This is a genomic window from Nesterenkonia sp. E16_10, assembly GCF_017347085.1.
Lineage (GTDB): Bacteria > Actinomycetota > Actinomycetes > Actinomycetales > Micrococcaceae > Nesterenkonia.
Genome location: NZ_JADPSA010000014.1, coordinates 1 through 49,024, shown reverse-complemented (window position 1 = coordinate 49,024; position 49,024 = coordinate 1). Strand labels below are relative to the sequence as shown.

Sequence of the window (49,024 nt, the reverse complement as noted above, 5' to 3'; positions counted from 1 at the left end):
GTAGCCCAGGAACTCAATGATCGACCACGGAAAAGACTAGGTTTTCAGAAGCCGATCGAACTGATCGAAGACCTCCTGTTGCAATGACCGCCAGAATCCGCCGTCGGGCCTCAGGCCAGCTCGTCGCCGGATTCCCGGGGCTGATCGTCCTCTTCGGGAAGGTGCACATCGGCCACGCTGATGTTGACCTCCACGACCTCCAGCCCGGTGCCGTGCTCCACCGAACGGATGACGCTGCGGCGGATGTTCTCGGCGACCTCCACGATGGACGCGCCGTACTCCACGATGATGGTCAGGTCGATGGCGGTCTGACGCTCGCCCTTCTCCACCGAGACGCCGCCGGACACCTGGGTGCGCGAGCCGGGGATGCGCTCGGAGATCGCGTCGAAGGTGCGCCGGGCGATGTTGCCCATGCCGTAGACGCCGGGAACCTCACGGGCGGCGATGCCGGAGAGCTTCTGCACCACATTCTCCTCCACCGTGGTGGAGCCGAACTCGGTGACCAGCGGGCTGTTGGCTGCGGCCGCGGCCTGCTTGCGGGTCAGCTCGGAGCCCTGGGCGCTGCCGTTCTGGGCGGCAAGACCCTGGGCCGCCGGGCTCGGGCGACCGGCAGCGGCTGCGCCGTTGGCCTGAGCGGACTTCTGGGCGGCGGAGGTGTTCTCAGTCATTGGTCTCTCCTTGAGATCATGGCGCGCTCATCTGCGCTGCCTGGGTTCAGGAACTCTGACCTGCTCGGTCAGACATAAGCTAAGACGCAGCAGCTCGAAGATCCTCACGCAGATTCTCAAAGTTTTTTTCTGCGGCCTCACCGCTGCGCCGGAGAACGCTCACCGCAGCGCCGCCGCGGGGTCCCCCGGTGCCGCGCGAGCCGCCGCCAGCTCCCGCTCCATCCGGGTCGATTCACTCCGCTCCGCCCGGCTCGGGCGCATCGCCAGCAGCGCCCACAGGATGCAGGCGAGGTCGACGACCTCCTGCAGCCAGGCCCCGACGATGGCTGGGAGCAGGCCGGCCGCGGCGATGACCATCAGGACCACGGACATGCCCACACCGATCCAGATCGCCTGCCAGGCGATCCGCATGGTGCGCCGACCGATGTGCACCGCCCGCGCGCTGCGGCCGAGGTCATCGACCGTGATCACGACGTCGGCGGACTCACTCGCGGCGCTGGAGCCGCGCGCCCCCATCGCCACCCCGACATCGGCGACCGCCAGCACCGGCGCATCGTTGACCCCGTCGCCCACCATCATCACGGGCCGCGGCTGCGCGGCCTGCACCGCGGTGACCTTGTCCTGGGGCAGCAGATCGGCGCGCACATCGTCGATGCCGGCCTGCTGCGCGATATGGCGGGCCACGTGCTCGCCGTCGCCGGTGAGCATCATCGTGGTGTTCACCCCCGCTCGGTGCAGCGAGGACATCGTGGCCCGGGTCTCCAGGCGCAGCTCATCGGCCAGGGCGATATAGCCCGCGTAGCCGCCGTCCACGGCTACGTGGACCCCGCTGTGCCCCACCGGTGGGGTGTCCGGGGTCGCGCCGGTCTCCCGGGCGATGAACCGGACGCTTCCGACCAGCACGCTGCGCCCCTGGACCGTCCCGCGCACCCCGTTGGCCGGGACCTCGGTGACCTCCTCCGCGGGCGGCACGCCTGCTCCGCCGGCGCGGGCGGCGGCGACCACGGCGGCGGCGAGCGGATGCGAAGAGTACTGCTCGACCCCCGCGGCGAGCGCGAGCATCAGCTCTGGGGCGAGGCCGAGCGCGTGGACCTGGGTCACCTCCGGCCTGCCATGGGTCAGGGTGCCGGTCTTGTCGAAGGCGGCGGTCCTCACCCGCGCCAGCTGCTCCAGCGTGCCGCTGCTCTTGACGATGATCCCGTTGCTGGCCGCACGGGACATCCCCGCCATGAATGCCACCGGTGCCGCGATGATCAGCGGGCAGGGGGTTGCGACGACGAGCACCTCGGCGGCACGTGCGGGGTCCCCGGAGAGCGCCCAGGCCCCGGCGGCCAGTCCGAGCGCGCCGAGGGTGAAGGGCACCGCGACCCGGTCGGCGAGCCGGACGAAGGGGGCCTTGGACTCCTGGGCCTCACGGACCAGCGCGATGATCCGCTGGTACTGGGATTCCGAGGCGCCGGCGGTGGCGCGCACCTCGATGGCTTCACCGCCGTTGACGGCTCCGGAGAGCAGGTCCTCGCCGCGGAGGCGTTCCACCGGCAGCGATTCTCCGGTGAGGGAGGACTCGTCGAAGGTGGCGGCGGCAGAGGTGAGCACGCCGTCCACCGGCACCACCTCGAAGGGCCGGACCAGCAGCCGGTCACCGACGCGGACCGCTTCAACCGGGATGTCTGTGGGGCCGCTGGCAGGGCCGGTGTCGGTGGCGCTGTCGGTGCCGCTGCCAGAGCCGCTGTCGGTGTCGTTGCCAGGGCCGCTGGCAGTGCCGCTCTCCGGACCCAGCCGGTGCGCGGTGTGCGGGGCGTTCTCCAGCAGACCGGTCAGCTCCCGACGGGCACGGCCGGCGGCGTAGTCCTCGAGCGCTTCGCCGCCGGAGAGCATCAGGCAGACCACCAGGGCGGCCCAGTACTCCCCCACCGCCACGGTGGAGCCGATGGCGGTGACCGCGAGCAGGTCGATGCCGTAGGTTCCGGCGCGCAGGTCCTTGACCATGCGACGGACCTGCAGCAGCGCGATGACCAGGGCGAATCCGGAGATCAGCCAGCGAGCCGCAGGTCCCTGGGCGCTCAGCTCCAAGGCGCCGCCGAGCAGCCCGACGGCAAGGGTCGCCATGACCATCGGGTAGCGCCTGAGGCCCGCAAGGAGTGCCCTCATACCTCATTGATACGCCTGAATCTCGAAGACGTATAGAAAGGTGCCGCTGGCACAGTTAGGTCTGCGCGGTCGGTGCTAATCCATGGTGGCCGGGACCAGGGCAGCTGCGGCGCTGCGCGGGATGATGCTCACCGGCGCGGGCCGGGCCGCGCAGGCGCTGCAGTCGGTGAACGCCGGGTAGAAGACGCCCGACCCCTGCACGGCGAGGTGGACCTGGGTGCCGGCCGCCAGCGGCACCGCATTGAGCTGGCGCAGTCGCAGCGGCGCCTCCACGCCCTCGAGCTGGACCAGCGCGGTGGTGTCGTGGCCGAAGTACTGCGAGCTGAGCACGGTCCCGGCCACACCCTGGTCGCTGAGTGTGATCTGCTCAGGTCGCAACATCACCTGACCTGCGGCTCCGCCCACCGTGAGATGCGCGGTGGCCAGGTTCGGGCAGACCAGCTCCACCTGCACGCTGCCCAGCGGAGTGGCTGAGTCCCAGACCGCACCGGCCTTGGCGCTGAGCCGACCTGGGATCTCTGCGGTGAGCGCCCCGGGCAGCAGCACGGCGTCGCCGAGGAACTGCGCGGTCTCCACGTCACAGGGACGCCGGTAGACCTCTTCCGGCGCACCGATCTGACGCAGCCGCCCATCCTTGAGCACCGCGACCTGATCGGCGAAGGAGAGCGCCTCATCCTGGTCGTGGGTGACCAGGATCGCCGTCGTCCCGGTGACTCGCAGGATCTCACGGATCGCCTGGCGGGTGTTCTCGCGCAGCCCCGCGTCCAGGGCGGAGAACGGTTCATCGAGCAGGATCAGCTCCGGCGCACGCGCCAGTGCCCGGGCCAGCGCCACACGCTGGCGCTGTCCGCCGGAGAGCTGGTCCGGCCGGCGGGAGGCGTGCTCGCCGGTGAGGCTGACCAGTTCGAGCAGCTCCGCAACCCGACGTCGACGCTCCCGCCGGGGGGTGCCGCGGGGCAGCCCGAAGGCGATGTTGCCGGCGACGTCGAGGTGCGGGAACAGCGCACCGTCCTGGGCGACCAGGCCGATGCTGCGCCGGTGCGCGGCCATCGAGGTCACCTCCGCCCCGTGCAGCCGGACCGCGCCGCGCTCGGGCGCCAGGAAGCCTGCGATGACGCGCAGCAGCGAGGTCTTGCCCGAGCCCGAGGGCCCGACGATCGCCGTGGTCGTCCCGGCCTGCACACTCAGGTCGATGTCATGCAGGACCCGCTGGTCACCGAATCGCACCTCGACCCCTGAGACCTGAAGCATCGTGGTGTCATGATCCGTGGCGTTCATCGAACCTCCTTGAGCAGTCGTGAAATCATCATCCAGGCCGGGACCGCGGCGACGAGCACCAGCATGGCGGCGAAGGGCGCGGCGGCCGCATAGGACTCGCCGCCGGTGTAGGTCCACAGCCGGGTGGCCAGGGTGTCGAAGCCGGTGGGGCGCAGCATCAGCGTGGCCGGGAGCTCCTTGATCGTGGTCAGCAGCACCAGCAGCGCACCCGAGAGGATCCCGGGCAGCATCAGCGGCAGCGTCACGCGCAGGTAGCCCGCACCCGGGCTGCTGCCCAGTGACTGCGCAGCCTCCTCGAGCTCTGGGGGCGCCGAGAGTGCGGAGGCGAGCACCGGGCCCAGGGCGAGCGGCAGCATCAGCGCGCAGTAGGCCAGGGTCAGCATCCACATGGTCTGATACAGCGCCGGCAGCACCGCGATCCCGAGCATCACCACCGAGAGCCCGATCACCACGCCGGGCAGCGAGTGCGCCAGGTAGGCGGTACGTTCCAGCAGCCGGGCGAGCCGCGAGGGACGGCGCGCGAGCCACAGCGCGAGCGGGATCGCGATCGCCGTGGTGGCCAGCGCCGCGAGTCCGGCGGCCCAGAGCGAGTTCAGCAGTGCCGAGCCGATCTCGCCCAGGGAGCCGGGCCGGGAGACGCCGCGCAGGCTCCAGACCAGCAGGGCCGAGAGCGGGACCGCCAGGGCGATGAGCACCGGGGCCCAGGCCAGGGCCAGGATCGGCAGCGTGAAGCGCCCCATCGAGAAACGGGCCGGGCGGGCGCGCCCTTCACCGGACATGGTGGAGTAGCGGGTGCCGGTGCGCCGGACCCGTCCTTCCAGGATCAGCAGGCACAGGGTGAAGACCAGCAGCACCGAGGACAGCGCCACCCCGCCGAGCCGGTCGAAGCCCATCGAGAAGCTGGTGAACACGGCGCGGGTGAAGGTGTCCACGCGCAGGATCGAGACCGCCCCGAAGTCGGCGATGACGTAGATGGCGCACAGCAGGGTGCCCGCGGTGATCGCGGGGGCGGTCTGGCGGACGGTGACGCTGAAGAAGGTGTCCACCGGTCCGCGGCCCAGCGCTCGGGCGGCCTCCTCCTGGGCGGGGTCCACCGAGACCAGCGCGGCGACCACCGGCAGGTAGATGTAGGGGTAGGTCACCGAGGTGATCACGATCGCCGCGGCGAAGAACCCTTCGAAGCTGGTGCCCGGGTTGATCAGGGCGTTCATCGACTGCCAGCCGAAGGCCGCGACGTAGCTTGGGATCGCCAGGGGCAGCGCGGCGGCGACGCCGAGGATCAGCCGTCCCGGGAGCTGGGTGCGGGTGACCAAAAAGGCGAGTCCCACGCCGAGGATCAGGCACAGCGCGGTGACCGTGCCGGTCAGGGTCAGTGAGGTCAGGGCCAGCCGGGCGCTGCGCGCACTGAACACCGTGTCCAGGAAGTCTGGGAGCGGGAACTGGGCCAGCCGGATGATCAGGTAGAACAGCGGCAGCATCGCGACCAGCGTGGCGATGACCGCGGCGGCACGCAGCCACAGCGGCACCGCCACACGCCCGTTCCCGGCGGAGCGGGAACGGGCGGCGGTGCGCGTTGGGGCGTGAGCCGGGGCGGTGATGGGTCAGCCCACCAGACCCGATTCGACGATCATCTCCACGGAGGTCTCCAGGTCATCGAGCTGGTTGAGGTCGATATCGGGGGCGTCGAGCTCCTCGAGGCTCGGCATGCCCTCGGGTCCCTCCACGCCTTCGATCATCGGGTATTCCGCGGTCTCTTCGGCGAAGTAGGTCTGGCCCTCGTTGCTGAGCATGAACTCGGTCAGCGAGGCTGCGGCCGGGTTCTCGGAGTTCAGCACGCCGACTCCAGCCACGTTGACCAGCGATCCGACGTCGCCGTCGCTGAAGAGGTGGTTCGCGACGTTGAGCTCGGCGGGATCCTCGCCGAGCTCCTTGGCGCGGCCGTAGAGGTAGTAGTGGTTCACCAGGCCCATGTCGATGACCCCGTCGGCGACATCGGTGACGATCTCGCCGTTGCCCTCGCGGATCTGCGGATCATTCGCGGCGAGGTCATCGAGGAAGGTCTGGGTCGCCTCCTCGCCCTCGATCTCGCGGTGGGCGGTCACGAAGGACTGGAAGGACGCGTTGGTGGGGGCCACGCCGACGCGACCGGTGTACTCCGACCCGGTCAGCTCATCCACGCTCGCGGGCAGGTCGGCCTCATCGACGGTGTCGGTGTTGTAGATCAGGGTGCGGACCCGTCCGGAGAGGCCCACCCACTGATCCTCGGCATCACGGTAGGCCTCGGGGACCTGGTCGAGCAGCTCGGCGTCGAGCTCATCGAACAGACCCTCCTCCGCCACGGCGCCGAGGGCGCCCGCGTCCTGAGCCAAGAAGACATCAGCCGGGGACCCGTCACCCTCTTCCAGCAGCTGCGCGGCCAGCTCGGCGGTGTCGCCGTAGCGGACCTCGACCTCGATGCCGGTCTCCTCGGAGAAGGTATCGATCAGCGGCTGGATCAGCTCCTCGTTGCGCCCCGAGTAGAGCACCAGGCTCTCCTGCTCGGCGGAGGTCTCGTCACCCTCGGAGGCCGGCTCGGTGGTGTCGCCACAGGAGGTCGCGGTCAGCGCGACGATCGCGCCCAGAGTGACCGCAAGGGAGGTTCTGCGCATGGGTGTGTTCCTTCTTTCCGCTCGGAGGCTCACCGAGGCGAGCCTGACTGATCTGATCCAAGGCTACCCTAAGTTACGCAAGGCTGGTGTGTCTTAATTGTATAAGGCTCTATGTTGCGCCGAGAGACTCAGCCGCACCCGGCACAATGGTGCAGGTGATCCCCCTCTTTCTGGACTGTGACCCCGGCATCGACGATGCGCTCGCGCTGGGCTGGCTGTTCTGCCAGGACGACGTCGAGATCACCGGCCTCGCCGCCAGCGGGGGCAACGTCTCCACCGCCCAGGTGCTGGAGAACACGCTGGGCTGGCTGCAGCTGGCCGGTCGCACCGAGCTCAGCGTCCATGCAGGAGCCGAGCACCCGCTGGCCGGGGTGAGCGAGTACGCCGAGGAGACCCACGGTGACACCGGCGCCGGGTACGCGCGCCTGCCCGCCGGCAGGGTCACGGACGGGGGCACCGGCGCCTTCACCGCCGACGAGCTTCCCGCCGCGCAGGCCTGGGTTCGAGCCGCCCGGGCGCACCCCGGTGAGCTGATCGGGGTGCTCACAGGACCCGCCACCAACCTGGCCCTGGCGCTTCGGCTCGAGCCCCGGCTCCCGCAGCTGCTGAAGCGGCTCTTCATCATGGGCGGAGCCTTCAACTACCGGGGCAACACCCGGCCCACCACGGAGTGGAACGTCAGCTATGACCCCGAGGCCACGAAGGCCGTGATCGACGCGTTCGGGGCCTCCCGCCACCTGCCGGTGATCGGCCCGATCGAGGCCACCGAGGCGGTGGCGCTGACACCTGCGCGGCTGCAGCAGATGCTTGATCGGCCCCGGTCGGAGCCGTGGTCAGCCTTTCTGGATCAGCTGGCCGAGGCGCTGCGGTTCTACTTCGAGTTCCATGATGCCGACGGCCACGGCTATCTGGCCCATGTCCACGATCCCTATGTCACCGCCACCGCCGTGGCCTGGGCCCGGAACCAGACCCAGGCCCCGGCCCCGGCCCCGGATCACGGAGAGCGCCGCTCTCCGGCGGCAGAGCGTGAGCGGGATTCGTCCCCACGCGGCGCAGCCAGGATAATTCCCTGGGCGCGCAAGACCGAGCAGGCAGCGGTCGACGTCGAGCTCCTGGGCACGCTCACCCGCGGCGAGACCGTGGCCGACTGGCTCGGACGCTGGGGCCGCAAGCCCAATGCCGAGATCATCCGCAGCCTGGACGCCGAGGCGTTCCTGGATCACCTGACCATCACTTTGAGAGAAGGACCACAACATCATGACTCACACTGACCCGCACTCTGGGCAGGGGTCCGTCACCGCGGCGGATCCCGGAGAAACCCCGAAGACTCGCACGAAGAACACCGGCACTCCCAAGACCCGTCACACCGACCGCGCTGGGAACCACCTCCGACCTGCTCCCCCGCTGTGGTCGGTCCTGGCGCTCACCGCCGGCGCCGCCGTCATCGTCGGCACCTATCTCTGGGTGCTCACCAGCCAGCCCGCCACGCTCGGCGCGGACCTGGGACACACCACCCTCGGGGTGATGGTCGGCTACCTCCTCGGTGCGGCGCTCATCGCCGCCGGCACGCTCCCGCGGATCCCGCGCAGCGTGCTCGCCCTGATGCCGGTGATGATCGCTCTGAACATCGCCACCGGCCAGATCGTGGGCATGTCTCCTATCCCGCTCTACCTGGACTCCCTGGGCACCGTGATCATCGGCGTCATCGCCGGCCCCGCCGCCGGCGCCCTGACCGGGATCCTCACCAACGTCATCTGGGGCGTGACGATCAACCCGACCGTCATCGCCTTCACCGCAGGCTCCGCCTTCATCGGCGCCGCGGCCGGCTGGGCCGCCCGGCTGGGCGGCTTCCGCCGCATCTGGTGGGCCGTCCTCGCCGGCGCCCTGGCCGGCATCCCCACCGGCCTGATCGCCACCCCGGTGGCCGCGTTCATCTACGGCGGCGGACTCGGCGTCGGCACCGGCAGCATCGTCGCCGCCCTGCAGGGGGCCGGCGCCTCCATGCTCGGTGCCGCCACCATCCAGGGACTGGGCAGCGACATCGCCGATAAGGCGATCATCTTCGCGCTGGCCTTCCTGGTCATCGCCGCACTGCCGAACCGGCTGCGCAGCCGCTTCCCCTTCACCGAACACTCTTCCGTGAAGCGGGCAGGGATGAAGCGCACCGGGGCGGAGCGTGCGACGCCGCACACCGCAGGATCCTCCCATGCGGCTGCACCCAGCCACTGAGCTGGTCCTGCTCGGCTGCGCGCTGCTGCTCGTCTACGGAGTGCCCTCCCCGGTGATCCCGGCCGCCGTGCTCATCGCCGCGGCGGCCGGGGCGGCGGCCTCTCCCCGAGTCCGATTCCGCAGCTGGGCGCTGACCCTGGTGGTGCTGGCCGGGCCCATGCTGGTCATGGTCGGCATCATCCAGGGACTCTTCTACCCCGGCGAGCAGGCCGAGGTGCTCGCCGAGTTCGGCCCCGCCGCGGTCACCGTGGAGGGCCTCGCCCTGGCGATCCAACTCTGGCTGCGGGTGGCCGCGATGGTCGCGGTCTGTGCGCTGTTCGCGTTCGGCTCGGATCCCTCGCGCGCCTTCGACGGCCTATTGACGCTGCGGCTGCCGCTGTCCCTGGCCTACGTATGCGCCGCCGCGATGAGCCTGATCCCGCTGGCTCAGCACCGGGTCCGCGCCGCGCTGGCCGCCCGCTCCGCCCGCGGCTGGGACACCGACCGGCTCTCGGTGCGCCTGCGCCTGCTCACCGGGGTGCTCACCGGCCTGCTGGTCACCGCGATCACCCAGCTGGATCAGCGCCATGACGCCCTGACCCAGCGCGGATTCGGTGAGTCCGCGCATCCCACCCCGGCCCGGTTCTATCCCGCAGGCGCGGGCCAGCGCAGCCTGCGCTGGGGTGCCGTCATCGGCTCCGGCCTGCTGGTGGGTGCCTCGCTGGCCGGAGTGCTGCCGCTGCCCTCGGCCACCGACCTCCTGGGAGCCCTCGATGCCTGACCCCACTTCCTCGCGGCTGCCGCTGCTGCGTCTGTCCGAGTTCGGCTTCCACTACCGCGGCGCCGGGACCCCCGCCCTGGAAGCTGTGGACCTCACCCTTCACCCCGGGCAGGCCATCGCGGTGCTCGGGCCTCAGGGCGCGGGCACCTCCACCCTGGCCCGCGCCGCCGCCGGGCTGCTCGGGGAACACGGGCACAGCACCGGGGTGCGCGAGCTGCGCGGGGATCACCGCGCGGGCATGCTCGGCGATGACCCGGAGGCCCAGCTCACCGGGTTGACCCACACGGTCCAAGACGAGGCCGCGCTGCCCGGGCGGCTGCTGGGGCTGCCGCTGCCCAAGTGCCTGGAGCGCGCCGAGGCCGGCCTGCAGGCGCTGGGCATCGCGGGCCTGGCTGAGCGGGCACTGGACACGCTCTCCGGCGGGGAACGTCAGCTCACCGCGCTGGCCGGGCTGCTGACCCTGCGCCCGAGCGTGCTGGTGCTGGATCAGCCCTCCCAGGCGCTGGATGACAGCGCGCGACGACGCCTGGCCCGGTCCCTGCGCGCGTTCCGTGACGCCGGGGGCGCGGTGCTGCTCACCGGACACCAGCACGATGACCTCACCGCCGCCTGTGACCAGGTGCTCTTCCTGGCCCAGGGCCGCCCCGCGGCGATCACGCCAGAAGGGACGCCGCCGGACGCGGGGTCCGCCCCGGCTCGGCTGGGCCAGCCGCCTCTTGACCAGCGGCTATTGGGCCAGCCGTCGTTGAATCAACCGCCGCTGGACCAGCCGCCGTTGGACCAGCACGGGATCTGGGATGCGCGGCGCGCACCGGTGGGCCAGGACCCGAACCGAGCGGACCCGATGCCACAACGAGAGGTGCTGCTCCAGGTGCGGGACCTCTCGGTGCGGCGCGCGTCCACGCCGGTGCTCGACGGCGTGGCGCTGGAGCTGCACGCGGGGGAGGTCACCGCGCTGCTGGGGCCCAACGGTTCCGGGAAGTCCACGCTGCTCGGCGCCCTGACGGGGCTGCTTGCCGCCGAGCCGGGGACCAGAATCACCGGGCCTGGCGGCGTCGAGCTCGCCGCGGCACCGGCACACCACCGGGCCCGTCATCTGGGATGGGTGGGTCAGGACCCAGGGGATCAGCTGTCGGCTTCCACGGTGCATGCGGAGCTGATGCGCGCGGTCCCGCTGGGCCCGGGAGGACGTCGGCTGCGGCGCGCCGATCGGGTGCGTGCATCGGCGCAGCGTGAGCACCAGGTGGAGCAGGTGATGCAGACCGCCGGGCTCAGCGGGCTCGGGCAGGAGCACCCGTATGACCTGGTGCCGGCCCAGCGCAAGGACTGCGTGATCGCCTCGGCGCTGCTGCTGGACCCCGCGGTGCTGCTGCTCGACGAGCCCACGCTGGGCCGTGATGCGGCGGGGATGCGCCGATTGAGCGCTCTGGTGCGCAGCTTCACCGCCGCCGGAGGCGCGGTGCTGGTGGCCACCCATGATCGGCGCTGGGCGGCGGAGATCAGCGATCAGCAGCTGCGCCTGGGCGAGCATCGGCCCTCGTCGGGGCAGGAGTAGAGCGGGCCGATCACAGCGGCCCGCGTCTGGGCCCGACTAGAGCGACACGACTAGAGCGGCAGCGACTCCCAGGTGTCGGCCATGGCGGGCACCACCGAGGCGACCAGCAGCCCAGCCATGACCAGGTTGAAGATCAGCATGTGCTTCGGCTGCGAGATGATCCGACCGGCGCCCACGCCGAGCAGCGTCCAGGCCACGGTGAAGGGTGCCCCGAAGCTGCAGGCCACGAGCGCGATCACCGCGACCTCGAGCATGAAGGAATCCCAGAATCCGGTGAAGGTGCTCAGCGCCGCCACCGAGAGGGTCCAGGCCTTGGGGTTCACGAACTGGAACAGCGCCATCTGCACGAAGCCCGGCGGCTTCGCCCCGGGCTTCGGGGTGAGCGTGGTGGGGCCGGTGGCGATCTTGTAGGCGAGCCAGAGCAGGTAGAGGATCCCGATCGGGCGCAGGATGTCGAGGATCACCGGCCACTGTTCCAGCACCTGACCCAGCCCGATCCCCACGATCAGCACCATCGAGGGGAAGCCGACGTTCACGCCCAGGACCGCGGGCAGCGTCCGCCTGAACCCGTAGGCGGCTCCGGAGGCCATCACGATGGTGTTGTTCGGCCCCGGGGTGCCGGCGCCGGCCACCACGAAGAGGATCAGAGAGAGAATCGCCACCGGATGAGACTACTCTGCCGGCACCTGCGCGCTCTGCGCCAGCGCGATGATCTCCTCGGTGACCCGTTCACGCAGCCGCGGGTCCAGCCGCTCGGTGGAGAGCGCCTCGTAGAACCACAGTCCGTCGGCGGCGAGCCGCGCGATGAAGCGCTGGACCGCGGCGGACTCCGCGGCGTCGTCGTCGGCCTTCTCGGAGTCTCCGGTGGCGGCGCGATCGGGGACCTCAGGGGGCTGCGGCGCCCACCGGGCGAAGACCTCGTCCCAGGCGGCGTTGGCCACCGGGTCCTCGGAGGCCTCGAGCATCAGCAGCAGCTCCGCGCGCTCCGGGTTCTGCGAGAGCCGCACGAAGGCTCGGAAACGCTCGTCGTGACTGAGCTCCTGCGCTGTGCCCCCGGCCTGGGCCTCCAGCGCGAGCTCCCAGTTCTGCGCCACATGCCGGTGCAGCCCGAGCAGCAGCTCCTCCCGGGACGGGAAGTGGTAGAGCAGCCCGCCCTTGGTCATCCCGGCCTCGGCGGCTACGGATTCGTAGGTCAGCATGGTCACGCCCTCGCGCTGGACCACCCGGGTGGCGGCGTCGAGGATCTCGTGACGTTTGGAGGGTCGCACAGGGTTGGATCTCCGCTCAGAGGTTGTCGGTGATGCTCAGTGGTTCTCGGGGTAGGCCTGGGATTCGGTGCCCGGGGTGTAGCGGCGCAGCATCCAGGAGGAGGCGACAGCGGCGAGCACCATCACCACGGCCACCCCGATCAGCACGCCCAGGTAGGCGACGTCGAAGGCCTCCGCGGCGGCGGCCATCGCAGGGGCGTCCCCGGATTCCAGCACCGCGGCCGGGGCCTGGCCGGCGTATTCCTCGGAGCCGGCGGGCAGCACCAGCACGCGGGTGTAGACGAAGGTCAGCAGGCTGCCCAGGGTGGCCACGCCGACGAGGCCGCCGAACTCGTAGGAGACCTCCTCGATGGAGGCCGCCATGCCGGCCCGGCGCGGCGGGACGTTGCCCATGATCGCGGTGGAGGCCACCGACATCGAGGCGCCCAGACCGGCGCCGAGCACAGCGAAGCTGATCACCAGCAGCACCAGCGAATCATCCAGCACGGCGTAGATCGAGACCAGCGCGCCCACCGCGGCCAGGACCATGCCGCCGCCGATCAGCGTGAGCAGTCCGGCGCGGTGCAGGATCGCGCCGCCGAACAGCGCGAAGGGCAGCGAGCCCAGCGCCAGCGCGGACACGATCAGTCCGGCCTCCAGCGGGGAGAAGCCCTCGACCAGCTGGAAGCGCTGGGTGGTGCCCAGCTGGACCCCGACGATGGCGAAGATGCTGGCACCTGCGGCGATCACGCCGCCGCTGAATCCGCGGTTGCGGAAGATCGTGAAGTCCACCAGCGGCTCGGAGGTGCGGTTGAGCCGCATCTGACGGCGGGCAAAGACGGTGAGCATGACGACGGCGACCACGGTGGAGGCCCCGAAGCGCAGCCAGTCCACCGGGGTCTCGGCGATGGTCTTGATGGCCAGCACCGCGGCGGTGAGGCCGAGCATCACCTGGGCCGAGGAGAGCCAGTCCCAGTGCCGTCCGGGGTTGGCGATGTTGGCGGGGCCGACCACGAGCATCAGCACCAGGGCCGCGGCGACGATGGGCACATTGACCAGGAATACCGAGCCCCACCAGAAGAACTCCAGCAGCACCCCGGAGACGATCGGGCCCAGCGCCATGCCCACGGTGGCCACCGCGGCCCAGATGGCGATGGCCATATTGCGCTCGCGCTCCACCGAGAAGGTCAGTCGGATCAGCGCGAGCGTGGCGGGCATCATGGCGGCGGCGCCGACGGCGAGCAGCGCGCGCGAGGCGATGAGCATCTCCGAGCTCCCGGAGAACGCAGCCAGGATCGAGGCCACCCCGAAGATGCCCAGGCCGATCTGGAAGATCCGCTTATGCCCGAACCGGTCCCCCAGTGCCCCGGAGCCGGGCAGAAGTCCCGCGATCACCAGCGGGTAGGCATTGATGATCCAGAGCTGCTGCGAGGAGGAGGCGCCGAGCTCCGCGGTCAGCGTGGGCAGGGCGGTGTAGAGGATCGTGTTGTCCAGCGCGATCAGGAACAGCGCCGAGGACACGATGGCGAGCATCGTCCAGCGCTGCCACGCGCTCAGTGCAGGGCGGGCATCAGCATGCACAGAGGGAAGGGTCATCACCGGAGTAACTATACTATACATCCGGTATAGTTACTGGTGAGCTTACTCACCCAGCAGAGCGTCGAGGGCCTGCAGCGCCGGGGAGATCCGCGTTCGCCAGCGCCAGTCCGCCTTGGCATCCGCGCGGGAGGGCCCGCCGTTGATCACACCGATCGGCCGGCCCGACTGGTGCATGGTCAGCGCGATCTTGAATCCGCTCATCACCGCCATCGAGCTGCCCACCACCAGCAGCGCCGAGGAGGCCGCGACGAGGTCCTGGACCGCGGACTTGCGTTCAGCGGGCACCGATTCGCCGAAGTAGACGACGTCGGGCTTGAGCTTCTCGGAGCCGCAGACCAGGCAGGTGACCATGTGGAACTTCTCCACCCAGGACTGGTCCAGGGTGACGTCGCCGTCGGGGTTCACATTCTCGGCGGCGGCGAAGGCGGCCTCGGCGTATCCGGGGTTCGCCTCCTGCAGCCGGGCGTCCAGGGAGGAGCGGGCCTCGCGGTTGTCACACCTCAGGCAGATCACGGAGTCCATGTCGCCATGCAGGTGGATCACCGGGTCGGCGCCGGCGGCGCGGTGCAGCCCGTCCACGTTCTGCGTGATCAGTCCGCTGAGCAGCCCTTCGGACTGCCAGTCGGTGAGCAGCCGGTGGGCCTGGTTGGGCTCGGCCTGGTGCATCTGGCGCCATCCGACGAAGCCACGGGCCCAGTAGCGACGGCGCGAGGCGGCGTCGTGCTGGAACTCCTGGTAGGTCATCGGCCGGTGCCGATGCAGCGAGCCCTGGGGTCCGCGATAGTCGGGGATCCCGGAGTCGGTGGAGACGCCGGCCCCGGTCACGCACAGCACGTCTCCGCTCTCGAGCATCCGCCGGATGCCCTCGCGGGCGATCTCCTCGGACTGCGGCTCGGCGGTGTCCTGCACGACCCGGGCTATCGAGCGCAGCGCGGCCTTGTGCGCGTTCTCGACGGGCTTGGTGAAGGCCGTGGGAGTGAACTCTTCCACGGGTCAGCGCCCGTACTTGTCCTCGTACGGGTCAAAGCCGCTGCTGCGCTCTTCGGGGTCCGGCCGAGCTGGACGGCTGGACGACTCTCTGTCACCACGGGTTTTGGCGAGCTCTCTCTCGAGCGCAGTCAGGTCGGTGTCCGGAGTGTAGTACTTGATCTCCCGAGCCTGCTTCGTAGCTTTCGCCTTCTGACGGCCACGCCCCATAAGCGAGACCCCCTCTGTCTTCTCGTGTCCCAATGACGATGCCGGGCAGAGGCTATCGCGGGATTAGCTGTCCATGAAGTAGTTCGTGATCCCTAGGTTAACATGACTGGCGCTGCACCGTCGTCCGATGTCTCCTCTGAGCGAGCACGATCACACCGTTCAACGCCAAGATGACGTACTCTGTTCCGCACGGTCCAAAGAAAGTACCGACCGCTGCGACAACGCCGTCCGACGATCTCGGTGGCGCGGCAGAAGATGCACCTCAGCGCAGCCCCTGGCCCCCGCCGTGAACCGCGGATGTGGCCGCTGCGGGCTGGCCCTGCACGTGCAGCCCCCTCACACTTCTTCCAGGAGATACCTCCATGTCCATCACCGACCGCAGGGCAACGGCGCCCACGGCCCCCACCACCGACGAGATCTTCGCTGCCCACGAGGGCGGCAAGCTCAGCGTCGAGACCACCATGCCGCTGGATTCCACGCGCGCACTCTCCATCGCATACACCCCTGGCGTGGCACAGGTCTCCCGCGCCATCCACGAGTCGCCTCGAATGCGGGCCACCCACACCTGGGCGGACCGCCTGGTCGTGGTGCTCTCCGACGGCACCGCCGTCCTCGGGCTGGGCGATATCGGCCCGGCCGCGGCGCTGCCGGTGATGGAGGGCAAGTCTGCGCTGTTCAAGACCTTCGGGGGCCTCAACTCGATCCCGCTGGTGATCAACACCCAGGATGTGGACGAGATCGTGGCGACCATGGTGGCGCTGCGCCCCAGCTTCGGGGCGGTGAACCTCGAGGATGTGGCGGCTCCGCGCTGCTTCGAGCTCGAAGCACGCCTGATCGAGGCCCTGGACTGTCCGGTGATGCATGATGACCAGCACGGCACCGCCGTCGTGGTCCTGGCCGCCCTGACCAACGCCGCCCGCGTCACGCAGCGTGAGTTCGCCTCGATGCGGGTGGTGATCGCCGGGGCGGGGGCCGCGGGGATCGCGGTGACCGAGATCCTGCTCGGCGCCGGAGTGGGCGAGGTGATTCTGACCGATTCTCGCGGGGTGATCCATGAAGGCCGCGAGGGACTCAGCGAGATCAAGGCGCACTATGCCCAGCGCACCAACCGGAGCCAGGTCAGCGGCGGGCTCGCCGAGGCGCTGTCGGGGGCCGATGCGTTCATCGGCGTCTCCTCCTCCAAGGTCGCCGAGGAGGACTTGGCGCGGATGAATGATCGTACGATCGTCTTCGCGCTCTCCAACCCGGATCCCGAAGTGCTGCCCGAGGTCGCTGCGCGCCACGCGGCCGTGGTGGCCACCGGCCGCTCGGACTTCCCCAACCAGATCAACAATGTGCTGGCCTTCCCGGGAATCTTCCGCGGTGCGCTGGATGCCGGTGCGCGCAGGATCACGCAGCAGATGAAGATCGCGGCGGCCGCGGCGCTGGCGGACATCGTGGGCGATGAGCTCAGCCCGGAGTACATCGTGCCTTCTCCGCTGGATGACCGCGTGGCACCGGCCGTGGCCCGAGCGGTGATGGACGCCGCGGCGGCCGAGGCGCCAGAGGTGGCGGCGGCGGCGCCGGCTTAGCGGCGCGGTGCCGGTTTGATGGTGGCGGCGGCTTAGCGGCGCGGTGCCGGTTCCGCGGCAGCCCAGGACGCGGCCAGGTGGACCTCAGTCGGCGGGCGGTGGAGAATTCGATCTATGACTGATGCAGCGCCTATGCCGGAGTCCCACCTGCCTGAGCTGCGCTGGTGCTCCGCCGCTCTCGACGGGCTCGGCGCCTTCGTGGTGATCTACTCGCCCGAGGATGACACCGTCCGGGCTGCGTCCTTGGCCCAGGCCGTCGGCGATGAGCCGGAGGTCGCCGCGATCGGGCGGGTCCTGGAGCAGCTGATGGATCAGCTCGAGGCGCTGGCCCCCGCCACCGCGGCGCGGGAGATGAAGCCGCTTCCCGCGGGCCGCGGCAGGGTGCCGGACGCCGTGGCGGCCTATGCCGCCGGTGACCATACCGCGCTGGACGAGCTGCCCGTGGTGCAGCCCGGTTCGGCCTATCGCCAGGAGGTCTGGGCGGCGATGCGTGAGGTCCCCGCCGGGGAGACGGTCTCCTACGCGGAGCTCGCCCAGATGGCCGGCCGGCCACTGGCGCACCGCGCCGCGGCCAGCGCGTGCGCGAACAACCTCATCGCCTTCGCGGTGCCCTGTCACCGCGTGATACGCGCCGACGGCGGGCTCGGCGGCTACGGCTTCGGCGGCGTCGAGACCAAGCGGGCCCTGCTGGCCCGCGAAGGCCTCCACCTCAACCGCTAGCCTTCCTGGCTGGTTGAGTTCTCCGGCAGCTACGTACCGACCGGAGAACTCAATTGACCAGGAAGATCGGCGCGGGGCCGTGGTCCTCGAGCCGTGACAGCCCGAGGATCGCTGGTGCAGACTCGGCCTTTTCGGCAGAGGAGGACGCATGGCCAGGGAATTGGTGTGGACCGGGTTCATGACGCTCGACGGGGTCGTAGACTCCCCCGGCGGCAGCAGCGAGGGGCACCGCAGCGGCGGCTGGGTGCTCGGCACCGAGTTCCTCCCGGAGGCGTTCGCACTCAAGGGCGAGGAACTCCAGGAGACGACGGCGCTGATGTTCGGCCGACGCAGCTACGAGGCCTTCGCCCCGATCTGGGCCGAGTCCGAGGACCACGCGGACTACAAGGAGCTGCCGAAGTATGTGGTCTCCACGAGCCTGCACGAAGACGCCCTGGTCGAGAATTGGGGACCGATCACCCTGTTGCGCTCGACCGAGGACATCGCGGCGCTGAAGCAGGACGACGGCGGCGCGATCTTCATCCACGGCAGCGCCGAGCTGGCCCGGAGCCTGATGGACGCCGGCCTCATCGACAGGTACAACCTGTTGATCTTCCCGGTGCTGCTCGGCACCGGGAAGCGGCTCTTCTCGGCGGAGGACCACGACGCGACGAAGCTGGTCCTGCGCGAATCAGCCCACTACGCCAACGGAGTCATCAAGGCCCTCTACGACGTCCGGCACTGACGTCCCTCCCGGCTGGTTGAGTTCTCCGGCGGGTACGTCCCGACCGGAGAACTCATTCGGCCAGGAGGAGTGGGGACTTCGGCTTCTTGGTCACGGTCAGCCCATGCGCGGACTCACCCTCCAGCGTCAGCTCCTCACGGTCCACCAGGACCGTGTCGCCGTCCTCGACCTCGCCGGAGAGCAGCGCGCGGGCCAGCTGATCGCCGATCTCGCGCTGCACCAGGCGGCGCAGCGGCCGGGCGCCGTAGGCGGGGTCGTAGCCGGTGAACGCCAGCCAGTCCCGCGCCGCCTCGGTAACCTCCAGGGTCAGCCGGCGCGCGGTCATCCGCTCCTGGAGCAGCCCGATCTGCAGCTCCACGATTCCGGCGAGCTGGTCCATGCTCAGCGGATCGAACATCACGATGTCGTCGAGCCGGTTGAGGAACTCCGGCTTGAACGAGGCATGGACGATGTCCATCACACGCTGCTGCTTGACCGTGGTCTCCAGGGTCTGGTCCACCAGGAACTGGGAGCCCATGTTGGAGGTCAGGATCAGCACCGTGTTGCGGAAATCCACGGTGCGGCCCTGGCCGTCGGTGAGTCGCCCGTCGTCGAGGACCTGGAGCAGGATGTCGAAGACCTCCGGGTGGGCCTTCTCCACCTCGTCGAGCAGCACCACCGAATAGGGACGACGCCGGACCGCTTCGGTGAGCTGACCGCCCTGGTCGTAGCCCACGTAGCCCGGGGGCGCGCCGACCAGGCGAGCCACCGAGTGCTTCTCGGAGTACTCCGACATGTCGATCCGGATCATGGAGCGCTCGTCGTCGAAGAGGAACTCCGCGAGCGCCTTGGCCAGCTCGGTCTTGCCCACGCCGGTGGGGCCCAGGAAGAGGAAGGATCCGGTGGGCCGGTCCGGGTCCGAGACGCCGGTACGGGCGCGGCGGACCGCATCGGAGACTGCGCCGACCGCTCTGGTCTGCCCGATCAGCCGGGAACCGATGAGCTCCTCCATCTGGAGCAGCTTCGCGGTCTCGCCCTGGAGCAGCCGCCCGGCGGGGATCCCGGTCCAGGCCGAGATCACCCCGGCGATTCCGTCGGCGTCGACCTCGTCGGCCACCATCTTCTTCTCCGGGGATGGGGTGGAGGCGTCCTCCTCCTCGGCGGCGGCCAGGTCCTTCTCCACCTGCGGGATCTCGCCGTAGAGCAGCCGGGAGGCCTCGGCCAGGTCGCCATCGCGCTGGGAGCGCTCGGCGGCCGACTTCAGCTCATCGAGCTTCACGCGCAGTTCACCGGCACGGTTGAGCTCACCCTTCTCGGCCTCCCAACGGGCGGTGAGCTCGGCAAGCTCCTCCTTGCGGTCCGCCAGGTCCTCGCGCAGCGTGATCAGGCGCTCGGCGGAGCCGGCGTCGGTCTCATTCTGCAGCGCGAGCTCCTCCATGGTCAGCCGGTCCACCACACGGCGCAGCTCGTCGATCTCCACCGGGGCAGAGTCGATCTCCATGCGCAGCCGCGAGGCGGCCTCGTCGATGAGGTCGATGGCCTTGTCCGGGAGCTGGCGGCCGCTGATGTAGCGGTCGGAGAGCGTGACGGCGGCGACCAGGGCGTTGTCGGCGATGCCCACCTTGTGATGGGCCTCGTAGCGCTCCTTGATCCCGCGCAGGATCGCGATCGCATCGGGCACCGAGGGTTCGCCGACGTAGACCTGCTGGAAGCGGCGCTCCAGGGCGGCGTCGGCCTCGATGTTCTCGCGGTACTCGTCCAGCGTGGTGGCCCCGATCAGGCGCAGCTCCCCGCGGGCAAGCATCGGCTTGAGCATGTTGGAGGCGTCCATGGAGCCCTGTGAGGCGCCGGCGCCGACCACGGTGTGGATCTCGTCGATGAAGGTGACGATCCGACCCTCGGCCGCCTTGATCTCTTCGAGCACGGCCTTCAGCCGCTCCTCGAACTCGCCGCGGTACTTCGCGCCGGCGATCATCGCGCCGAGGTCCAGCGAGATCAGCGTCTTCTCCCGCAATGACTCGGGCACGTCCCCTGCGACCATGCGCTGAGCCAGGCCCTCGACGACGGCGGTCTTGCCGACCCCGGGCTCACCGATCAGGACCGGGTTGTTCTTGGTCCGGCGGGAGAGCACCTGGACCACGCGGCGGATCTCGGAATCGCGCCCGATGACCGGGTCCAGCTTGCCCGAACGGGCGATCTCGGTCATGTCGGTGCCATACTTCTCCAGCGCCTGGAAGGTGTTCTCCGGATCCGGGGTGGTGACCTTGCGATCGCCGCGCAGGCCAGGCAGCTCGGCCTTGAGCGCCTGCAGCGTGGCACCGGCATCGGCGAGTGCCTTGCCCACGGGGCCGCCGTCGGTGGCGGTGCCGATCAGCAGGTGCTCGGTGGAGACGAAATCGTCGCCGAAGTCCTCGGCCTGAGCCTGGGCCGCCTTGATGACGTTGAGCCCGGCGGGCGAGAACTGCGGGGCCGCCACGGAGTCACCGCTGGTGGCGGGCAGAGACTTGATGATGGCGGAGGCGCGGGTGCTCACGGCGTCGGGGTCTGCCCCGGCGGCCTTGAGCAGCGCGACGGCCATGGATTCGCGCTGATCCATCAGCGCCTTGAGGATGTGCGCCGGTTCCACCTGCGGGTTGCTCGCGGTGTTCGCGTTCATTGCGGCCGCAGAGACGACCTCCTGCGATTTGGTCGTGAGTTTGACGTCCACGTCTGCCCCTCCCAGTGCGTAGTGGCGCCGGTTGTGCGACAGCGCCGAATAAACTTGAGTCCATCTTACTCAACTTTGACGTGTGGGGAAGTATTCCTGGCGATGTCACCTCTTCGCGAAGCAGACAACAGCCTGCATTGAGATGATTCCGGACGCCGAAACGTGCAGCAGACCCGTTCGATGATCAGCGAATCGCGCTGGGGAGGCTTTATGCGAGCCAGGTTCCTCGTCGAAGGACCTCTGCAACGTGAAGGTCTTTGTCGAGAACCACGGCATCTGCGTTCAGTCCTACTGCCAGGCTGCCAACTTGATCGCTCAGCCCGTGTGTGCGGGCAGGTACGACTGTTGCGGAGCGGATCGCTTGATCGAAAGGAACTCCCGCTTGGACGGTGTTCCGGAAAATGTCTCGCATGAAAGCAGTCCCACCGGCGATTGCACTAGATGAGCCGAGTGTGGCGGCTGCATCGTTGACATGCACGGTCGCAGGCCCTAATTGGTAGGTCCCGTCGTCGAGGCCCGCAGCCGCCATGGAATCCGTGACCAGCATGATGTTGTTCGCGCCTACTAGCTCGAAGATTGATCCCACCGTGTACGGGTCCAGGTGCAAAGTGTCTGCGATCAGTTCAATGACCGCCTCGCCCTTTGCCGCCGCGCGGAGACAGGCCATTGCAGGGCCAGGTGAACGGTGGTGGATGGTAGGCATGCCGTTGAACAGGTGCGTGACAGTGGGTACCGCTGCGCCGTCGCTGACGGCGGACATTCTTCGCAGTGCGTAGGCCAGAGAGGCCTGTGTGGTGAACGCGTCGGCGTCTGTGTGACCGATGGAGGGCACCACACCGTGGCTTGTCAGGTAGTCAACCAGTGTCGTTGCCCCTTCGAGCTCAGGGGCGTAGGTCATGGTGCGAATTGTTCTCCCGGAAGCTTGTATCAGCCGCCCCGTGAGATCGAGGTCGGGAAGCACCAGCCAACGCGGATCTTGAGCGCCGCAGCGTGCGTGAGAGAGGAATGGGCCTTCAAGATGGATGCCAGCCACGGAGCCATCAGTCGTAAGCCCACCAAAGAGTGCAACAGCGCGCAGCATGTCGTCGCTTGAGGCCGTAACGAGGCTGGCCATCACGGTGGTCGTTCCGATTTCATGGAGTTCTGCCAGTGCCTGCCGCACCGGTTCTTCAGCAGAAGTGGAAAAGTCCGCGCCGAAGGCACCGTGACAATGGGTGTCAATGAACCCCGGAACTAAAATCTCTCCTGAATCCAACACCTTCGGTGTGGGCCATCCCTGCGGATTGAAATAGTCTCGTGCCCCCGCGTAGGTGATCCGTTCATCCTCGATGGCTACCGCGCCCTCCGCATATTCGGTGAGTCCGGTATGGATTCGTCCATGGATTACCTGGCGGTGTGTGATGGTAGTGACCTTCCTGGCTGGAGCTGGATCAAGGGGTGTTGCCGAGTAGTGCGGCGCCGAGGAGTCCTGCTCGAGGGCCGGCACGGGATGCACTGATTGCAGGAGCATCGCGCCAACCCAATAAACCTCTTACTTCGTCGCGCAATGGGTTCAAGAGGACGGGGCCCGCGGCGCTCAGGCCTCCTCCTATCACGATCTCTGCTGGATCAAATATTGCGGTCAGTGTGGTGATCCCGGTGGCGAGGGCATTGACGGCGGTGGACCAAGCCTGGTCGGCGAGTGGATCTTTGCCCACTAGTCTTGCGACGTCCGCAGCGCTATTGGCAGTGCCGCCAGCTTCGACGTATCCCGACAGAACGGCTCTGGCTGAGGCGTAGGTTTCCAGGCACCCGAGTCGTCCGCATGAGCACGCTCGACCATCGGGGATGGTAGTAACATGGCCCAGTTCACCTGCCTGTCCGCGTGCCCCAGTCACCGTCCTACCTGCGGTGACGATGGCGGCGGAGATGCCGGTACCAATCGGGATAAATACAAAGTCCCGTAAGGCTGGGCGTAGAGCCATCTCTGCCCGAGCGGCAGTTCGGGCGTCATGATCGATTGTGGTCGGGAGACTGAAATGTTCTTCTAGCCGACTTGCCAAAGGAAAATCAGTCCACTTAAGGTTTGCGGCGTAGCGCACCAGACCGAAAGGCGCATCTACCAGTCCCGGAGTGCCTACCCCGATGGCGGTGGGCTCATAGCCATGCGCATGTGCGGTCCTCGCGAGGTCAGAGACCACCGCGAGGACCGCGTCGAAAGCGCCCAAAGACCCTTCGAAGGTTGGGGCAGCGAGTTCGGGGGATAGTTCTGACCCGTCGGCGAAGACGGAGCCCTTGACCGTGGTGCCACCGATATCGATCGCAAGCACGATATTCGACTCCATGCGCTGCCTTGCTTCCATATCTGCCTGCGCTACTTCACTTTGCCGTTGGGGCTCTTCGTGATGGAGAGCTCTGCGACGATAGGCAGATGATCCGAAGCTGTGGTGTGGATGACGTTCGCCGAGGTTGCGGTCGCGCCCCGCGCGGTGAGGATGTAGTCGATACGCAGACTGGGATTCTCCACAGAGCCGCTCCCGGGAAGACCCTCGAGGTCGGGACCGAAGGTGTAGTCCTCGTTCTGTCCCAGAGCTGCGAAGGTATCTGTGAATGCTGAGAAGAGCGGCTGCAGTTCCTCAGCGTCTGGGGTCGCATTGAGGTCACCAACAATAACCGCCGGCCGCTTGCTAGCACCGGTGATGTCTACGATCTCTTGGACCTGCAATGCGCGCTGTTCTTCGCGCTGGAAGTCCAGGTGGGTGCTGTAGAAAGCCACGTGGTTGCCACGAACATTCACTATGGCTTCAAGCAGGCCCCGCTGCTCGGTGGGTCGCTCCTCGTACTCGATGTTCGTCAGCAGATGGTTCTCTGAAGAGATGATCGGATATTCACTCAGGATGGCGTTGCCGTACTGGCGGTTGTCCACGCCCCCGGGCAACGGTGGCTCATCCAGGTTAGCTCCGTACACCACGTGCATGTCGAGCCGGTCCGCGAGCCATTCCGCTTCGTCGAGGAAGTCGCTCCGCGCACCCCAGTGGTTGTCCACCTCCTGCAGGCCGATGATCTCGGCACCCGAGTCCTCGATCACGGACGCTGTGCGTTCGATGTCGAAAACGTTGGCGCCGTCCGCGCCGTAGTGGATGTTGAAGGACATTGCTGTCACCTCTGTGGTCTTTCCTGGCCCCGCGAAGGCCGGGCCGGCACCGAGCACAGCACCGCCGACAACAAGCGCGGCAACCGAAGCGGCTGCTATCTGTCGTTGAAACATGTTGGGTTCTCCTTTATTGAGGGGTGGTGAAACGTCACGCAGTTATGGTCGATATTGGGAAGAGCGTCGCTCCCTCCAGAACGTCCTTCAATGCGACGGGGCTGGCGATCTCTCCTACGAAGCGTCCATCCACGCTGTTTTGGAAGCCGAAGACGACCCATTCGCCGTCTCGCTTCCTGAACAGTTGCGCGGCATAGACACCGGGGACGAAGAAGCTCCTGCTGCTACGAAGGTCCCAGGACCCCAGGAGGCTCTCCCCGCGGGCAATCCAAGTGCCGGTGCTGTTGCTGTCGAACCTGATCCCTGGTGCCTTCTCCGGCAGACACGAGAAGAGCAGTACTGCCTCTCCATGGACCTCACGGGATTGGATCACTTCCATCTCACCGAAACCGGCCGGGGCGGACAGCGGTGGGCGCGTTTCCCAACGCGTGAGGTCGGGACTTACCGCATGCCCGACGACGGCACGCTGGTCGGGGTCACCGGTTCGACCGCGTGCGGTGATCAACATCTGCCACAGATTTGTCGCCTCGTCGAAGAAGACGAAGGGGTCCCGCCATGCCTCGTCGGGCCAAGTTCCCTCGTTCAGCTTCTCGTACCACTGTTCGTCCGCCTCGAGTGCAGGCATCTCTGAGCGCGTCCAGGTCAGAAGGTCATCCGAGACCGCGGAGCCGATCCGCTGTCGTAGCCCTTCCTCTTCACGGCTGACCCCGGTGTAAAAGAGGTGCCAAGTGCCGTCCGGGCCACGCACTGTGCAGCCTGTCCAGGTCGCGAGGTCATCCCATGTGGGCCCGTCGGAGGCGGTGAGGGCATCAGGTAAGGGAGTCCAGTCCTGGAGGTCCACCGACGTCGCATGACCGATCGAGGCTCGGTGGTGGCGGGCATCCGGATTCTGCAGCGCCCTGCTCGCGCGCAGGAAGAACAGGTGATAGTTCTCTCCGTCATCGGCGAGCCAGCTATCCCACACCCATGCATCTGGAAGTCGGAACGTCATAGGGCCCCACCAGCGAAATGGTGCTTGGCTTCGGCGACGAACCGGTGATAGTCAATCAGCGTCAGCTGGGCGGCGGCGGCCTCATCCAGCACGATCCGCGCCCGGGGGTGAAACTGCAGTAGCGATGCCGGGCACATACTGCTCACTGGCCCCTCGATCGCGGCGGCAACAGCTGCAGCCTTCGCCTGCCCCTGGGCCACGAGCACGACCTCTCGGGCCTCCATGATGGTGCCCAGTCCTTGAGTGATGCAGTGCGTAGGCACGTCATCATCCTTCGCGAAGAATCTGGCGTTATCCATGCGTGTCTGATGGGAGAGCGCTTTGACTCGGGTGCGCGAAGCCAGCGAGGAAGTCGGTTCATTGAATCCGATGTGCCCGTTGGTTCCGATACCGAGAATCTGCAGGTCCACGCCCCCTGATTCGGTCAGGGCGTGCTCGTAGTCGAGGCAGGCTTGTTGGATGTCGACAGCGCCTCCATCGGGAGTGTGCACATTCGCCGGGTCTAACCCCAGCGGAGTCGTCAGTTCACGTTCGATGACGAGCGCGTAGCTCGCCGGATGTCGTTCATGCAGGCCGACGTATTCGTCGAGCGCGAAAATCCGCACGCCGGCGAGCGTGACGTCTCCCTGAGCACGCAGCCGGGCCAGCTCGCGGTAGGTACCCAGCGGCGATGAACCGGTGGCGACTCCGAGGACCATATCTGGTGTCTCGGAGGCATGGTGGGCGATGAGTTCTGCGGTGTGGGATCCGACCGCAGCCGGATCGGCCAGGATGACAACTTCCACAGTCTGTCCCTTCTAATGGTGAGCGGTGCGTAGTGGGAGGTGAGCTTCAGCCCTTGACGGCTGAGCTCGCTACACCCTCGATGAACCACCGCTGAAAGACCAGGAACACCACGATGACCGGGAGCACGAGCAGGACCCCGAAGGCCATAACCTGCCCCCAGGCGGGTGGAAGCTGTCCGGCGAAGACGCTGATCTGCAACGGAAGGGGCCTCAGGTTCGGATCCGAGATCATCAGCACGGGCCAGAGGAAGGAGCCCCACTGGGTGAGAAAGGTGAGGATCGCGACGGAGGCGTACGCCGGCTTGCTCATCGGGGCGATAATCTGCCAGAAGATGCGCCAGGGTCCGGCGCCATCAACCCGAGCGGCTTCGTCGATGCTGCGCGGGATTCCGGTGAAGAATGAATAGAAGAGGAAGATGGACAGTGCGTTTCCGATGAACGGCAGGATCTGGATCCACAGCGTGTTTCGTGCGTCGTTGTAGAGGTAGAACATCGGCACGGCGACCGCCTCAAATGGCACAATTAGGATCAGCAAAATCGCCAGGAGGGCGACGGCGCGGCCACGCCATGACAGCCGGGCCAGCGCATAGGCCGCCATAGAGTTCACGATGAGGCCAAGTCCAACGACGGCGACGGTCACGGTAAACGAGACGGCGAAGAAGCGCCAGAGGTGCCCAGTGCTGTCCGAGGACAGGCTGGAGGCCACCCCCGAGTAGTTGTGCAGTCCCCATTGGGTCACGTCGAAGACGGTGAACCCCGCCAGCGTGTCACTCGCCGGCGCAAGAGAGGCCGCGACCATGTAGGCGACCGGGGCGAGGAAGAGCACCCCGGTAACAAGCAGCACCGCGTAATGCGGTATGCGGGATTTGAGCTCCCGCCGACTGATCTTGGGGTTGGACGCGGTCATCTGAGCCATCTCAGCCCTCTTTCTCGGTCGTGACGCGGCGCTGGATCAGGGACAGGACGACGACTATGAGGAAGAAGACCACCGATATGGCGCTGGCCCGCCCAATGTTGTTCTCGTCGAACGCCGCGGTGACGGCTTCGTACATGACTGTTCGTGTCGCGTCCTCGTTGAGGCCTCCGCCGGACTTGGCCAGGACGTAAATCTGGTCGAATACCCGGAGCGACAGAATCGTCGTGTAGAGCGCCACGAACACCAGGGTCGTCCTGACCCCAGGCAGGGTGACGTGGACGAATCGTTGCCAGCCGTTGGCCCGGTCGAGTTCAGCTGCTTCGTATAGCTCGGGCGGAACCTGCTGCAGCGCTGCCAACAGGATGACCATCTGGAACCCGCAGCCCTGCCAGATTGAGAGGACGATGACGGACGCAAGTGCCGTGAGTTCCGATCCCAGCCAGTCCTGCGACCCGAAGGCTCCTCCTGAGAAGAAGGCCAAGGCTGAGTTGAGCAGTCCTTGGTCACCTCGGGCCAGGATGAGACGCCAGATGATCGCGACCAGAGCGATGGGAAAGACGACGGGCAGGAAATACAGCGAACGGAAGACTCCCATTCCGGGCAAGTTCTTCTTGACCAGCAGAGCCAGAGCCAGAGCTAGGGCCGTCTGCACCGGTACGACGACCGCGGCGAAGATTAAGTTGTGCAGCAGTGCGTCCAGGAATTGTCCGGAGACATCGGGATCTGTCAGGATCCGGACGTATTGCGTGAGTCCCATGAAGGAGGGGTCTCGGGGGTCCCCCAACCGGACGTTGTACAGCGAGAAGCCGATCGAAGCCAGGAACGGCACGGCCACGAATAGCAGTAGGAGCGAGATGGCTGGAGCCGCCATGAGCGGACCCGCGAACTGGGCCCTTCTGATCTTTCGCGGCCTGACAGTCGGGGCCTGCGGGGGGTTGAGCCCTGTTGTAGTGGCGATGTCGCCCTCCTTGAACTGAGGAAGCGGGGCCCGTGAGCCCCGCTTCCTGAGTCGATCAGTCGTTCTGATAGCCGTCGTTGTCGGCGAAGTCGGAATCAATCGCGCGCGCGGCCGAGTCGAGCTCGTCCTGCACGTCCGCACCTCCCCAGATCGCAAGGAGAGCGCTTCCGAAGGCGCTAGTCACAGTTGGGTACCCCGGGGTCACCGGACGCGCGACTGCGATGCACTCTTCGGTGACGTCCTCTGAGCCACAAGCCGAGGCGAGATTGTCAGCGAACAGCTCCAACGGCTTGTCTGGGCCGTAGAGCTCGCTCTGCTCCAGAGCCGAGGTACTACCTGGGACCGCAGCATTGGCCTCAACCATTGCGTTGATGCTGTCGTCAGAGAGCAGAAAATCAAGGAATGCTCCCGCCGCCTCAGTGTTTCCCTCGGCAGTGGGCGTGGCCCCCCACTGCCAGGACCCGTGCCCAGCTTTGGTGCCCTGACCGAAGTCCGGCAGCGGCATGAGCACAAGATCTTCCCCGAGCGCCTCGCTGAAGGTGGGATACATCCAGTTGCCGGTCCAGGTCAGGGCGGTCTCTCCGTCTGGGAAGGCTGTTCCGCTGGTGTTGGGATCGGCAAACTCCTTCCAGGAGGCCCAGCGTTCGAGTGCATCGACGTTCTCCTGGCTGTTGAGCACCCCGTCAGCCTCCCCGTCCAGCATGAGCGTGCCTCCAGCTGACCAGATGTCCGGAGTTGTGGTGAATGTTCCCCACTCCGCCGCGAAGCCATTGGCCTCTCCGAGATCGATGGCCTTGCCGGAGGGCGCGACCTCCGCCAGTTCCGCGACGTAAGTGTCGAACTCGTCGACCGTCCACGCCTCGTCTGCGGTCGTTGGCGCCTCGATACCCGCCTCATCCAGCAACGTCTTGTTACCCCATAGACCCAGCCCGACGTCGAACATCCCCACGGCGTAGGTAGCGTCGTTGTATGTGCCGCTCTCCTCGACGCCTCCGATCCGGTTGTCGAGCGCGTCGGCAGAGACAACGTCCTCGAGCGGAATGAGCTTGCGGTCATAGACGAACGACGCCATGGTCGGGGCATCCATTTCCATGACCTCGGGCAGGTCCTCCGCCGAGGTCGACTGAATGGTGCTGGTGTAGTCAGCTTCAGGGATGAGCGTCAGCTCCGCCGTCACGTCTTCCTGGGACGAGTTGAACTCATCCACCAGTGACTGCAATGCCTCGCTCTCTGCCGCCTGGCCTGCGTGAGCCCACACCTCAATGGCTCCATCGGACTCTTCGCCACCGGAACTCTCGGAGTCCCCGGAGCATGCGGACAGGAGGAGGGCCAGTGAGAGGCCCGTGCCGATCGTCATGGCAGGGGGCCTTGACCTCTTAGGTGCAAGCATCGTCAAATTCCTTTCGGTTCCCTCGTGAACGGGGTCGTTCAATTTGACAAGTTTGGCCTAGACCAATTTTGAAGTCAATAGATTGGACTACTCCAATTTTCTCTGTAAGCGGTAGCATGGTGTCATGGCCGATCGGGAGTTCATCGCACCCAAGTACTACAAGGTGAAGGAAGAACTTCGCCATCTCGCGAGGGAAGCCGGGCCGGAGGCTTCTCTTCCCACTGAGCGCACTCTCGCCACTCGGTACCAGACGTCCCGCACCACCGTGCGGCAAGCCATTTCCGAGCTCGTTGCTGAGGGGCTGCTAAACCGCACCCAAGGGAAGGGAACGTTCGTGGCACCGCCGCGTCCGACCTATGTCCGCCAGCTCACGTCTTTTACTGAAGACGCCGAAGCGCAGCACCTGAAGAGCGCATCGGACATTCTGGGGATTGACGCAGTGCCATCGGATGGGTACCTCGCGGAGCAGTTGGGCGTTCCCGTGGGAACAGAGCTCACGCGGTTGGAGCGAGTACGTGTTATCGATGGGGAGCCGCTGGCTCACGAGACGGCCTACCTACCGGGGGACTTGCCCGACCTGGAGCAGAACCTCGCACGTGATGGTTCGCTGTACGCCGTCCTCAGAAACCACTACGGCATCTCAATTGCTGAAGCCGAAGATACTGTGATGACTGTGGTGGCAGGTCCTCTCGAGGCACATCTCCTCGCTATCGAAACAGGTGCCCCTCTGCTATTGACACAAAGGCGTGGCCTCGACTCGGACGGCATTCCAGTGGAGTGGACTCGTTCGGTATTCCGGGGAGACCGTTTCCAGTTCTTCGCGCGCACCTCTAACGTGCACCCGGGAACCCCGAGACGACAGGGATGACGCTTTGAAGCCAGGCGAAGGGCCATCATCAACCGGTACAAAGAAGTCCCGTGTAGGTCTTGAGGAGTTTCGCTTCTACCGAGCCGTCCGGCTGTCCCTCTGAGTCTGAACTTCGATGATTTCGACAAGTTAGTGAGACGGACTGCGTCTCACGAGATGTCATTCCCCACGTCAACAGCGGGCCCGTACGGCAAGTCCAGCGAGATCCTCCAGGTGGCAGCAGCCGGTGCAGGACGCGGCGCAACGTCTCGGGGTTCCACGAATTTGAACCACCCAGGAGGTGATGGAGAGCGGGACAGACCAGAGCGAACCACCTTGAGCCTCTGGGAGACTTCGTTGATTGGGCGGTTCCCGAGCACCGCTTGAGGACCTAGAACCGAGCAGGAGCCCCGGTGTCGATTCGGGCGTCACCGAAACGGCCGCCCGGGCCTACCGACACATAGAAGAGGAGTACGCCTCCTGCATCGCGCAAACGCAGAACGCTGCGAGAGCAATGCAACTGTCGACGCATCGAGCTCGCCACATACTCCGTCGCGAATACGCGTGGCATGGAGGTCCTTGGCAATGCTGAGGTCATCCAGACCGTGCTGCAGGGCATCGGCGAACCACAATCGCGTCGCTGAGCTGATGTTCCCATGAGCTCATCGCCTATCGCAGGAAAACCTTCACCACCCGGTGAAGGACCTTCTGTCTGTCCGCGCTGGCCTGTTGAAGCAGTGCTGTGTCACGAAGCTGAGAGGTGTGGCGCCAAACCTGCTGACCGGTGTCGGTCGATCACCTGCCGGGGAGCCAGTCCAAGATCGAGGAGACGACATGGTCGAGATGGGATTCAAGCAGGAAGTGTCCGCCATCTACGAGCTGAATGCGGGCGTCGGGGGCATCGCGCTGGAAGGCGCGCGCGCCGGCCGCGTCGAAAATCTCGTCATTGCGCCCCCAGATCGCGAGGACGGGCACTCGGTAGGTGCGGAGCCACGTGTGTACAGCGGGGTAGATAGCCCTGTTGCTGGTGTAGTCGCGGAATAGGGTCAGCTGAATCTCGTCCTGTCCCGGTCGACTGAGGAGCGCGAGGTCGTGTTCCCAGGCATCGGGGTCGATGAGCGTCGGATCGGGTACGCCGTGGGTGTATTGCCATTCGACCGCCGACCGGCCCAGTGCCGGGCGGAGGGCATCACGTGTCTCACTCGTCTGTTCGGCGGCATCGGCCCATATCGCGTCCCAGAAGCCGGGCACGAAGCCTTCCTCGTAGGCGTTTCCGTTCTGCGAAATGACACCGACGACAGCGGTGGGATCGGCGAGAGCCAGGCGCCAGCCGATGGGGGCGCCGTAGTCCTGAACGTAGATCGTGTATTGGTCGACTCCCAACGTCGCGAGGAACCGGCCCGTCACTTCCGTGAGGGCCGCGAAGCTGTAATTGAACTCCTCGACCGACGGCGCGGAGGAGCGTCCGAATCCGATATGGTCCGGGGCGATGACGCGGTACCGGTCGGCCAGCTCCGGGATGAGGTGCCGAAACATATGCGAGCTGGATGGGTACCCGTGCAGGAGCAGGAGTACGGGAGCTTCGGCTGGTCCGGCCTCACGGTAGAACACGTCGAGCCCGTCGACAGAGACGGTGCGGTGGTGGACGGCAACCATGACTAACCCCTTTGAATTGATTTACTGGTTAGCGAACCGTAGCATGAACCCGGAGTACCAGACGGCGCGGAGGGCGGGCAGTGGTGGGTAGGAACGAAGAGATTCTGTTGGCCGTATTGAACAGCGCGCCCGTGATCGACGGCGGCTTGATCGACCACCTCGATGGCCCCTCGGGGCGAGAGTTCGCGCGGAGCTGGGGCGGGACGAGCACTGGAGAAGAGTTGGTGCAGCTCCGCAGTGCTCGCAACGCGCTACAGTCCGTCATCCGCGGGGATCAGCCATCGGGCATCGAGGAGCTCGCGGGCATCGTCGAGGCCGCTGTGCGCACGCCTCGCGTGACTCGGGATGGCGTGGTCTGGGAGCTTGAGGCTCCGGATGACGACCGCCTCGCGGTGGGTGTCGTGCTGGCTTGGTCGAGTGTGGTGGAAGAGTTCCCCGGGCGGCTCCGCGCGTGCGCGAACAGCGAATGCAATCTGTTTCTCGTCGACCACAGTCGACCTGGCACTGCGAGGTGGTGTTCGATGGCGAGGTGCGGCAACAGGATGAAGGCGCGGACGCACGCGAGGCGGCCCAAAGTTTGATCGGAAGTGCCAGATAAAGCATCGACTAGCGGGCAGGGTGACTTGACCCTCTGGCCACCAAGTGGATGATGACTTTGGCGTTCATCGAGCCCGACCTCGCGTGACTATTGAACGCGGGAGAGGTCTGATTCCATGTCATCGTCATCGTCATCGAAGCAGCGACGGGCCTCTTCGATCTCCAGCATGTGCCGCGCCGCCCACTCCAGAAGCACGTCCACCGGTGGCCTCAACGTCTTCCCCAGCGGGGTGATGCGGTATTCCACCGCGACTGGACGAGTACTGAGGATCACCCTGGTGATGATGCCGTTTCGCTCCAATCGACGCAACGTCGAGGTCAGTGACTTCTGCGTCACCGCCGGGATCGCGCGCCGAAGCTGGCTGAACCGAGCCGGCCGCTCACAGAGCTCGTTCAAGATCTCCAGGGACCACTTATCAAGCACCTGATCAAGCAGTGCCCGATGCGGCGCGCTGATCTCAAAGGGGTCAACAGGGTCCGTTTCGGTATCGTCCATGACACCAAGTCTCGTTGAAGTTACCTCTGAAGACCAAGTATCAAAGGTATACCAGCTACTTCGACGAACAGGAACAACACCATGACCGTGCAACTTTCATCACCAGACTCACTCATGCCGGCTCCCTATCAGCATGTCGCCGTAGCTACCGGAACGCGGCACGTGCACGTGGCTGGCCAGATCGCGCGAGACTCTGACGGTGCACCTATGGCCCCAGGGGACCTCGCAGGACAGGTTGTCCACGCGCTGCGCAATACCTACTTGGGGCTGCAGAGTGTCGGGGCAGGCTTCGAGGACGTGGTTCGTCTGACCTTCTATGTCACGGCGTGGTCGCCGGAGAAGATTGAGGCGTTCATGTCTGGTGTTCATTCCGTATCTGCCGAAGTTGGGCTGCCCACGCCGATGCCGCCTGCGTCCCTCATCGGGGTGGACTACCTCTTCGAACCAGACGTTCTGGTAGAAGTGGAAGCGACAGCCGTGCTCGACTGACCCCCCCCTATAGCAGGCGCCTCCCTGGGTCCCGCTCCGGGCTTGGGGAGGCCTACGGGAGTGTTCCTCTGCGTCTGTGATCGAGAGCAGCTGTCCCGACCGAATCCGGAGAGCGTCGCGGATCGGGCGCAGTGTCCTCCGCGGGGTTTAGGGCATCCACGCTGCGAAGCCATCGGCCGTGCCCTGGACGTTCAACACGTCGCACTCCCATCCCGATGTGCCTGCCTCGGGCAACCATTCCACATGGAGACGGGGAGGGGTTGTTGCCTCTACCGGGATGCATCCGGAGGGTTGCCCAGCATCCGACGCGAAGCGCAGGGCCCACCCCTGTGCGTCGTGAGCCACCCGCAGAGTGATGTCGGCAGCGCCCTCGGGCAACCAGGTGTCCGTCTCCTTCTTGAAAGCGAAGTCCTCCTCAGCCTCCCAGTCGGCCACGTCAGTGTAGAGGCGCTCTTCGTGCTCGGCGAAAAATCCGCTCCAGGAGCCTCCCAACGTGCGCACCGGCTCGCCAAGAGGTGACAGGACAACGGCGAAGAGGCCGACAAGAACAAGCGCAATGGTGATGACTGCTGGAACTCTCGAGCGGCTTCTCGCAGCGTGTGAGGGGGGCTCGACAGCCACGGTTTGGTTGGGCGCGGTCATGACTCTCCTTCGTGAGCGTGGGTGATCGGCAGGGTGGCAGCTACTCCTGGGGGGACTCGCGTGTCGATGTCGACCCACCACCCGACCTTGTGGTCCATGCACCTTGGACGGTGCATGACGCGAAGCTCAAGGAAGACTCTCGGGTCGACGAGAAGGCGAGTCTTGCTGCTCCAGCTCGAGGCATCTCGACTAGACGTCGCGCTTCTTGGTGACGACCAGGGCTCCGATCAGCAGAACCAGCGCCCAGGCGGTCATTGTCAGGCCGCCCTCGAGCGGGGTCAGTGCGCCGTCGCTGGTGGTGATGGCCACCATCTCCATGCCGGCCTGCCCTGGCAGGTAACGAGCGGCTTCGGTGACCCAATCCGCCAGTCCGGAGATGAGCTCGAAGACGAGAGGCAGGACGAAGAAGACGCCGACTGCGGTGACTATGCCGCCGGCCGTGTTGCGCAGCAGGATGCCGATGGCCACAGAGATCAACGCGATGAGCGCGAGATACGTGCCGCTGTTGACGATGCTCCGGAGTACCCCGTCTTCGGTGAGTGAGAAGCTCATGTTCTCCATGCCCAGAATCGGCTGGGAGACAAGGTAGGACAGCAAGGCGCTGACGAAGCCGACGAGGAAGGCAACGACCGACACGACGAGGGCCTTCGCCAGGAGGGCCGTGCTGCGCCGGGGAACCGCGACCAGCGTGGATCGGATCATGCCCGTCGCCCACTCGGACGCGATCAACACGACTGCGAGTGAGGCGATGAGCAGCTGGCCGAAGACCAAGCCGGAGGAAGAGACGGTCAGTGCCATGGCAGCCGCACTTCCTGGTCCTTCCAACGGCACCTGCACATCTGGGGGCAGCTGCGCATCAGACTGGGCCAGGACAGTGAAGGACCACGCAGACAGAGCCGCGAGTCCGACCATCACGACGACCGTGGTCGCTATCAGGATGACACTCGAGGGGACCGTGGTGAACTTGATCCACTCCGATCTCAACGCTCGAGCGAAGGTGATTCCTGAGCCGTTCTGGTGCCCTGCCGTCTGCGGGGTCTGTGTGGGTGGGGTGATTGTCTGGGTGCTCATGATCATCGTCCTTCCGATGAAGCTGAGATCGAATTCATGTCCGACATGTTCTGGGACTGATACTCGACCTCGTCCTGGGTGAGTTGCATGTACGCGTCCTCGAGGGAGACCTGCAGAGGAAACAGTTCGTAGATGAGCACGTCTTCGCGGCGGGCCACTTCGGCGATGCGACGTGGCTCGACACCGGTGATCTCCACAAGCTCCGGCTCGAAGAGCTGTGAGGTAACTCCTTCGGCGGCGAGGCCATTGAGGAGGTCGTGCAGTCGATCGGCCCGGACGCGGACACGTGATGTGCTCTGAGCATCAAGGATCGTCTGGATGGGAGCATCAGCGATGATGCGGCCGCGCCCGATCACGATGAGGTGATCGGCGGTCAGTGCCATCTCTGACATGAGGTGGGAAGACAGGAACACCGTGCGACCCTGCGCCGCGAGGTCTTTCGCCAGGTGCCTCACCCATTGGACACCCTCGGGATCGAGCCCGTTGATCGGCTCGTCGAGGATCACCGTGTGCGGATTCCCAAGGAGGGCCGCGGCGATACCGAGACGCTGGCCCATACCGAGGGAGAACCCGCCGACGCGCTTCTTAGCCACTGGTCCGAGGCCTGTGAGTTCGATGACTTCCTCCACACGGCGGTTCGGGATGCCGTGTGTGGCTGCCATGGCCCTGAGGTGGTTGTAGGCAGAGCGCTTGGTGTGGACTGCCTTTGCGTCGAGAAGTGCGCCCACCTCACGCAGCGGAGCCCGGTGTTGCGTGTAATGGCGCCCGTTGACGGTCACGTGACCTGCGCTGGGGTTGTCCAGGCCCATCACCATGCGCATGGTCGTGGATTTGCCTGCACCGTTGGGGCCGAGGAAACCTGTCACCTTGCCGGGTTGGACGGTGAACGAAATATCATCTACCGCCGTCTTGGTGCCGTACTTTTTGGAGAGTGATTGAACTTCAATCATGGTATTTTCCTTCGTTGACGATCAACAGTCTTGGATTGGTTTGGGGGGCGTTCTTCACCTGTCTTCGATCACGTCTATCGCCACAGCACGATCTGGTCCGGGTCATAGAACATCTGCTGCGAACCGGTGAACCGCACGAGGTACTTGTGCTCTGTTTCATCGTGAAAGACGACAGTTCCGTAGAGTCCTTTCATCGGTCCCTGGATCACGCTGACCGCGGCTCCGTTGGCAAACTCGCTCATGGTGCTCCTGTGTGGTCGTTGTCCTTCGAAGGGCTCTGCGGTGATGGAGCTTGAGAAAGCGGGGGCGGAGAGCGCCTCTGCGACTTGCTAGCCCGCGGGTCGGAGCGAGTCCTAGTGCCGTGGTTCCCAGCGGAAGAACCGCTTGGCCAACAGCACTCCGATGACGACCCAGCCCAGGGTCGGGGGCAACAGCAGCAGGTTGTCCACCAGATCGGTGCCGCCGTTCCAGGCGTTGATGGTCAGCTCGGTCGCGGCACCCCCGGGCAGTGCTCGCTTGAGCATGCCCAGCTCTTCGGTCCCGGTGAACCCGATCCAGAACGCCACCGCTGAGGTGCCCATGGTGACTGGCAGCGTTGTGACCTGCGCGTGCTCCGGCGAGGTGGTGACCCCAGCGGTGGCCAGCGCCAGGCCGAGCATCATCAGCACCAGAGAGAGCCCAGAGACGATCAGCAGCGGGATCTCCGCGGGGGCCTCGGTGAGCGCCGCAAGCACGCTGAGCACCGCGGTGACCTGGATGATCCCAATCAGCGCCGGAGGCCCGAGGATCCCGGCGAGGGCGACCGGGTCGCTGACCGCGGTGGAGCGCAGCCGCTTGAGGAACAGCGTCTGCCGGCGGGCAGCCAAGGTGGTCACCGCCGTGGAGTACAGACCCATGCTGATCAGGATCATCATGAACGCCCCGGCGAGGAATCCCATGCCGGTGGGAACCTGACTGAAGGCGTCACGCTGGGCGATGAAGAGCAGGCTCAGGCCCACTGGAATGACGGTGGCGCTGAAGAAGACCATCCGGTTGCGAAGGATCTGCCGCAGTTCGCTGCGAGCAATGGTGAGCATGTGAGTGTCCTTGAAAGAATGTGGGAGGAATGGTCAGTGGCGGGCGATCGAGCGGAAGACGTCATCGAGCCGTGTGGGCCCTGCGTCGAGGTCGCGCAGCTCGGTGCCGGTCTCCTGGGCCCAGGACAACAGGGTGTGCAGGTCCTGCTGCAGGCCGTGGGTCTCGATGAGCAGGCTGCCGTTGCCGGCGAGCGAGCTCTCCAGCGGGAGCTGCGGGGCGTTCTCGGGAAGGTGGAAGGTGATCGTGCCGGGCAGGGTCTGAGTCAGCTCAGAGACCGTGCCCTGCATCCGGAAGGTCCCTTCGTGCATGAGTCCGATCCGGTCAGCGCGCTGCTGGGCCTCTTCCAAGTAATGCGTGGTCAGCACGATGGTGGCTCCGTCTTCCCGGAGCCGGTCCACCGCGTCCCAGAGGTCATCGCGAGAGGCCACGTCGAGTCCCGTGGTGGGCTCATCGAGGAAGATCAGCTCCGGTGACCCGTAGATGGCGGTCGCGAAGTCGAGTCGGCGCTTCTCGCCTCCGGAGAGCGCCGAGACCCGGGTGTCAGCCTTGGTCGTGAGCCCTACGACGTCGAGCACCCGGTCGGGGTGATCCTGCCTTCCGGTCAGCCCCCCGATGAGAGTCAGGGTCTCCATCGCGCTCAGATCGGCGGCGAATCCGCTGTCCTGGAGCATGATGCCCATGCGTGGACGCACGGCCTTGCGATTGCGCGGATCCTCGCCGAGGATCGTGACCTTCCCGGAGGAGGAGGCCCGGTGGCCTTCGATGACCTCCAGGGTGGAGGTCTTGCCGGCACCGTTGGTGCCGAGCAGTGCGTAGAGCTCTCCTCGCCGGACGGTGAAGCTGAGATCTTTGACTGCGTGGAAGTCGTCGTAGCTGACATTGAGGCGTTCGACATCGATCACGGTTTCTGTGTTCATGCCTCTATTCCACGCCTATGCGGGCTTGCGCGGCAGTCATAGATTGTCAGCAGCGGGCATGACATTTTGTCACTTACAACCGGCAGTCGAATCCGGGAGGATGGAGGGACATGAAAACACGTGAGACCCTCCGAGGCGGCAAGAGCTGATGTCCTCGACCTCGGTGGCGGCGCAGCGACGGATGCATCGAGCCACGGTGCTCACCACGGTGGTGGCCATCGCCCCGGTGGCGCTGGCGATCGTCGCGATGACCTCAGAGACCTGGCGGGAGGGGTTCAGCTTCAGTCTCGGAATCTTGGGCACCTTCCTGGTGCTGCTGGAATGGGACCCGAAGCGCCACCCTGTCTCCACCGGCCTGGCCCTTGTCTCTTCTTTCGTGGTCTGGGTTGTCTGCGCCGTGCTGGCGTTGAACCCAGTGGCGTTCTTCGGTGCCGCGATGCTCAGCGGCGTGCTGATCCCCCGGCTGCGCCGTCGACACCTGGTCTGGATCGTCGGCCTGGGTGTGCTGATCGCCGCGATCGGCTGCCTCTACTTCGTGAGCGAACCCGTGACCTGGGTCAATGTGGTGCGCTACGTGCTGGTGCCGGGCGGGCTGAGCGTGTTCGTGGCGGCGGTGATCTTGATGATGCGGGGATACTGGCGGATCTTGGAGGATCTCGAGGTCGCCCAGGAGACAGAGGCTGAGTTGGGCATCATGCGAGAACGGATGCGTTTCGCCAGCGATCTCCACGACATCCAGGGCCACACCCTCCATGTGGTCAACCTCAAGGTCGCATTGGCCGAAGAGCTTCTCGCAGCCGATCCTGGAAAGGCCCGTGTCGAACTGCGCGAGGTCTACGCTCACGTGGAGGAGACCATCCGGGAAACGAGGAACCTGGCCTATGCGCAGCGGAAACTCAACCTCAGCGCCGAGCTGGAGAATGCGAAGAACCTCCTGGAAGCTGCGGGGGTCCATGTGCGGATCAGCCGGCATGGCCAGATCCAGCCCGAACTCAACGAGCTCATGGGACAGGTGCTGCGAGAGACCACCACAAATATTCTTCGACACGCGCAGGCCACGGAGGTGAAGATCCGCATCTCTGAGACAGAAATGTTGATCATCAACGACGGCGCGGCCAGCGGCCCGTTCCCCTCTCTGCGCGGGCTGGCGACGCTGCGCGAACGGGTAGCGAACGAAGGTGGCTCTCTCGCTGTGGAACAGTCGAGCGGAGAATTCCAGACCGAGGCCCGCTTCTCTGCTGAGATGCCAGCCGAGACGATAGAGCTGAAACCCTGTGATCAGCGTTGTGCTTGCCGACGACGAAGCACTTCTCCGCTCCGCGCTGGCTTCACTGCTGCCGCTGAAGGCCGACATTGTCGTGGTGGCAGAAGCAGCCGATGGGGCCGCTGCCGTCGACGTCGTCATGAAGTACACGCCGGATGTCCTGGTCATCGATCTTGAGATGCCGGGTGTCGACGGCCTCTCCGCCGTGGAGATCATCCGCCGGAGCAGACCTGAGCAGGTGATTCTCATGTTGACTCGACACGCACGCCCTGGGGTGCTCCGCAGAGCGTTGAAGCTCGGGGTGCGGGGGTTCGTGAGCAAATCAGCTCATCCGACGCTGATTGCCGAGGTGATCGAGGCCCTGCACGCTGGCAAACGCTGGATTGATCCAGACATCTCCGCGTTGGCGGTAGTGGATGACTCGCCGCTCACGGATCGAGAGCTCGATGTGCTGCGTGAGACCTTGGAAGGCCTTTCGGTGAGCGAGATCGCTGCTCGTCTCCACCTCGTGGAGGGAACGGTGCGCAACTACCTCTCCAACGCCATGCAGAAGACGCAGACCAACAACCGGCGCGAGGCTGCGCGCTACGCACGCGCTAGGGAGTGGTTGTGACAGGGAGGTTGGGTGGTCCAGCTGAGTCGAGCACGGCACGAGGCCATCACCTCACCGACCAGCGAGCCAATCGAAATGCTCCGGTCAAGGACTCGTGCCCCCGTGGGTGGCATGGAACAAGGCCGACCTGGAGTTCGCGCACGTGCACGAGATCTCTCCGTCGATGTCGCTGATCCGCTGCAGGCCGCATCAACCCGTGGTGCGTCTTCCGCTGGCTCGTCACCACTGAGGCGATAGTCTCCTCCGGTCTGCGGCCGCCGAACTCTGTCGTGGGTGGTGCCAGGGGCCTACTGCGCCGCCAGGCTCAGGTATGTGTAAGCCGGGGAGCGCGTGCGCGCTCCCCGGATCCCCTCACTGATTAGGCGCTTATGGCAACGACGACCTTCCCCTGAGTCCCTGCACCTTGGGCGAGTATGTGCGCTTCGATGGTCTGGTCCAGGGGGAACGAGCGGGCAATTCGTGGCAGGTACAGTCCCGCTTCGCCCAGGGCAGCAGCGACTTCGAGGGTCCCAGATTCGTTCTCTGCATTGACCAGGCGAACCCCTATCGTCGGTGCTGTGTGGTCGGCGACCGTTGTCACACGCTCCGGCCCACCGGTGATCCGGACCAGTTCGGGGAGGGACCCGGCGCCGGCGGCATCGAGTGCGACGTCAACACCTTGCGGGGCGAGGCCCGCAACTCGCTCCGCTAGCCCTGGACCATAAGGAGTGGCGATCACCCCGATTGATTTGAGGAAGGCGTGGTTTCTCTGATTCGCGGTGCCAATAACCTTCGCACCGCGACTGATGGCAATGCTGGCTGCCGCACTTCCCACGGAGCCTGCAGCTCCGTCGATCAAGAGGGTCTTCTCCTTGAGATCCCCAAGGGAGTCCAAACCGCGCACGGCGGTGTTTGAGGCAAGCCCAGCTGCGGCGGCTTGTTCAAAGCTCCACGTTGAGGGGATTCGGGCCCAGGCGGTGAGTACCGAATACTCGGCGGTGGTGTCACTGACACCGCCCAGGCCGAATACGGCGTCACCCACTTTGACTCCAGTGACGTCTACCCCGACCTCCTCCACGATCCCGGCCGCGTCGCGACCGGGAATGGCAGGAAGCTCGAGCGGGAGCAGTTCTTGGGCCCGTCCCGAGCGCAGAATGGTATCGACAGGGTTCACGCTCGCGGCACGGGTCTTGATTCGGATCCCATGGGCTGGGACCTGAGGGGCTGAAACTTCCTCAATGTGGATGACGTCTGGTTCGCCGTACTGGTGGTACCGGGCTGCTCGCATGTCTTCGCTCCTTCTAAGGCGTTGTGAGATGTGGACTCAAGACCCCGGCAGTTCCGGGCTCGCCTCACATCAGGATGAGGCTATAAGCTGACGTTGACGTCAGCTGCAAGTATTCAGCGACTCCGGAAGTACTTGGGCCCAGCCATGCGGCACCAAGACGGGACTTCATGTGGACTAAGGGGTGGGCAGATGCGAATTGGCGATCTCAGCCGTCGAGCAGGTGTGAGCGTGCGCGCTCTGCGTTACTACGAGGAGCAGGGGCTGCTCTCCAGCACCCGCACGCCTGGGGGTCAGCGTCAGTATTCCGAGGACGCAGTCGACCGGGTTCTATTCTTCCAACAGATGTACTCAGCCGGGCTTAATAGCAGCCGCATCGCCGACGTGCTGCCGTGCATGGACACCGGGACGACCGACGAAAGACAGCGAGCGATGCTCGCCGAGGACAGAAAGCGGCTGGACGCGCGAATCGCCGATCTCACCAGGGCCAGAGACCTCCTCGACGGTGTCATTTCTACCGCCAACGAACGCGCCGGCATCACTGATTGAACAACACCCCGCGCGAGATGGGCGAAGCCGAACCTGCCGGGCCTGGACTGGGAGTAATCAAGATGTCGCCTTCCGGGCGATCACCGATGCAGCCGTGGAGGACCAGATCCGCAAGATCGGGTTCGCCGTTGACCGGCACGGCAGTCCCGCGCTTGCAGCGGAGGGGTACGACGGGCGACGGATGATGACGGCCCTGGTCCGACACAGTCTCCCGGCGGCTTCCCGGGGTGCAGCGGATGGGCGATGCGCGGCCCAGTACTGATCGGTGCACCCCGAAACAAGGGGACCACACCCAGGGTCCAGATCTTGACGCCTGACGGAGTGCAGGCTCCGTCATAGTCAGGCTGCGCGACACACAGTAATGTCTTCTGGTGTTGCAGAAAGCCTTATGAGCAACGTTCAAATCATGCGGCGTGTATGCCAGTGATCAAGGAGGAAAGTCCATGAGTGAAACCCATGTGACCCACGCAGGCCACGAGGACGTGCTGATCCCCGTCATCGACGCCGCTGGATACACCGAGCGCAGACGGGCCACGACGCTCAGGAAGCTCCGCTGGTCACGTTCCGTCGCAACCACGATGCCCGTCATCGCCATTCTGGCGCTGGTCGCCTACGTGATGTTCGACGGCAGCGAAACCTTCCCGTTCTGGGCGATTCCGGTACCGCTCATTCTGGGTGGATCCTCAGCGACCTACCGACACCTAGTCATCGAAGGAATCCAGAAGGACGCCCTTCACCGGCTCGACACGGGTCAGGCATCGGGGATCAGTCGGAATGAGATCAACCTGGCTGTCTCTATGGGGGATGCGCAGCTCAACGTGCTGCGCACCTCAGACTTCAGCAACACCAGGAAGGTCATCCTCCTGAGTGCCATCTTCGTCCTCCTGTGCTTCTCGCTGACATCCCTCCTGATCATGTTCAACACGATCCTCGAGCTCAACGGCTTCATGCGACTCCTCATGTTCTTCGGCAGCATCGCCCTCGCCCTGGTGTTCGCAATCCTCGCGTTCACCGTCTACAAGAGGATCGAGAACAACGCCAACGCGGTGGTCGCAGCTCGCGGCATAAATGGGCGCACATAAGGCGAGCTATACCGGCGAGAGGGACTCCCGCAGAATCTCTATCCACGCCTCGTGGGCGTCACGGTGGGCGTCATGGCTGGCGCGAGGGATGGCCAGTGCTGCGGCCGTGGCCCCGCTGGTCGAGGAGCGGGACAAGGAAGGAATCCGTGGCCCGCTACAGCGCAGTCGTGGAGATCCCCACGAGTTCAGCGCTCTTGTCCCATAGCCCGACTGCCAGCTGCGCGTCTGCGGCCTGAGGGTTGGTCTTGGCGATCTTCTGCTTCTCGTAGTACTCGCCTGAGACCCACTCTCGGCCAGGGGTGCCTTCGGTGAGCCATACGAGGTGGAGCGCGCTCTGTTCCGGGCTGATGAGACCGGCCAGACGGCCAAGCGGCGTCTGGTAGATGAAGCGCATCACGCTGGTGGTGTCTGACGCGAAGCTTGTCTGGACGTTTCCGGGATGGAAGGCGACTGCAGAGATTCCTTGGCCGGAGAACCTCCGGTCGAGTTCCTTGGTGAAGAGGATGTTGGCCAGCTTCGCGTCCCCGTAGGCCTTGTTCGCGGAATACTTCCGCTCATTGTTGAGGTCATCGAGGTTGATCTTCCCGAAGATGCGCGCTGCCACACTTGAGGTGTTGATGATGGAGGCGTTGCTCGCCGTCAGGGTCTCCATCAGGAGGTTCGTGAGCAGGAACGGTGCGAGGTGGTTCACCTGCAGCGTCTTTTCGAAGCCGTCGACCGTGCGGGCCCGGTCCCCGAAGATGCCCCCGGCATTGTTGATCAGAACGTCTATCCGGGGATAGCTGTCCTTCAGACGCTCCGCGAGCGCCCTGACCTCGGAGAACCTGGTGAAGTCCGCGACGAAGAAGTCGGCGTTGAGCTCGTGCGCCAAGGCTTCAGTCTTCTTCTTCGAGCGCCCCACAAGCGCGACCGTGTGCCCGTCAGTGACAAGCTGGCGGGCCGCTGCTGCTCCGATCCCGTCACTGGCACCTGTGAGGACGATGGTCTTTCCGGTCATGTGCTGTCTCCTTATTGGACGAATCTCTGACGGCGGCGGCGCCGGGCGGTGAGTCAGAACGTGGAACACCGCGGACGCGACCGCGATCATCAACTCGATGATGTCAGCAACGAGGGGTCGGCGTTTCGATCTGCGGCATCGGCGCGCAGCCCGATTGCATCAACCACTCCGATCGAGGCGACGCACACCACAGTGATCCCGCACTCACCATCCAGGCCGCTCCGACACAGCAGGAGTACTGTGCCTCGGATGGACGGCGCAAAGCCTCGACATTCACACCATGGAATACCCACTAGGTTCATGAGGATGTGACGGTTGCCATGTCGACCCCAGATAATCACCAGTCAGATGGGCCCAAGGTCACCATTCAGAGTGAGACACCTGACGATGCAGAGCCCAGCTCATCGAAGAGTCTCAGCAGACCTGTGCGCTCGACTGCGACGATCCTGGCGATCTTCGCCCTCGTCTGCCTGGGACTTCTGTTCCTGCTGCTCATCGGTGAGATCGGAATCTTTGAGCTAGGAACTTGATGCAACTAGGGTTCTCAAATGTGGGAGATGGAGTCGACGACATACGCAGCGATCAAAGAGGCCGAACTAGCGTTGCTCTCTTCGACGGCGCGCGCAGATCAGGGCCTGTTGTCGAAGACGCTTTCGCACGACTTTGCAGAGATAGGTCGCTCGGGACGCTGGTGGGCATACGACGACATAGTGCCGGTCTTGCTCGAAGAGGAACCGCGAGCCACCCCGGGGACCTCAGAGTGGCGCTTCAACCAAGTCAGTCCTGAGCTAGTACTGGTGACTTACCGATTGCATGCCGCTTCAGGGGACAGCAGACACAGCTCCCTCTGGGAGACACCCGGACCAGTCCTGCGATTCCACCAGGGAACGCGCGTCTCCGAGAACTGAGAAGCCCATGAAGAGGTGCGACGCAGTGGACGAACCCGAACCGACGGTCCAGCGCCAGGATCCCAGTCCGTTCATCTCCGTTCGCGGAACCTTCTACCGAGCAGTCGATCCCTCTTTCCGGCGGGGAGCACTCGATGGTTCTCACTCGGCGGGCCGATTCTCGCCACGAAAGACACCCACCCTCTACCTCAGCGCCTCGCGGGCGGGTGTGGCGGTCGCGATGCTCGCCCATACCCATTCCGCGTCCCCTGATCGGGAGGTGCTCTCCTTCGAGGTTGCGGCCTCATACATCGCGGACCTCCGGGACGCCGCGACGATGGCCTCGATCGGCGTCGACGTCGACGCGGCGGCGGCGCCCTGGCAAGACGATGTCGCAGCAGGCAGGACACCAGCTTCCTGGAGAGTCCGAGAGAGGCTGCTCGAGCTCGGGGCGCAGGGGCTGATTGACCCCTCTCGACAGCGACCAGGGCTCTGGCACCTGACCCTCTTCACATGGAATCGACCGGACGCCCCGTGCGTCCTCCCCCGCTGAGGGCCGTCAGTTGAGCGGTTGAATCAGGCTCAGTGCCTTGAACTGCAAGGATGCGAACGGCCCGGCTTGTCGATCTGGGAGAGTAATGCTGTCCTGAGAGGACCAGTTTTCTGATGCGGAAGTCGCGAGGTTTCACCCTATGAGCACCCCAGCAGAATTCGACATCGCACTGGATCGCCGCTTCGCGCAGGAGCTCCCGGAGCTCTCGATCCCGTGGTCGGCACAAGAGGCCGCAGCTCCGCGGCTCATCGTGCTCAACGAGCCGTTGGCTCAAGACCTGGGGCTTGACCCCGCAGACTTGCAGAACCCAGAGGGCGTCCGCCTGCTGGTCGGCAACCGAGTGCCCGCGGGTGCCACCCCAGTAGCTCAGGGATACGCTGGCCACCAGTTCGGTTCGTACTCCCCGCGTCTGGGCGACGGACGGGCCCTGTTGTTGGGCGAGCTCACCGACAGCTCAGGCCAGCTGCGCGATATACACCTCAAAGGATCGGGACGGACACCCTTCGCGCGCGGCGGGGCCGACGGTCAGGCTGCGCTGGGTCCGATGCTGCGCGAGTACGTCATCAGCGAGGCGATGCACGCCCTGGGAATTCCTACCACTCGGGCGCTAGCGGTCCTGGCCACGGGTGACCTCGTGCAGCGCGAGAAACCTCTGCCCGGCGCGGTTCTCACCCGGGTGGCCGAAAGCCACCTGCGCGTAGGCAGTTTCCAGTACGCCCGAGCCGCCGGTGGCACCGAACTGGTCCGCCGTCTGGCCGACCATGCGATCGCCCGGCATGCCCCTGAGGCGAGGAACGCAGAGAACCCCTACCTCGCACTGTTCGCATCAGTGGTCTCGGCCCAGGCCGAACTGATGGCCCAATGGATGCTGGTCGGGTTCGTCCACGGCGTGATGAACACCGACAACACCACGATCTCCGGGGAATCCATCGACTACGGACCCTGCGCATTCATGGACGTCTTTGACCCCGCGGCGGTCTACAGCTCCATCGACCAGAATGGCCGCTACTCCTACCGGAACCAGCCGGCGATCGCCGAATGGAACCTGGCGCGGTTCGCCGAGACCCTGCTGCCCCTGTTCGACGACGACGACGATCAAGCCATTGCCCTGGCACAGGAAGCCCTGGGCGCCTTCCGTGATGAGTACAGTGCTGCCTGGTCGGTCGGCATGAAATCTAAGCTCGGGTTGCCGCAGAACCGCGATGATGAGGTCAGCTCACGGGTGATCAATGACGTCATGGTCCTGCTGAAGGAGCAGTCGCTCGACTACACCTCGTTCTTCCGGGCACTCAACCACGCTGCCCGCGGTGACCTACGACCTGTTCGACAGCAGGCGCTCAATCTCGAGAAGCTTGATGCCTGGCTGGAGGATTGGCGCGAGCTGTCCCCGGATGCGGAGCAGATGGCCAGGATCAACCCTGTCTACATTCCGCGAAACCACCTGGTCGAGGAAGCCCTCGACGCAGCAACCGACGGCGACTTCTCACCGTTCCACCAGCTGCTGGAGGTTGTGACGGATCCCTACCGCGGGCGCGAAGACTACGCGCGCTATGCGTCCCCGCCACCTGCGAGCTTCGGTCCCTACCGAACCTTCTGTGGGACCTGAGACCGACTCTGACCAGGACCTGGTGGGGCACAATGGAGGTCATGAAGCACCTGACCTTTCGCGGCCTCGCCATCTCGTTCGATGACCAAGTGCTGGAACCGAGGCCATGGACCGAGGCTCAGTCTGAGTGGGCGGCTGAGTTGCTGGTCGATGCACCGCCCGGCCCGGTTCTGGAGCTCTGTGCCGGCGTCGGGCATATCGGACTGGGCGCCGTGCTCAACTCTGACCGCCACCTCGTCATGGTCGACGTCAACCCGGCGGCAGAACAGTTCGCCCAGGAGAACGCCGCTGCCAACGGCCTTGAGGCCAGGGTCGAGTTTCGGCTCAACAGGATTGACGCCGCCCTGGCTTCGGACGAGCGGTTCAGTCTGATCGTGGCTGACCCACCGTGGGTTCGTTCAGCGGACACGTCGATGTTCCCCGAGGACCCGCTCCTCGCCATCGACGGCGGGGACGACGGCCTCGACCTCGCGCGCACCTGTGTCGATCTCATCGCCCGACACCTCTCCGCCGACGGTTCCGGGCTGCTCCAGCTCGGGAATTCCGCACAGTCGGAAACGATCGCGGCCTACGCGGCCGAGTCTCTGTCAGGCTCCGTACAAGTGGTCGAGACCCGCCTCTATGAACGTGGCGTGCTGGTGCGCATCACTCGCTGATCCAGGCTGGTCAGTCACGTGACGGCTTGCGCATGGCCTTGTGCGTGCCATCGCACCAGGGTTTGATCTTCGATCCGCCGCACCGGCAGACGGCGCTGACCGGACGCGTTGTCCGGTGAGCGTTGCCGTCCTCGTCCTGGACCACATGATCACCTCGAAGCAACATCGGTCCATTGGGACAGAAGATCACATCCGGGCGGCCAGGTTCGGCCTCCTCGCTCATGCCGCCCACTGCTTCAGCATCCTCGCGGCGTAGCGGTCTTCGAGATCCAGCGAGGTCCAGGCGCCGAGATAGACGTCATCGTGCAGATCCGGCTCCTCCTCCAGGAGGGCACCGCAGATGGTGCGCACAGCCAGCTGCTCATGCACCGCGTCCGCCTCCACATGCTCGGTGTAGTACCCGATCATGGACGCGGGGAAGCCGAGCCGCTCCAGACCGCCTGCCATCCGGCGCGACGGGCCGGAACTGGTGGCTTCGAACGCCGCGAGGAAGCCCAAGGACGCGGCACGCAGCCGACGGTTGAGGCCGAACAGGGACATCGCGTTGTTCTCCTCGAGGACCTCCAGCGGCGCCTCGTCGATGTATGCCCCGTAACCAGAGTCCAGGCCGCTGTCCGCCAGACCGCGCCGGAACAGGTGGGCGTGGAGACGATTCGGGTCACCATCTCCGTATTCGTCGAACTGCAGCTCCATGACGGCGGCCTTGACCCGGTCAGACAGCCGCGGAATCACCCATGTGGTGTGATCCGACTCCTTCAGGTGGTAGATCGAGCGGTGCCGCAGCAGCTCGCGCACCTGATCTTCGGTCGCCTTCCGCTGTACGTGAGCAGCCACCGACGGGCCGTCGTGCTCAGCCACGAACGCGAAGAACGTCTCAGCGAAGTCACCCTTCCTCGGCACCTCGGGCATTCGGGCGCGCAGGGTCCGCTCAAATTCTTGCTCGAGGCCTCGCCGGACGCCGATGAGGTGCGGATCCCACTCCAGCTCCCCCGAGACGTCCTCGAAGCCTCGGTAATGCTGCTCGTAGAGGACCCACAGCGCCAGCTGAGCATCCTCGGCGCCTTCCGGTTCTGGCCCGTCAACCAGGTGGGAAGTCTTCCCCGAACGCATCGACTCCAGGACGGCTTCACTCAAGGCGCCGCGACCCTGCGGACTCAACATGGGCTCGCCCCCCTCACGGGTGACATCGGCCGGGCATCCAAAGATCGGTAGGTAGAGCTTCGCATCCAAATCCTCATCCCATGATCACGAGCGAACCATGCATTGAACCTTGCTTCCAGAGAGACTCTAACCATAGAAGAGTCATCACGACGCCGGGCATCGACGTCACATTGAAGATCCGCTGACATGGGAAGCGACATTTCGGTGAGTCGCGGTCTGTCTCACTGACCTTGGCATGACCCCCTAATTTCGGTCCACGAGTTATGAGAGTCGCACTAGCGCCCGACGCTCCGGGCAGGAAAACTGGTGTGACCATGACAAGCAAGAGAA

General features: G+C 65.7%; 49 protein-coding genes. 18 read left to right on the top strand and 31 right to left on the bottom strand.

Features of this window, described 5'->3' with window-relative positions; genetic code table 11:
• Window positions 1-110 precede the first annotated feature (110 nt).
• The 5 genes from I2487_RS04600 to I2487_RS04580 form a co-directional block, all read right to left on the bottom strand.
• A complete protein-coding gene (locus I2487_RS04600; protein ID WP_207172630.1) occupies window positions 111-668 on the bottom strand; it encodes an Asp23/Gls24 family envelope stress response protein in 558 nt (185 codons plus the stop codon).
• A 159-nt stretch (window positions 669-827) separates the two neighbouring features.
• A complete protein-coding gene (locus I2487_RS04595; protein WP_207172628.1) occupies window positions 828-2,819 on the bottom strand; it encodes a heavy metal translocating P-type ATPase in 1,992 nt (663 codons plus the stop codon).
• Between the two features lie 75 nt (window positions 2,820-2,894).
• Complete coding sequence (locus I2487_RS04590) at window positions 2,895-4,097, bottom strand: ABC transporter ATP-binding protein (RefSeq protein ID WP_255545946.1); 1,203 nt, start codon at window positions 4,095-4,097, stop codon at window positions 2,895-2,897.
• On the bottom strand, window positions 4,094-5,629 hold the full coding sequence (locus I2487_RS04585; protein ID WP_207172626.1) for an ABC transporter permease subunit: 1,536 nt from the start codon (window positions 5,627-5,629) through the stop codon (window positions 4,094-4,096). Before I2487_RS04585 ends, I2487_RS04590 begins: the two co-directional genes overlap by 4 nt.
• A gap of 69 nt (window positions 5,630-5,698) precedes the next feature.
• The gene (locus tag I2487_RS04580; RefSeq protein WP_207172624.1) at window positions 5,699-6,745 is read right to left on the bottom strand and encodes an iron ABC transporter substrate-binding protein; all 1,047 of its coding nucleotides are present in this window, start codon (window positions 6,743-6,745) and stop codon (window positions 5,699-5,701) included.
• A gap of 155 nt (window positions 6,746-6,900) precedes the next feature.
• On the opposite strand from I2487_RS04580, the gene I2487_RS04575 reads away from it, so the two are divergent.
• The 4 genes from I2487_RS04575 to I2487_RS04560 are packed head-to-tail and all read left to right on the top strand — an operon-like array spanning window position 6,901 to window position 11,289.
• Window positions 6,901-8,016, top strand: a complete 1,116-nt coding sequence (locus tag I2487_RS04575) for a nucleoside hydrolase (RefSeq protein ID WP_518523697.1) — start codon at window positions 6,901-6,903, stop codon at window positions 8,014-8,016.
• Window positions 8,003-8,974, top strand: coding sequence for an ECF transporter S component (locus tag I2487_RS04570; RefSeq protein WP_207172620.1), 972 nt, complete (start codon window positions 8,003-8,005; stop codon window positions 8,972-8,974). Before I2487_RS04575 ends, I2487_RS04570 begins: the two co-directional genes overlap by 14 nt.
• Window positions 8,952-9,734, top strand: coding sequence for a CbiQ family ECF transporter T component (locus I2487_RS04565; protein ID WP_207173012.1), 783 nt, complete (start codon window positions 8,952-8,954; stop codon window positions 9,732-9,734). The genes I2487_RS04570 and I2487_RS04565 overlap by 23 nt, the downstream gene beginning before the upstream one ends.
• On the top strand, window positions 9,727-11,289 hold the full coding sequence (locus tag I2487_RS04560; RefSeq protein WP_207172610.1) for an ATP-binding cassette domain-containing protein: 1,563 nt from the start codon (window positions 9,727-9,729) through the stop codon (window positions 11,287-11,289). The genes I2487_RS04565 and I2487_RS04560 overlap by 8 nt, the downstream gene beginning before the upstream one ends.
• Window positions 11,290-11,339: 50 nt before the next feature.
• Here I2487_RS04560 and I2487_RS04555 read toward each other — a convergent pair whose 3' ends face one another.
• From I2487_RS04555 to I2487_RS04535, 5 genes are read right to left on the bottom strand one after another with little or no spacing between them, the layout of a single operon-like run.
• Window positions 11,340-11,951, bottom strand: coding sequence for a LysE family transporter (locus tag I2487_RS04555; RefSeq protein ID WP_207172608.1), 612 nt, complete (start codon window positions 11,949-11,951; stop codon window positions 11,340-11,342).
• Window positions 11,952-11,960: 9 nt separating this feature from the next.
• Window positions 11,961-12,557, bottom strand: a complete 597-nt coding sequence (locus I2487_RS04550) for a TetR family transcriptional regulator (RefSeq protein WP_207172607.1) — start codon at window positions 12,555-12,557, stop codon at window positions 11,961-11,963.
• Window positions 12,558-12,593: 36 nt separating this feature from the next.
• Window positions 12,594-14,132 (bottom strand): MFS transporter, encoded by a 1,539-nt coding sequence (locus I2487_RS04545; RefSeq protein WP_255545945.1) that lies wholly within the window; start codon window positions 14,130-14,132, stop codon window positions 12,594-12,596.
• Window positions 14,133-14,177: 45 nt separating this feature from the next.
• Window positions 14,178-15,125, bottom strand: coding sequence for a Sir2 family NAD-dependent protein deacetylase (locus tag I2487_RS04540; RefSeq protein ID WP_207172604.1), 948 nt, complete (start codon window positions 15,123-15,125; stop codon window positions 14,178-14,180).
• 3 nt (window positions 15,126-15,128) lie between these two features.
• Window positions 15,129-15,332, bottom strand: coding sequence for a DUF3073 domain-containing protein (locus I2487_RS04535; RefSeq protein ID WP_207172614.1), 204 nt, complete (start codon window positions 15,330-15,332; stop codon window positions 15,129-15,131).
• Between the two features lie 362 nt (window positions 15,333-15,694).
• Here I2487_RS04535 and I2487_RS04530 point away from each other — a divergent pair, with 362 nt between their 5' ends.
• The 3 genes from I2487_RS04530 to I2487_RS04520 all read left to right on the top strand — a co-directional run bounded on the left by I2487_RS04530 (window position 15,695) and on the right by I2487_RS04520 (window position 18,347).
• Window positions 15,695-16,903 carry an NAD(P)-dependent malic enzyme gene (locus I2487_RS04530; protein ID WP_207172602.1) on the top strand — a complete coding sequence of 403 codons (1,209 nt, stop codon included), beginning with the start codon at window positions 15,695-15,697 and terminating at the stop codon, window positions 16,901-16,903.
• A 114-nt stretch (window positions 16,904-17,017) separates the two neighbouring features.
• A complete protein-coding gene (locus I2487_RS04525) occupies window positions 17,018-17,623 on the top strand; it encodes a methylated-DNA--[protein]-cysteine S-methyltransferase (protein WP_255545944.1) in 606 nt (201 codons plus the stop codon).
• 148 nt (window positions 17,624-17,771) lie between these two features.
• Window positions 17,772-18,347 carry a dihydrofolate reductase family protein gene (locus I2487_RS04520; protein ID WP_207172601.1) on the top strand — a complete coding sequence of 192 codons (576 nt, stop codon included), beginning with the start codon at window positions 17,772-17,774 and terminating at the stop codon, window positions 18,345-18,347.
• 52 nt (window positions 18,348-18,399) lie between these two features.
• Here the strand turns inward: I2487_RS04520 and clpB are convergent, their stop codons facing one another.
• The 9 genes from clpB to I2487_RS04475 form a co-directional block, all read right to left on the bottom strand.
• Window positions 18,400-21,033, bottom strand: a complete 2,634-nt coding sequence (gene clpB, locus I2487_RS04515) for an ATP-dependent chaperone ClpB (protein ID WP_207172599.1) — start codon at window positions 21,031-21,033, stop codon at window positions 18,400-18,402.
• 208 nt (window positions 21,034-21,241) lie between these two features.
• Window positions 21,242-22,543, bottom strand: coding sequence for an N-acetylglucosamine-6-phosphate deacetylase (locus I2487_RS04510; RefSeq protein ID WP_207172598.1), 1,302 nt, complete (start codon window positions 22,541-22,543; stop codon window positions 21,242-21,244).
• Window positions 22,464-23,357, bottom strand: a complete 894-nt coding sequence (locus I2487_RS15830; protein WP_207172597.1) for an ROK family protein — start codon at window positions 23,355-23,357, stop codon at window positions 22,464-22,466. The genes I2487_RS04510 and I2487_RS15830 overlap by 80 nt, the downstream gene beginning before the upstream one ends.
• 29 nt (window positions 23,358-23,386) lie before the next feature.
• A complete protein-coding gene (locus I2487_RS04500; protein ID WP_207172596.1) occupies window positions 23,387-24,280 on the bottom strand; it encodes an endonuclease/exonuclease/phosphatase family protein in 894 nt (297 codons plus the stop codon).
• A 34-nt stretch (window positions 24,281-24,314) separates the two neighbouring features.
• Window positions 24,315-25,271 carry a glycoside hydrolase family protein gene (locus tag I2487_RS04495; protein ID WP_207172595.1) on the bottom strand — a complete coding sequence of 319 codons (957 nt, stop codon included), beginning with the start codon at window positions 25,269-25,271 and terminating at the stop codon, window positions 24,315-24,317.
• Complete coding sequence (gene nagB / locus I2487_RS04490; protein ID WP_207172594.1) at window positions 25,268-26,056, bottom strand: glucosamine-6-phosphate deaminase; 789 nt, start codon at window positions 26,054-26,056, stop codon at window positions 25,268-25,270. Before nagB ends, I2487_RS04495 begins: the two co-directional genes overlap by 4 nt.
• Before the next feature lie 46 nt (window positions 26,057-26,102).
• Window positions 26,103-26,972, bottom strand: coding sequence for a carbohydrate ABC transporter permease (locus tag I2487_RS04485; protein ID WP_255545943.1), 870 nt, complete (start codon window positions 26,970-26,972; stop codon window positions 26,103-26,105).
• A gap of 1 nt (window position 26,973) precedes the next feature.
• A complete protein-coding gene (locus I2487_RS04480; RefSeq protein ID WP_207172592.1) occupies window positions 26,974-27,843 on the bottom strand; it encodes a carbohydrate ABC transporter permease in 870 nt (289 codons plus the stop codon).
• A 142-nt stretch (window positions 27,844-27,985) separates the two neighbouring features.
• Window positions 27,986-29,287 (bottom strand): extracellular solute-binding protein, encoded by a 1,302-nt coding sequence (locus I2487_RS04475; protein WP_207172591.1) that lies wholly within the window; start codon window positions 29,285-29,287, stop codon window positions 27,986-27,988.
• 157 nt (window positions 29,288-29,444) lie between these two features.
• On the opposite strand from I2487_RS04475, the gene I2487_RS04470 reads away from it, so the two are divergent.
• On the top strand, window positions 29,445-30,188 hold the full coding sequence (locus I2487_RS04470) for a GntR family transcriptional regulator (RefSeq protein ID WP_207172589.1): 744 nt from the start codon (window positions 29,445-29,447) through the stop codon (window positions 30,186-30,188).
• 774 nt (window positions 30,189-30,962) lie between these two features.
• Here the strand turns inward: I2487_RS04470 and I2487_RS04465 are convergent.
• Window positions 30,963-31,823, bottom strand: a complete 861-nt coding sequence (locus I2487_RS04465) for an alpha/beta fold hydrolase (protein WP_207172587.1) — start codon at window positions 31,821-31,823, stop codon at window positions 30,963-30,965.
• Between the two features lie 107 nt (window positions 31,824-31,930).
• Here I2487_RS04465 and I2487_RS04460 point away from each other — a divergent pair, with 107 nt between their 5' ends.
• Window positions 31,931-32,404, top strand: a complete 474-nt coding sequence (locus I2487_RS04460) for a CGNR zinc finger domain-containing protein (protein WP_255545942.1) — start codon at window positions 31,931-31,933, stop codon at window positions 32,402-32,404.
• 104 nt (window positions 32,405-32,508) lie between these two features.
• On the opposite strand, the gene I2487_RS04455 is transcribed toward I2487_RS04460, so the two are convergent.
• Window positions 32,509-32,916 (bottom strand): winged helix-turn-helix transcriptional regulator, encoded by a 408-nt coding sequence (locus tag I2487_RS04455; RefSeq protein ID WP_207172583.1) that lies wholly within the window; start codon window positions 32,914-32,916, stop codon window positions 32,509-32,511.
• Window positions 32,917-32,997: 81 nt separating this feature from the next.
• On the opposite strand from I2487_RS04455, the gene I2487_RS04450 reads away from it, so the two are divergent.
• Complete coding sequence (locus tag I2487_RS04450) at window positions 32,998-33,405, top strand: RidA family protein (protein WP_207172581.1); 408 nt, start codon at window positions 32,998-33,000, stop codon at window positions 33,403-33,405.
• A 147-nt stretch (window positions 33,406-33,552) separates the two neighbouring features.
• Here I2487_RS04450 and I2487_RS04445 read toward each other — a convergent pair whose 3' ends face one another.
• From I2487_RS04445 to I2487_RS04420, 6 genes are all read right to left on the bottom strand, one after another.
• Entirely contained in the window at window positions 33,553-34,047 is a 495-nt protein-coding gene (locus tag I2487_RS04445; protein ID WP_207172579.1) for a hypothetical protein, read from the bottom strand.
• A 189-nt stretch (window positions 34,048-34,236) separates the two neighbouring features.
• The gene (locus I2487_RS04440) at window positions 34,237-34,845 is read right to left on the bottom strand and encodes an ABC transporter permease (RefSeq protein WP_207172577.1); all 609 of its coding nucleotides are present in this window, start codon (window positions 34,843-34,845) and stop codon (window positions 34,237-34,239) included.
• 275 nt (window positions 34,846-35,120) lie between these two features.
• Window positions 35,121-36,068, bottom strand: a complete 948-nt coding sequence (locus I2487_RS04435; protein WP_207172575.1) for an ABC transporter ATP-binding protein — start codon at window positions 36,066-36,068, stop codon at window positions 35,121-35,123.
• Window positions 36,069-36,142: 74 nt separating this feature from the next.
• Window positions 36,143-36,310 (bottom strand): hypothetical protein, encoded by a 168-nt coding sequence (locus tag I2487_RS04430; protein ID WP_207172573.1) that lies wholly within the window; start codon window positions 36,308-36,310, stop codon window positions 36,143-36,145.
• A 111-nt stretch (window positions 36,311-36,421) separates the two neighbouring features.
• Entirely contained in the window at window positions 36,422-37,144 is a 723-nt protein-coding gene (locus tag I2487_RS04425) for an ABC transporter permease (protein WP_207172571.1), read from the bottom strand.
• Window positions 37,145-37,177: 33 nt separating this feature from the next.
• On the bottom strand, window positions 37,178-38,062 hold the full coding sequence (locus I2487_RS04420; RefSeq protein ID WP_207172569.1) for an ABC transporter ATP-binding protein: 885 nt from the start codon (window positions 38,060-38,062) through the stop codon (window positions 37,178-37,180).
• Between the two features lie 148 nt (window positions 38,063-38,210).
• On the opposite strand from I2487_RS04420, the gene I2487_RS15315 reads away from it, so the two are divergent.
• The 3 genes from I2487_RS15315 to I2487_RS15455 all read left to right on the top strand — a co-directional run bounded on the left by I2487_RS15315 (window position 38,211) and on the right by I2487_RS15455 (window position 40,168).
• Complete coding sequence (locus I2487_RS15315; RefSeq protein WP_218624380.1) at window positions 38,211-39,503, top strand: ATP-binding protein; 1,293 nt, start codon at window positions 38,211-38,213, stop codon at window positions 39,501-39,503.
• Complete coding sequence (locus I2487_RS04415) at window positions 39,385-39,939, top strand: response regulator (protein WP_218624361.1); 555 nt, start codon at window positions 39,385-39,387, stop codon at window positions 39,937-39,939. The genes I2487_RS15315 and I2487_RS04415 overlap by 119 nt, the downstream gene beginning before the upstream one ends.
• 106 nt (window positions 39,940-40,045) lie before the next feature.
• Window positions 40,046-40,168 (top strand): hypothetical protein, encoded by a 123-nt coding sequence (locus I2487_RS15455; protein WP_255545941.1) that lies wholly within the window; start codon window positions 40,046-40,048, stop codon window positions 40,166-40,168.
• A gap of 129 nt (window positions 40,169-40,297) precedes the next feature.
• Here I2487_RS15455 and I2487_RS04410 read toward each other — a convergent pair whose 3' ends face one another.
• Complete coding sequence (locus tag I2487_RS04410; RefSeq protein WP_207172565.1) at window positions 40,298-41,206, bottom strand: NADP-dependent oxidoreductase; 909 nt, start codon at window positions 41,204-41,206, stop codon at window positions 40,298-40,300.
• A gap of 144 nt (window positions 41,207-41,350) precedes the next feature.
• Here I2487_RS04410 and I2487_RS04405 point away from each other — a divergent pair, with 144 nt between their 5' ends.
• Together I2487_RS04405 and I2487_RS04400 are read left to right on the top strand one after the other, a co-directional pair.
• Window positions 41,351-41,752 carry a MerR family transcriptional regulator gene (locus tag I2487_RS04405; RefSeq protein ID WP_345941333.1) on the top strand — a complete coding sequence of 134 codons (402 nt, stop codon included), beginning with the start codon at window positions 41,351-41,353 and terminating at the stop codon, window positions 41,750-41,752.
• A gap of 443 nt (window positions 41,753-42,195) precedes the next feature.
• Complete coding sequence (locus I2487_RS04400; RefSeq protein WP_207172561.1) at window positions 42,196-42,834, top strand: hypothetical protein; 639 nt, start codon at window positions 42,196-42,198, stop codon at window positions 42,832-42,834.
• Window positions 42,835-42,988: 154 nt separating this feature from the next.
• Here the strand turns inward: I2487_RS04400 and I2487_RS04395 are convergent, their stop codons facing one another.
• Entirely contained in the window at window positions 42,989-43,831 is an 843-nt protein-coding gene (locus I2487_RS04395) for an SDR family NAD(P)-dependent oxidoreductase (protein WP_207172560.1), read from the bottom strand.
• Window positions 43,832-44,764: 933 nt separating this feature from the next.
• On the opposite strand from I2487_RS04395, the gene I2487_RS04390 reads away from it, so the two are divergent.
• From I2487_RS04390 to I2487_RS04380, 3 genes are all read left to right on the top strand, one after another.
• Window positions 44,765-45,271, top strand: coding sequence for an RES domain-containing protein (locus tag I2487_RS04390; RefSeq protein ID WP_345941332.1), 507 nt, complete (start codon window positions 44,765-44,767; stop codon window positions 45,269-45,271).
• Between the two features lie 139 nt (window positions 45,272-45,410).
• Entirely contained in the window at window positions 45,411-46,877 is a 1,467-nt protein-coding gene (locus tag I2487_RS04385; RefSeq protein WP_207172554.1) for a protein adenylyltransferase SelO, read from the top strand.
• A 41-nt stretch (window positions 46,878-46,918) separates the two neighbouring features.
• Window positions 46,919-47,533, top strand: a complete 615-nt coding sequence (locus I2487_RS04380; protein ID WP_255545940.1) for a methyltransferase — start codon at window positions 46,919-46,921, stop codon at window positions 47,531-47,533.
• A 10-nt stretch (window positions 47,534-47,543) separates the two neighbouring features.
• Here the strand turns inward: I2487_RS04380 and I2487_RS04375 are convergent, their stop codons facing one another.
• Window positions 47,544-47,756 carry a CDGSH iron-sulfur domain-containing protein gene (locus I2487_RS04375; protein ID WP_207172552.1) on the bottom strand — a complete coding sequence of 71 codons (213 nt, stop codon included), beginning with the start codon at window positions 47,754-47,756 and terminating at the stop codon, window positions 47,544-47,546.
• On the bottom strand, window positions 47,753-48,694 hold the full coding sequence (locus I2487_RS04370) for an iron-containing redox enzyme family protein (protein WP_207172551.1): 942 nt from the start codon (window positions 48,692-48,694) through the stop codon (window positions 47,753-47,755). Before I2487_RS04370 ends, I2487_RS04375 begins: the two co-directional genes overlap by 4 nt.
• Window positions 48,695-49,024: the final 330 nt, after the last annotated feature.

Coding starts and splice junctions, on each gene's coding strand:
- I2487_RS04375 (WP_207172552.1), bottom strand. CDS start 47,756: ATGAGCGAGGAGGCCGAACCTGGCCGCCCGGATGTGATCTTCTGTCCC.
- I2487_RS04435 (WP_207172575.1), bottom strand. CDS start 36,068: ATGATTGAAGTTCAATCACTCTCCAAAAAGTACGGCACCAAGACGGCG.
- I2487_RS04410 (WP_207172565.1), bottom strand. CDS start 41,206: ATGCGAGCAGCCCGGTACCACCAGTACGGCGAACCAGACGTCATCCAC.
- I2487_RS04525 (WP_255545944.1), top strand. CDS start 17,018: ATGACTGATGCAGCGCCTATGCCGGAGTCCCACCTGCCTGAGCTGCGC.
- I2487_RS15315 (WP_218624380.1), top strand. CDS start 38,211: ATGTCCTCGACCTCGGTGGCGGCGCAGCGACGGATGCATCGAGCCACG.
- I2487_RS04510 (WP_207172598.1), bottom strand. CDS start 22,543: ATGCTCCTGCAATCAGTGCATCCCGTGCCGGCCCTCGAGCAGGACTCC.
- I2487_RS04545 (WP_255545945.1), bottom strand. CDS start 14,132: ATGACCCTTCCCTCTGTGCATGCTGATGCCCGCCCTGCACTGAGCGCG.
- I2487_RS04405 (WP_345941333.1), top strand. CDS start 41,351: ATGCGGCACCAAGACGGGACTTCATGTGGACTAAGGGGTGGGCAGATG.
- I2487_RS15830 (WP_207172597.1), bottom strand. CDS start 23,357: ATGGAGTCGAATATCGTGCTTGCGATCGATATCGGTGGCACCACGGTC.
- I2487_RS04445 (WP_207172579.1), bottom strand. CDS start 34,047: ATGACCGCGCCCAACCAAACCGTGGCTGTCGAGCCCCCCTCACACGCT.
- I2487_RS04480 (WP_207172592.1), bottom strand. CDS start 27,843: ATGGCGGCTCCAGCCATCTCGCTCCTACTGCTATTCGTGGCCGTGCCG.
- I2487_RS04600 (WP_207172630.1), bottom strand. CDS start 668: ATGACTGAGAACACCTCCGCCGCCCAGAAGTCCGCTCAGGCCAACGGC.
- I2487_RS04590 (WP_255545946.1), bottom strand. CDS start 4,097: ATGAACGCCACGGATCATGACACCACGATGCTTCAGGTCTCAGGGGTC.
- I2487_RS04475 (WP_207172591.1), bottom strand. CDS start 29,287: ATGACGATCGGCACGGGCCTCTCACTGGCCCTCCTCCTGTCCGCATGC.
- I2487_RS04520 (WP_207172601.1), top strand. CDS start 17,772: ATGGCCAGGGAATTGGTGTGGACCGGGTTCATGACGCTCGACGGGGTC.
- I2487_RS04425 (WP_207172571.1), bottom strand. CDS start 37,144: ATGCTCACCATTGCTCGCAGCGAACTGCGGCAGATCCTTCGCAACCGG.
- I2487_RS04500 (WP_207172596.1), bottom strand. CDS start 24,280: ATGTTTCAACGACAGATAGCAGCCGCTTCGGTTGCCGCGCTTGTTGTC.
- I2487_RS04495 (WP_207172595.1), bottom strand. CDS start 25,271: ATGACGTTCCGACTTCCAGATGCATGGGTGTGGGATAGCTGGCTCGCC.
- I2487_RS04385 (WP_207172554.1), top strand. CDS start 45,411: ATGAGCACCCCAGCAGAATTCGACATCGCACTGGATCGCCGCTTCGCG.
- I2487_RS04380 (WP_255545940.1), top strand. CDS start 46,919: ATGAAGCACCTGACCTTTCGCGGCCTCGCCATCTCGTTCGATGACCAA.
- I2487_RS04400 (WP_207172561.1), top strand. CDS start 42,196: ATGAGTGAAACCCATGTGACCCACGCAGGCCACGAGGACGTGCTGATC.
- I2487_RS04580 (WP_207172624.1), bottom strand. CDS start 6,745: ATGCGCAGAACCTCCCTTGCGGTCACTCTGGGCGCGATCGTCGCGCTG.
- I2487_RS04535 (WP_207172614.1), bottom strand. CDS start 15,332: ATGGGGCGTGGCCGTCAGAAGGCGAAAGCTACGAAGCAGGCTCGGGAG.
- I2487_RS04395 (WP_207172560.1), bottom strand. CDS start 43,831: ATGACCGGAAAGACCATCGTCCTCACAGGTGCCAGTGACGGGATCGGA.
- I2487_RS04370 (WP_207172551.1), bottom strand. CDS start 48,694: ATGTTGAGTCCGCAGGGTCGCGGCGCCTTGAGTGAAGCCGTCCTGGAG.
- I2487_RS04595 (WP_207172628.1), bottom strand. CDS start 2,819: ATGAGGGCACTCCTTGCGGGCCTCAGGCGCTACCCGATGGTCATGGCG.
- I2487_RS04420 (WP_207172569.1), bottom strand. CDS start 38,062: ATGAACACAGAAACCGTGATCGATGTCGAACGCCTCAATGTCAGCTAC.
- I2487_RS04470 (WP_207172589.1), top strand. CDS start 29,445: ATGGCCGATCGGGAGTTCATCGCACCCAAGTACTACAAGGTGAAGGAA.
- I2487_RS04465 (WP_207172587.1), bottom strand. CDS start 31,823: ATGGTTGCCGTCCACCACCGCACCGTCTCTGTCGACGGGCTCGACGTG.
- I2487_RS04430 (WP_207172573.1), bottom strand. CDS start 36,310: ATGAGCGAGTTTGCCAACGGAGCCGCGGTCAGCGTGATCCAGGGACCG.
- I2487_RS04570 (WP_207172620.1), top strand. CDS start 8,003: ATGACTCACACTGACCCGCACTCTGGGCAGGGGTCCGTCACCGCGGCG.
- I2487_RS04565 (WP_207173012.1), top strand. CDS start 8,952: ATGCGGCTGCACCCAGCCACTGAGCTGGTCCTGCTCGGCTGCGCGCTG.
- I2487_RS04485 (WP_255545943.1), bottom strand. CDS start 26,972: ATGGCTCAGATGACCGCGTCCAACCCCAAGATCAGTCGGCGGGAGCTC.
- I2487_RS04440 (WP_207172577.1), bottom strand. CDS start 34,845: ATGGCACTGACCGTCTCTTCCTCCGGCTTGGTCTTCGGCCAGCTGCTC.
- I2487_RS04530 (WP_207172602.1), top strand. CDS start 15,695: ATGTCCATCACCGACCGCAGGGCAACGGCGCCCACGGCCCCCACCACC.
- I2487_RS04560 (WP_207172610.1), top strand. CDS start 9,727: ATGCCTGACCCCACTTCCTCGCGGCTGCCGCTGCTGCGTCTGTCCGAG.
- I2487_RS04455 (WP_207172583.1), bottom strand. CDS start 32,916: ATGGACGATACCGAAACGGACCCTGTTGACCCCTTTGAGATCAGCGCG.
- I2487_RS04450 (WP_207172581.1), top strand. CDS start 32,998: ATGACCGTGCAACTTTCATCACCAGACTCACTCATGCCGGCTCCCTAT.